This is a genomic window from Rhodococcus sp. 14-2470-1b, from assembly GCF_002259415.1.
GTDB lineage: Bacteria > Actinomycetota > Actinomycetes > Mycobacteriales > Mycobacteriaceae > Rhodococcoides.
Genome location: NZ_NPFY01000006.1, coordinates 282667 through 324134, shown reverse-complemented (window position 1 = coordinate 324134; position 41468 = coordinate 282667). Strand labels below are relative to the sequence as shown.

Genomic DNA, 41468 nt, shown 5'->3' with positions numbered 1-41468 from the left:
TCGCCCACCAACACGCACCCTTCGAACACATCACCCGCACCACCAACACACCCCGCACCACCAACCGCACACCCCTCTTCCAAATCCTCCTCACCCACACGACCTCTCATATCGACGACGAAACTGGTGAGGTTGGTTCGTTGCTGCCGGGCCTGGTCGAATCGGAGCTTCCGGTCAGCGCGGCAACGGAGTTGGGTGCGGCGACGGGGTTGGGTGCGGCCAAGACGGACCTCGAACTCGACCTCGGCGACACCACGAACGGTATGGTCGGCTCCCTCACCTACGCCACCGAACTGTTCACAGCCGCCACCATCGACCGATTCATCGCAACATTCCAACGCGTCCTGCAGACACTGGTCACCGCGCCGGAGACCCGACTGTCCGCACTCGATGCCCTGCCCGCCTCCGATTCGGACCCGATATACGCACTCTCGGCGGGTCCGGTTGTGCCGGTGGCGGATTCGACGGTAGATGCGTTGATCGCGAACCGTGTGACTGTCGCTCCGGATGCGCTCGCCGTCATCGACGACACCGGAACGCACTGGTCGTACGCCGATTTCGATGCCCGCGTCAACGCGCTCGCGCATGTGCTCGTCGACGGTGGAGTGCAGGTGGGGGACCGGGTCGCCGTTCAACTCCCGCGGAGTGTGGATTTGGTGACCGCACTACTGGCGGTGATCCGCGTCGGGGCAGCGTACGTACCCATCGACCCCGACTACCCGGATGAGCGGGTCGGGCACATCCTCGAGGATGCGTCACCCACAGTGGTCATCACCGCAGAGTTGCTCGACAACCCGGCGGTCTCGGCACGCCTGGCACGCGGCGAGCGTGCAGCACCGGTGTTGGCGCGGGCCCTCACCCCCGCGGACACGGCGTATGTCCTGTTCACTTCCGGTACCACCGGACGCCCCAAAGGCGTCATGATCTCCCACCAGGCGATCATCAACCGCCTCACCTGGATGGCCGAGGACTACGGACTCGGCCCCGGTGATCGGATCCTGCAGAAAACCCCCGCCGTCTTCGACGTCTCGGTCTGGGAATTCTTCCTCCCCGCCGTCATCGGCGCCACCCTCGTCGTCGCGAAAGACGGCGGCCACAAAGACCCGTCGTATCTCGCCGAGGTCATCGACCGCCACCAGATCACCGTCCTGCACTTCGTGCCCGCCATGCTCGCTGCATTCCTCACCGCCACACCCGACCCCGAACACCTCACCTCGGTGCGGCGAGTGTTCTTCTCCGGCGAAGCCCTCCCCGCCGCGACCGCCGCCGCCGCCGACCACCTCTTCGCCGGCGCCGACCTGCACAATCTCTACGGCCCCACCGAAGCCGCTGTCGACGTCACCGCAGCACCCGTCCACGCTTCTGCGTTGGCCGACGTGGTGACCGTGCCCATCGGAACACCGGTGGCGAACACCGTCGTGCGGGTGTTGGATTCGTGGCTACGACCCGTCCCCATCGGCGTGACAGGAGAGCTCTACCTCGGTGGTGTCCAACTCGCCGACGGCTACATCGGCCGCACAGATCTGACGGCGTCCCGGTTCGTCGCTACCGGATCCGGGCAGCGTCTGTACCGCACCGGCGATCTCGTGCGCTGGAACCACGCCGGTGAACTCGACTACCTCGGCCGTTCCGACGACCAAGTCAAGATCCGCGGCTTCCGCATCGAACTCGACGAGATCCGCACCGTCCTGCAGCAGCACCCTGCCGTCTCGACCGCGGTCGTCATCGCCGCCGACCACCCCGGCGGCAATGACAAATACCTCGCCGCCTATTACGTCGGCACCGAGATCACCGACGGCGAACTCCGGGAGTATCTGACCGCACGGGTACCGGACTACATGATCCCCACGGTGTTCATTTCCATCGACACCGTCCCGGTCACCCCCAACGGCAAACTCGACCGCCGCGCCCTCCCCACACCCGACCTCACCGGAGCACTGACCGGCGGACAGGAACTCGAGACCGATGCGGAGAAAGCACTCGGGCGGCTGTTCCGCGAGGTGTTGGGACTCGCGGACGACATCACGCTCGCCGCAGACGACCACTTCTTCCGTCTCGGCGGGCACTCGTTGCTCGCTGTTCGGTTGGTCGCTCGGGCGAATGAGGAGATCGGTACGTCGTTGCTCCTGAACGACGTGCTCCGGAACCCGACCGTCGCAGGTCTGGCTGCCGCAGCGCAGGATCGCGCCGCGAGTACGGTCACCTCGACCGATGTCGCCGATGCGATACTCGTCCCGCTGTCGTCGTCCTCGTCCGGGCGCTCTCTGTTCTGTGCGCACACGATGTACGGCGGCGATGCTGCTGCGTACGACGTGTTGGCCGACTACGTGCCGGACGGGCTGGGGATCGTGGGGTTGCAGGACCCGGCACACGGCGGTGTCGACATCGAATTCGACACGCTCGCCGAACTGGCGGTCGTCTACGCGAATGCGGTGCAGCGTGTGCAGTCGACCGGGCCGTACGACCTGCTCGGCTGGTCCTACGGCGGACACATCATGTTCGCCGTGGCACAGGAGCTTCGCTCGAGAGGAGAGGAGATCCATTCCTTGACGATCCTCGACACCTATCCGACCAGCGCCCCCGAGACGCCTGCGCCCGACGTGTCGTTCGTCGACGACCGGGATGCCCAGTTGGAGTACCTGGAAAGCAGACGCGAGGACTTGCTGGCCATTCTCGGCGACGAGGGAAGCCGCGCGTTGTTTGCGAACCAGACGCTCGTCAAAGCCTTTGCGGTGTCCGGCAACCGATGTGAACAACTCATGGCTCAACCGACCAGCGGCCGACTCGACTGCGGCTCGCTCGTCGTGTTGGCCGGGGAAACCATCGACAACTCCGAGGCGGAGGGGCTCACCGCTGGACGGGGCGCCTGGCGTGTCCATCTCCCGCGGGCCGTGATCACTGTGGCCGACGGCGAAAACCACACGTCGGTGATCCTCACCGCGCGCGGACGAGCCCACTGGGGTGCGCAGCTCTCCCGACTACTGGAACCAGGCGACGAAGGAGCCGAACAGCAATGACACTGAGCAGCGAACAGGTACAAGAAGATGTGGCGAACGTACTGTACGTGGAGGTCGACGAGCTCGACCACGAATTGGATTTGCGCGAGCAGGGAATGGATTCCGTGCGCGTGATGCAACTCGTCGAGCAGTGGCGCAGCGCAGGGGTGGAGAAGGTGGACTACATCGTGTTGGCAGAGGATCCACGGCTGGAACGCTGGCTTGCGGTTCTGGAGGACCTGCAGCAGTCTGCGCAGAAAACATAGGGACGCGAGAGTGTGGGGCCGGGAAAGAATCCGGCCCCACACTCGTCGACACGCGAAGCGGTTCTACTTTCTCTTGCTGATTTTTCCGACGGCGGTGCGCTCGAACTCGGTGACCAATTCGACGACGTCAGGAAGCTTGTACGTCGCGAGCCCCTTGGCCTTCAGGAACTGCCGAACCTTGGGCAGCGACAACGATTTCGGATCCACACCCTCGCGTGGGAGCAGGAATGCTTTGACACGCTCACCGAGGACGGCGTCGGGAATGCCCTGGACGGACGCCTCGTGGACCGACTCGTGCGCCAGCAGCAGGTCTTCCACCTCTGCGGGTGCGACTTTCTCCCCGCCACGGTTGATCTGATCCTTCGAGCGTCCGGTGACCGTCAGGTAACCGTCGGCGCCCTGGACGACAATGTCACCCGTGCGGTAGAAGCCGTCCTCGGTGAACACGTTCTGGTGCTGAGGGGCGTTGTAGTAACCGCGGATGGTCGACGGTCCACGGGTCAAAAGGTCACCGGCGGTGCCTCTGTCGACATTCTGGCCATGAGAGTCGACGACGCGGATTTCGTCGTAGTCGGTGGTCGGGCGCCCCTGGCGAGTGGTGATGATGTCCTCGTCGGCATCGAGTCGTGTGAAGGTGTGCAAGCCCTCGGCCATGCCGAAGGACTGCTGGACCGTCGCTCCGAGTTCGGGCCGAACTCGTCGCGCCGAGTCGGGGCTGAACTTCGCCCCGCCGACCTGGATGACGGCGAGCGTGGACAGGTCGTATCGCTCTTTCAGAGACGAGTTCAACCACGCCAGCGCGAGCGGGGGGACCAGCGCGACGATGGTCACACCATGCTCGGCGATGAGGGGGAAGCTCACGTCCGGACTCCCGTTGGGCGCCATGACGACTGTGCCGCCGGCAGCGAGAGTGGACAGGTAACCGGGGGAGCGCATCGCGAAGCTGTGCGACATCGGTAGCACGACGAGTTGCACTGTGTCCGAGGTGATATCGGTCATCGCGGCTGCCGCCCGTACGGAGGCGAGGTACGTCTCGTGGGTGTGCGGGACAAGCTTGGGGCGATCGGTCGTGCCTCCCGACAATGCCAGGAAAGCGACGTCCGACGGGAGCGATCGTCGACGATGTTCCAGTGTGCCCTGTGCAAGAAGCGGTTCAAGTCCATCGGCGTCGACGATGATCGTGTGTTCGAGTGTGGACGACGTCGACTTCAGCTCGGCTGCGAGGGCTGCGAGATCGTTCCCGTCGTGCGCGGCGGTGGCGATGTACCCGCGGGCACCGGATTCTTCGACGATGTAACCGATTTCGTGCAGGCGCAACGCGACCGGGGTCAGGACGGGTACTGCGCCGATCTCGTAGAGTGCGAACACCAGCGCCACATAGTCGGGAATGTTCGGGAGGTGGACCACGACGCGCTCGCCGCGCCGGATTCCGAGACGCTCGAACCCGGCCGCGATCGTCAGAATCCGCTCGCCCAGGTGGCCGTACGTGATTCGGGTGTCACCGAAGATCAGTGCAGTCTCCTCCGAGTGCTGCTCGATCGAGCTGAACAGAAACTCCGTGAACGTCTGGTCCACCCAGATGCCCTCATCCCGATAGCGCTGCGCGAACTCCGGTGGATAGGGGACGACTCCGTCCAGGACGAGGGGTGCGAGGTCGTGAGTGGACGCGGTCATCTATCCCTTCCTATGTGAGCGGAAATGTAGGCCAGGCCTACATTTCCACTCACGTTGTGGTGTATTGCAGACGAGAAATCAGAGCGTCGAGCGATTCTGCCCCGTGTGCCGCGACGTCGGCTGCGGGGCGTTCGCGGTATCCAGGGTTGAAGATTTCCAGTGACAGCGGACCGGTGTACCCGGCTTCGATCACGCCGGCCACGGGGGCGAGTACGTCGAACTCGCCGTCTCCGGGGAAGCAGCGGTGATTCCGACTCCACTGGATCAGCTCGAGATCCATCCACGGGGCGTCGGCGACCTGAAGAAAGCCGATACCGCGGGGGTCGAGGGCGTGGATCTGTTCGATTCCGTCTCCCGCCGCATAGAGGTGGAAGGTGTCGACGACGAGTGACAACGACGGGTGGTCGGCGCGCCTCAGTGCATCTTCGACGTCGGCGATGCGGTTGATGTGGGTGCCCCAGGCCAGCGCTTCGAACATGACGGTGGCGCCGTGTTCTGCTGCGGCCTCGCCGAGCGCATGCAATTGCGAGGCGGAGAGGTCTCGGTCGTCGATGGCGTCGTCGTCGGTGTTGGAGACGACGAGGATTGCATCTCCGCCGAGCGCCTCCATGATGTCGCTTTCGCGGTGGAAACGTAGGAGTACGTCGGCGAATTCGGTTTCGGTGACACCTTCGGCGCGCCTGAACGGTTGGTAGAGGTCGACTGTCAATCCGAGGTCGTCGCATCGCCGACGGATGTCTGCGGTGCTCGATGATGCAGCCGTCAGGTCGGCGTCGAGAATTTCGACGCCGTCGAAGCCTGCCGCGGCGATGCCGTCGAGTTTGTCCTCGAGCGTTCCGCCGAGTGACACGGTGGCGATGCAGGTCTTCACGGGTGCTCCTCGGCGTAGGTCCGGCGAGGCTGAGATTGATAGCCTAACCTAGCTCAGCTTAACCTAGCCTTACCTTTGAATGGGGTTGTATGTCGGCGCTGTACACGGCCCACAGTTCGGCGTATCGGCCCGCGGCATCGAGTAGCTCGTCGTGGGTGCCTTCCTCGACGATGGACCCGCGCTCGAGGACGACGATACGGTCGCACGCACGCGCCTGCGAGAGTCGGTGCGCGATGACGATCGCCGACCGGCCATGTAGTGCCTTCGCTGTGGCCTCGTCGAGCAGAGCCGAGTTGCGCGAATCTGCTTCTGCTGTGGCCTCGTCCAGAATCGCCACCGCGGGGTCGTGCAGGACCAGCCTGGCCAGCGCGATCAGCTGAACGTCCGCCGCGGTGATGCGGTGACCTTCCTCGCCGAGTTCGGTGTCGAGGCCTCCGGGGAGCGAGCTGAGAAGGACATCCCCGCCGACGAGTGACAGTGCGTGCGTAAGTGACTCGTCCGAAGCATCCGGCGCGGCGAACGCCAGATTCTCGCGCAGTGTTGCCGAGAAGACTCGTCCCTCCTGGTTCAGGTACGCGATCCGCGATCGGTGTACCGATGCCTCGATGGTTCCGCCGCTCGGCTCACGCACGCCGGCGATCAGACGGGCGAGCGTTGTCTTGCCCGAACCGCTCGTGCCGACGATCGCGAGGTGCTCCCCGGTGTGGAGCGTCAGATCGACGCCGTTCAGCACGGGGTGCTCCGGTAGATAGGAGAAGGATGCGTCACGAACCGAGACGACGGGGCCGGTTCGCCTCACGGTCGAGTCCGGCGCGGCGGCCGGGGCGGCGTAGTTCTTCGTGACACCCACGACCCGAGCGAGAGATGCTGCGGCGGACTGCAAGTCGTCCATGACGAACATCAGCATCGAGATCGGTCCGGTGACCTGCAGGAACAACAGCGAGGCGGCGGTGATCGAACCCAGTGACGTGCCGTACCGCGCAGCCAGAACGAAACCACATCCGACGATCAGGAGCAGGCAGACCGCCTCGGCGAGGTTGATGCGGCTGAAGAAACGGTTCTGCATGATTCGAGCGCGCACCTCCCAACGTGCCACGTCCCATGTTGCGCTCTGGATGTCGTTGATACGTGCATCGCCCGCCTGAAATGCGGTAACGGTTGGAAGCGCCGTGAGTGTGGTGAGTACGCGTTCGCCGCGGGTGCTGTCTGCCGAGCGCAGTGCGCCGTACACCGGCGGCACCGCGGGGAGGTACCACCTCAATGCCCGTACGTACAACGGCGCGGCAAGCAAGAATGCGATGCCGAAGCGCCAGTCGATGGCCGCTGCCCCGATGACGGTCAGCACGATCGTGAAGATCGCTGCTGACAGCGTCGGCAGAATTGCTGGGAGTTCGTCGGATACGTTCCGCGTGTCGGATGCGGCACGAGTCACGATGTCTCCGACTCCCACTCGTTCCACCTCGGTCTCCGTCAGATCCAGTGTCGCCGCCATGAACTTCTCGCGCAGGTCAGCGACCATCGTGTCGATGACGCGTCCGAGCGCCACCATGCCGAAGAACTCGACGCCGCCGCCGATGAGGGCAGCGGCCACCAGTGCAGTCAACTGCCACCAGAACACCGCTGGAATTACCGACGCTTCACTGGCGGTGACCGTGTCGACGATCCACCCGATGGTCAGTGGGAGGACGAGCGTCGTGGCTGCCGAGATCAGCAGAAGTAGGAGGATGCCCGCGATCCTCAGCTTCTTGCCCTCGGCGAGTTCTGTTATCTCGTTACGCATCTCGCGCCAGTCGGCGACAGGCAGGCGCTGCATTTCGGTATCGCTCACGAATGTTCTCCTGCGATGCTGTGCGTGGACACTGCGTGAAAGGCGGGCGAGGACGTGATGACGATCGTGGTCAATCCTTCTCGCGCTGAACGTACCCTGGTGGCGATGTCGTGCTCGGTGGCCGAGTCCACGGAATTCGTGGGATCGTGCAGAACGAGTACCGGCGGACGGCGATGCAGTGCGCGGGCGAGTGCGACGCGTTGGCGTTGGCCACCGGACAGGGTTCTGCCGCCGTCGCCGATATCGGTGTCGTAGCCGTCGCGAAGTTCGTGCTCCAGGCCGTCGCAGCGGGCTGCCTGCAGCGCGCCGCGGGCGCTGGTGTGCTCGGCCGACCCCGGAACTGCCTCCGCGGACGCCACGTTGGCAAACAACGTCGGTTCAAGGAGGTCCGGCTGATGGGGTGAGACGAGTATCCGGCGGCGGACCTCGGCCGGGTCATGTTCTCGCAAGGGACGTCCGTCGAGTGTGATGCCCGGGGTCTTGTCTTGCTCGCCGCGCGAGGTCAAGGTCATCGCGGCGACGAGCCCGTCGGCATCGATCGCGGACGGGTCGATCACGAGAAACTCGCCGGGCGTGACGAGAATCGGGTCGGTCATCTGGGGCGAGTGGATCCGAAGCGTCGGGGACTCCGGGATCGGAGCGGTTCCGAGCGCCTCCGGATCGGGGCCGATGTGCAGTTGATCGAGAACACGCTTTGCCGACGCCAACACCATCGCACCCAACGTTGCGGCGTCCTCGATGAGACTTCTCAGCGGATCGAGAAGCACCTGGGCCATGGCGGCAGCGGCGATAAGGCCGCCGATCGTGATGGAGCCGTTGAACGTGAGCATCGCAGCGATGACGGTCACCACGCCCGCGAACAGACCGGTCAGCGCATTGTTGATGCCGATGACCGCGCCCTCTGCCCTGTTGGCCGCGAGTGTGCCGCGCAGGGCCGATCGGGACACGCCTCGGTAATGGTCAGTGGCGGCGCGCTGAGCGTGGATGCCCGTGATCACTCGGTAGCCGGACACCAGATCGGCGGCGATGCCTGCCGCGTCCGCGACGGCATCTTGTTCTTCCTCTGCGCGTCTCTGCAGTGGACGCGCGACAACCGCCATGAGCGCCAACAGCAATGGCGACCCGAGTATGACGGTCAAGCCGAGAACCGGGTGGATGGCGAAGAGCGACACAGCCGCGACGACGATCGCGACGATATGGCCGAGTGGATACACCGCGAAATAGATTGCGCTGCTGGCCCGGTCGCTGTCGGAGGTTGCCACCGACAGCAGCCGCCCTGGCAGCTGCGGTCCGCCTGCGGTTCCGCGTGCGTCGAGGATGCGCTCGATCACTCGCGACGACAGCTCGTACTTCGCACGCTGTACAGCGAACCACCCGATGCGCCCGCCGAAGCGATACGTCAAGTTCATGACCACATAGAGGCCTGCGATGACGGCAAGCCACTGCAGGAACCCACGGACGGCCTCACCGGCAGGGGTGCCCGTGGTGACCGGCCCGATGCCGCGGTCGATGGCTGCACCCAATGCCAGCGGAACGAGCGTCGTCGCGGTGTTGTACAGCACCAGGAGCAGGCACCCGAGTGCCGCATGCCAGCCTGCCGATCGGATGATCGACGCCGAGAGGCGTAGCGGCGACATGCCGTCGCGGATTCTGATTCGACGCTGCGGCGGCGTGTCCGGAATGTCGAAGAAAACGGGGATGTGCTTGGGCGGATTCCAGGCGGATGTCATACGTCGGCAGGCTCGTGTTCCAGTGGGAGGGGATGGACGGTGGGGTTCCGGTGCTGCGAGCGGACGCGTCGACGGGGTTGGCCGTACGGGTTCGACGAATCACAGGGGGTGCGCCCGACTAGTTCTATAGGTTAGCCTAACTTCGAATGTTAATCGATCAGGAGCCTGTAGTGCCTACGCCCGCCCGACGCCAGCCTTATCCCATCAAGATCCGTGCGGCAGAGGTCGTCCGGACCGAGATGATCACCGACACGATGATCCGCGTGACGTTCGGTGGAGCCGGGACCGATGGATTTGTCAGTCAGGTCGCCGACGAGCACGTCAAGCTCATCTTCCCCGACGTCGACACCGGTGAGCTGCGGCTCCCGGTGCCCGACGGCGACCATCTCGATTGGCCGGAGCCCTTCCCGACCACCCGTGAGTACACAGTCCGGAAGTACCGTCCCGAGGAGCGGGAGATCGATATCGATTTCGTCGTGCACCGACATGGGCTCGCGTCGGGGTGGGCGATCGCGGCAAGGCCGGGTGACACCCTTCATGTCGCGGGACCTCCCGGCGGGGTGATCATCGATCCCGGATACGACCATTTCGTCATCGTCGGCGACGAGACCGCGCTGCCTGCGATCGCTCGCTGGCTGGAGGAGATGCCGCGTGACACCCGCGGAGACGTGTACATCGAAGTGCACACCGAATCGAGCATTCAGAAGCTGGACCCGCCGGGTGGAATCGACGTCCACTGGATTGTGACGCCGCACGGTGAGGCGTCGGGGCTCGAGACGGCAGTACGATCGACGAAGATTCCGGACGGTGCTTCGGTGTTCGTCTGGCTCGCCGGCGAGGCCGGGGACATACGTCCGCTGCGGTCCTGGATCCGGAAGGATCTGGGTTTGGGCAAGGGGGACAGCTCGATCACTGGATATTGGCGCCGAGGTGTCTCCGATACCCACGAACATCTGGACGAGGAAGAATGAGCAAGGGTTTCTACTACGCCGAAGTTGTTGCCGTCGAGCAGATCACCAAGCACATGGTGCGGGTGACGTTCGGTGGTGAGGACGTTGCCGACTACGTGAGCATCGGGGCCCCCGACGAATGCGTGACGTTGTTCTTCGCGCGTGAGGGTGAGGATCGTCCGCCTGCGATGACCGAGGTCGACGGCGAATGGTGGTTCCACGGCATCGAGGATGCGCCCGAGGGCCGCAACTACACCGTCCGTCGGTTCGATGCCGACTCCGGGCACCTTGTCATCGATTTCGTCGCGCACGAAGGCGGTGTTGCTGCCACCTGGGCGCTGAACGCGACGGTCGGCCAGGTTTTGCTGTGGACGCGGCCACGTTCCTGGTACAACATCCCGGCTACGGCGCAGTGGCAGTTGCTCGTCGCAGACATGACGGGTCTGCCTGCGCTCGGACGCATCATCGAGGAATTGCCGAGTGGCGCACAAGCTCACGCGATCGTCGAGGTGCTCGAGCGCAGTGACAAGCAGGAGTTCGAGACAGCCGGCGACGTGACGTACGACTGGCGATTCGGCTCCGGCAACGGTGATTCCGCGAGTGTGCTCGAAGACGCGGCACGTCAGTGGGAACTGCCCGACGGCGAGGGTTACATCTGGTTCGCCGGTGAGGCTGCGTCGTCCCGCGTCGTGCGAAAGTACTTCCGGAAGGAGTTGGGCTACCCGGTGACTCGATTCGAGATCATCGGATACTGGCGCGCCAACTCCGAGCAGTGGCTCGAGAAATACAAGAAGTACCAGGAAGAAGCACTGGCGGTGTACAACGGCGCATTGGCCGCAGGCCGCAGTCAAGCCGAGGCCAGCGAGGAATTCGACGCCATGCTGGAGCGCGTCGGTCTGTGAGTGGAAATGTAGGCTTCCGCCTACATTTCCACTCACGTGGATAATCGGTGGGTGAGTTCTTCCCTGGTCGAGCCCGGCGTTCCCCTTGCAGTCCTGTGCGTGGTCATGGTCCTGCTGGCGGCCTTGGTGTATCGAGTTTCTGCCATCGGGCGGGTGTGGACGGTGCCGTCGGCTGCGGTCCGGGGCTTCCTGCAGTTGGCGGCGATCTCGCTGATTCTGGCTGCGGCTCTTGCGCACTTGTGGTCGTCGCTGTTGGTGCTGGTGGTCATGTTCGCAGCGGCTGCCTTCACGTCCATTCGTCGTTCGGAGGCCGGGAGATCCGGGCTGTGGTTGACGGTCCCACTGGCCGTGGGGATCGGCGTCGTCGTTCCATTGTGTTTGTCGACGGGAGTCGTTCCTGCCGAAGGGATTGCGATCGTGCCCGTCGGTGGCATCATTCTGGGCGGCACGATGACAGCGACGTCGCTTGCGGCTCGTCGAGCTCTGGATGCACTGTCCGAGCGGCACGGTGAAGTAGAAGCCGCGTTGAGTCTCGGCCTCACCGAACGTGATTCGCGGCTCGAAGTCGTTCGTCCCACTGCCGGCGACGCGCTGCTGCCTGGGTTGGATCAGACGCGGACGGTCGGGCTCGTGACACTGCCAGGAGCGTTCGTGGGTGTGCTGTTGGCCAGCGGTTCGGCCATCCAGGCCGGAGCCGTGCAGATACTCGTGTTGACCGGACTCTTGCTCGCTCAGACATTGGCGGTGGTCCTGACGGTCGATCTCGTCTCGCGCGGTGTGGTGCATCGCAAAAGCTGACCCACCACAACTGCGAGTGATCGATCTAGAATGCTGAGTTGGTCGAGCACTACTGATGTCTCGCGCTCCCGAAAGGATTTACCTTGTCCGGTTCACTTCTTCGGCGGCGCAGTGTGCGCGTGATCGCCGCGCTCGCCGCAGTGACGATCGGTCTCACCGCATGCAGTAGCGACAACTCGCCCGGTGACGACACCGAAACTGGAGCCACAAGCAGCGAGACCAGGGTGATCTCGACCGACAAGGGAGACGTCACCGTGCCCGCCGATCCGCAACGCATCGCGGTGCTGTCTGCAGGACTGGCCGGATACCTCTTCACCCTCGACGCACCGATCGCCATTACCGACACGCGGCTTCTGGGCGTGACCAACCTCGACGGTGGCTTCCCACCGCAGTGGGCCGAGAAGGCGGAGGAGCAGGGCACCGAAGAACTGCCCGCAGGCGAAGCGCTGAACATCGAGGCGATCGCACAGGCAGAACCCGACCTCATCATCGGTGGCGGACAGGGAATTTCCGCCGTCCAGGCAGACGAAGCATACGACCAGCTGACCGCCATCGCGCCGACTGTTCTGATACCCGCGTCCGTCAACACGTGGCAGGGACAGCTCGAAGCCGTTGCCGACGCTGCGGGTGAGTCGGACAAGGTTGCCGGACTGCTCGAGGCATACGACGACAAGGTCGCCGAAATAAGAGACGCCATCACGGTGCCGGGATCGCCCGTGTCGTACCTGTTGTCGCTGAGCACCAACGAGCCCGCGTTCATTCCGCAGACTGCAACGTTGCCGGAGTTGCTGAAGAACGTCGGCCTCGAACCGGACGACGTGCTCACCAAAGCCGACAACCCCGAGCTCTACGGCTCGGGTGACTCGTTCATCATCAGCCCCGAACTCCTGGCTCCGGTGGCGAGCGCACCCGTCATCATCGTCGTTCCGGTCGCCGGTCGTAGCTTGGACGAATTGAAACAGGATCCCGCCTACGCGAGTCTGCCTGCCTTTGCATCCGGCAACGTCTTCGAGCTGCCTGCTACGAGCTACCGACCGGATTACGACGGGGTCATCTCGACACTGGATCAGGTGCAGACGCTGTTCGCGAAGTAAATCGTCACGGCTGAGATGCCCGTCGACTCACCTGCGGAGGAGCCGCCTTGGGCATCAACGTTGCGGCGAGGAGCATGAGTACTGCCGCACCGAAGACGCCCAGGAAGACCAGATGAATGGCGTCGGACAGCTGTTCGGGCTCGGGATCCCCGGAGACACGCGAGTTCACGATGGCCCCGAAGATTGCGACGCCGACGGCGCTGCCGATGGAGCGGGCGAACATGTTGGTCGACGTCGCCACGCCACGCTCGGACCACTCGACCGACGACTGCGCGGCGATCAGCGTCGGGCTTGCGATCAGACCCATACCGAGACCGACGACGAAACACACCGCAGCGATCATCCAGATCTGCGCACTCGCGCCGATCAGCGTTGCCAATCCGGTCCCGACGACTGCGATCGAACCACCGGTCAACGCCGTCGCGCGGAATCCGAACCTCAGATAGAACTTGCCGGACAGTGACGCCGCGATCGGCCACCCGAGCGTGAGTGTCGCCAGAGCGAAGCCGGCCACGATAGCGCCGGTGCCGAGGACGCCCTGCACGAAGGTGGGGACGTAGGACGTCAAACCCAGCACGATTGCCCCGACGATGAGGGACACCAGGCTACTGACGACGAGGACGCGGCGGGTGAACACCCAGAGAGGCAGTATCGGCTCGGGCGCGCGGGTCTGCTGCCAGGTGAACAACGCCAGCGAGACGACGCCGAGTGCAAAGATCCCCACCGAGATTCCCGACGCCCATGCCCAGGACTGTCCACCTTCCAGCAACCCGAGAAGCAGCGCAGCCGCGCCGACGGTGAGCAGACCCGCGCCGAGGTAGTCGATCGTGGGTTTCGCGCGGTTGACGGGCCCTTCGTGGAAGCGTCGGATCAGCATCCAGGCGGCCAGTGCGCACAGGGGAATGTTGACGAAGAAGATCCAGCGCCAGGACAGGAACTCGGAGAACACACCGCCGAGGGCAGGCCCCAGCACCGCCGACATGGCCCACACGCTGGCCAGGTAGCCCTGGGCTTTCGCGCGTTCCTGCAGGGTGTAGATATCGCCTGCAATCGTCACGGACATCGGCTGCACCGCGCCCGCACCGAGGCCCTGGACCGCGCGGAATGCGATCAACGCGGGCATCGACCACGCCAGGCCGCACAGAATCGAGCCGAGGAGGAACACTCCGATGCCCCACAGCATGACCTTCTTGCGGCCGAACAGGTCGGCAAGCTTCCCGTAGATCGGGACGGACACGGCCTGGGCCAGCAGATAGATCGAGAACAGCCACGGGAACTGACTGAAACCACCGAGATCGTCCACGATGGTCAACACGGCCGTCGCGATGATCGTGGAGTCCAGTGCGACGAGCGACGTGCTGAGCATCAGAGCGATGAGTACCGGCCCGCGCTCGGACCGGAAGCCGACGTCTGCGATCTCGTTGGTTGCCATCAGCAACCATTGTTCTCCTGTCGCCGAGACATGGCGACATCAGGCCCAGATAGGGTTGGTTTCGTGCGCCCAACACTCAGTAGCTACCAGCATCTGGCCGGCGGCAAGGTTCGCGATCTCTACATCGTCGACGACGACCACCTGCTTCTCGTCGCAAGCGACCGCATCTCCGCCTACGACCACGTCCTCGATACGCCGATCCCCGACAAGGGGCGCGTCCTGACGGCGATGAGCGTGTTCTTCTTCGACGAGCTCGGGGGAGTCAATCACCTCGCCGGCGATCCGCTCGACGATCGGATCCCTCAGGAACTTCTCGGACGGGCTCTTGTCGTCAAGCGCCTCGAGATGGTGCCGATCGAATGCGTCGCTCGCGGATATCTGACCGGGTCAGGGCTCTCGGACTACCAGCAGACCGGCGCGGTGTGCGGCGTCGCCCTACCCGACGGTCTGGTCGAATCCAGCAAGCTCGACGAGCCGATCTTCACACCCGCAGCCAAAGCGGCTCTCGGCGAGCACGACGAGAACGTCGACTACGCCGCCGTCGTCGACAAGGTCGGGGAGGAACTGGCGTTCAAACTTCGCGAGGACACCCTCGAGATCTACGCCCGAGCTGCCAATTTCGCACTCGACCGCGGAATCATCCTCGCCGACACCAAGTTCGAATTCGGGCAGGACGCCGACGGCAACCTGGTTCTCGCCGACGAGGTCCTCACCCCGGACTCCTCGCGGTACTGGCCGGCCGACAGCTACGAGGAAGGTCGCGTCCAGCCGAGCTTCGACAAGCAATACGTCCGCGACTGGCTGACGGGCGAATCCGGCTGGGACCGTCACGGTGACACGCCGCCGCCCGCCCTTCCCGACGACGTCGTCGTCGCGACTCGTGCACGGTACATCGAGGCCTACGAACGCATTTCGGGCCTCAACTTCGACGATTGGGTCAAGCCATGACAGTTACTCCACCGATTGCCAAGAAGGTCCCCCTCGAACGGACCCACCACGGCGACACCGTCGTCGACAACTACGAATGGCTGCGGGACAAGGAAGATGCCGAGGTGATCGCCTACCTCGAAGCCGAGAACGCCTACACCGAGCAGCAGACCGCCGGTCTCGAGGAACTCCGCGGACAGATCTTCGACGAGATCAAGTCACGCACGCAGGAGACCGACCTGTCGGTCCCGACGCGTATGGGCGACTGGTGGTACTACTCGCGGACCATCGAAGGCAAGTCCTACGGCCTCCAATGCCGTTGCCCCGTCGATTCTCCCGACGACTGGACACCTCCGACCCTGTCCGGAGAGGTCCCCGGCGAACAAGTCCTCCTCGACTCGAACATCGAGGCCGAGGGGCATACCTTCTTCTCCCTCGGAGCATTCTCGATCAGCCAGGACGGTAACCTCCTGGCCTACTCCACCGACACCGAGGGCGACGAGCGGTACACGTTGCGCTTCAAGGACCTGCGCACCGGTGAGATGCTGCCCGACACCATCGAGAAGGTCTCCACCGGAGCAACCTGGTCGATCGACCACGGCCATGTCTTCTACCAAACCGTCGACGAATCCTGGCGTCCCGACACCGTGTGGCGGCACAAGCTCGGCACACCATCCTCCGAGGACGTCAAGGTCTTTCACGAGCCGGACGAGAGCTACTGGGTCGGATTCGGCTCCACCCGCAGCGAGAAGTACCTGATGATCTGGGTCGGCTCCAAGATCACCTCCGAATGCCTCGTCCTCGAATCCGAGAATCCGGAAGGCGAATTCCGCGTCGTACTCCCGCGCGAAACCGGTGTGGAGTACAGCGTCGAGCATGCCGTGGTGAACGGTGAGGATCGATTCCTGATCCAGCACAACGGCTCGGTCAACGGCTGGGGAACCGACGGCGAGAAGGCGGAGAACTTCCTCCTCGCCGACGCACCCGTCGACGATCCGTCGAACCAGACCATTCTGATTCCGCACCGCGACGATGTCAGGCTCGAGGACGTCGACGCGTTCGCGGACCATCTCGTACTCAACTACCGCCGAGAGGCGTTGACACGGCTGGCCATCTGGCCGATCGGTCCCGAGGGGTACGGCGACTACGAAGAACTCGAGTTCGACGAAGAACTCTTCGCCGTCGGTGCAGGCTCGAACCCCGAGTGGACGCAGCCACTTCTTCGTCTTGTCTACACCTCTTTCATCACCCCCGGGCAGGTGTACGACTACGACGTGAAGTCAGGCGAGTTGCTGCTCCGCAAGTCGCAGCCCGTACTGGGCGATTTCCGCGCCGACGACTACGTCCAGCATCGAGATTGGGCCGTCGCGGCCGACGGGACCCGCATTCCGCTGTCCATCGTGCTGCGCAAGGACGTTCCCGAAGGTCCTGCTCCGACGCTGCTGTACGGATACGGATCGTACGAAGCATCGATGGACCCGGCGTTCTCCGTAGCCAGGCTCTCGCTACTGGACCGCGGAATCGTCTTCGTCGTCGCACACGTGCGCGGTGGCGGTGAGATGGGCCGCCACTGGTACGAGAACGGCAAGACTCTCACCAAGAAGAACACGTTCACCGACTTCGTCTCCGCTGCACAGCATCTGATCGACACCGGTCGGACGGCACCGAAACACCTCGTCGCCGACGGTGGTAGCGCGGGCGGGCTCCTGATGGGTGCTGTCGCGAACCTGGCGCCGGAGCTGTTCAACGGCATCCTCGCGAATGTTCCGTTCGTCGATCCACTGACCTCCATTCTCGACCCGTCGCTGCCGCTCACGGTCATCGAATGGGACGAGTGGGGAAATCCGTTGGCGGACAAGGAGGTGTACGACTACATGAAGTCGTACAGTCCCTACGAGAACATCGAAGCCAAGGACTACCCAGCGATCCTCGCGATCACGTCCATCAACGACACCCGTGTGCTCTACGTCGAGCCCGCCAAATGGGTTGCGGCGCTGCGTGCCACCAAGACCGGTGACTCCGAACTGCTGCTCAAGACCGAGATGAGCGCAGGCCACGGCGGAGTCAGCGGACGATACGAGAAGTGGAAGGAAGCCGCCTTCGAATACGCCTGGATCGTGCAGCAGACCGGGGCCCGTATGTGAGTGTCAGCGCCATACGTACCTGACCTGCGGACGACCGGCCTTGCCGTATTCGGTGTTTCGGGTGACCAGGCCGTCGTCGGCGAGGCGCTCGAGGTACCGCCAGGCCGTCACGCGCGAGACTCCGACGAGCTTGGCGGCCTCGGACGCGTTGAGCCCGTCGGGGGCGTCGCGGACGATGGCGGTGACTCCGTCCATCGTCTGCGGCGCAATGCCTTTCGGGGTCGAGGCGCGTTCGTCCGCGGTGCGCAGGTGGGACATCGCTCGGTCTATGTCCCGCTGGCTCGCGGCGTTCTCTCCCGCGGGGAGGGCGTCGTGGAACTCGCGGTACCGGTCCAGCTTGTCCCGGAACGCGGCGAACGTGAACGGCTTCAGCAGGTACAGAACGACACCATGGGCCACGGCCGATCGGACCACCGAGAGGTCACGCTCCGACGTGATGGCGATGACGTCCGGGCTGGGCCGGAGACCGCCGAGCGCTGCGGCGACGTCGATGCCGTTGGAATCGGGCAGGCCGATGTCCAGCAGGACCAGGTCGATCGGTTCGACGGCTTCGGCTGCCGCCCGCAGTGCGGCCGACCCCGTGTGGGCCATGGCGACGACGGTGAAACCCGGAACGCGCTCGACGTAGCTGCGATGCGCCTCGGCGATCAACGGTTCGTCCTCGACGATCAACACTCGGATCACGAGGGCCTCCCCAGCGGAATGGTCGCAGTCAACACCGAACCGTAGGTGACCTCGGAGGTCAACGTTCCGTGGTACCGATTGACCACCTGCGTCACCAGAGCCAATCCGAGGCCGCGGGAGCCGGATTTGGTCGAGTATCCGCGCGTCAGAGCAGTTCTCAGTACGTCGGCGGGCATTCCAGGCCCGCTGTCGGAGACTCTGACCAGCAGTTCCGACGCCGAATCACGCACGGTCACTTCGACCCACGGCTGTTCCGATTCCTTCGACGCATCGATTGCATTGTCTATCAAATTACCGACCAGCGTGACCAATTCCCGCGGAGTGACGATGCCGGCATGTTCCAGCGCTGTGTCCTCGGTGATCGTCAGTTCGACGCTCTGCTCGGCTGCCTGACTGACCTTGCCCAACAACAAGGCGGCCAGAGCGGGTTCACCCACGGCACCCATCAATCGGTCGATCAGGTTCTGCGACAGCTCGAGGTCCGCAGTCGCGAACTCGACAGCTTCCTGCGGCCGACCGAGTTCCACCATCGTGATGACGGTGTGCAGGCGATTGGCGGACTCGTGGGCCTGCGAACGCAGTGATTCGGCGAAGCTCCGCACCGAATCGAGTTCACCGATCACCCCTTGCAACTCCGTGCGATCGCGGATCGTGAGAACGTCGCCGAGGCGACGCCCCTCCCACATCACCGGGTCGGAGTTGACGACCAGCACGCGAGTTTCGGTCAGATGGAGTTCGCCACCGGACGTCATGTGCTGCAGTGATTCCGGCAGGTCCGTCCGTCGAACAGGGCCGTCGGGGAGATCGAGGAGCCGCCTGGCCTCGTCGTTGACGATTTCCGCGGTGTCCCTCTTGCCGAACACGAGCAACCCTTCGCTGATGGAGTGCAGAACGGCGTCGTGATGCTCGTACATCGAACGCAACTCGTCCGGCGCCATGCCCAAGGTCTGACGACGAAGCCGCCGGCTCAGCGCGACCGAGCCACCGGCGGCGACGATGAAGGCCGAGATCACCACCCCGATGATGAGAGGAAGCCCGGCCAGGAACTGATCGCTGATCTTGTCCCTCGTCACCCCGGCCGACACCAGACCGACGATGGCGCCGGTGGAGTCGGTCACCGGCGTCACCGCGCGGATCGAGGGACCGAGCGACCCGACGTAGGTCTCGGTGAACGTCTCGCCCCCGAGCGCGCGATCGATGTTGCCGCTGAACGGCTGACCGATCAGGTCGACGGTCGTGTGAGTGAAACGAGTTCGGTCCGGCGCCATCACGACGATGAAGTCGACGCCGGTGACCTTGCGGATCCGTTCGGTCTCCGGTTGCAGGTACGCAGTGGGGTCGTCCGAGGCGATCGCCGTCGGCGTCGACGGTTCGTTGGCGATGCTCGCCGCGACGGCGATCACCTCGCGGCGGGTCGCCTCGTCGCTGTTTGACCGCTCGTTGACGATGGTCAGGAACCCGCCGGCAAGCACGATGACGGCCATGACGATCAATTGCAGGATCAGAACTTGCCCTGCAACGCTCGTCGGACGCTTCGCCACGTTTCGTTCCTTTGTTTCGTACCCGGTTCTCGTGAACAGAATGAACGTATTCGTGACTACGGTCACGATTTCCACCAACATCGTCCTCTAGCAAGGCGTGATCCAACTCACTCCATTAGTCACAAAGGACGTACCCATGACTACCAGCATCGATGCTGAAAACCGGAATCCGGCGCCGGAACCGAAGAAGAAGCGCGACAAGACGCACTGGCTCTACATCGCGGTGATCATCGCCGTCGTCGCCGGTGTCATCGTCGGTCTGACTGCGAAGGATTTTGCGTCCGACCTGTCCATCCTCGGAACTCTCTTCGTCAGCCTGATCAAGATGATGATCAGCCCGGTCATCTTCTGCACGATCGTTCTCGGCATCGGCTCGGTCCGAGCGGCCGCCAGCGTCGGCAAGGTCGGTGGGCTTGCGCTCGCCTACTTCATCGGTATGTCGACGATCGCTCTCGGCATCGGCATGGTCGTCGGCAACCTGATTCAGCCGGGAACCGGCCTCAACATCTCGCCCAACGACGCAGGCCTCAAACTCGCAGATACCGCCCATGAGGCAGGCGGCACGATGGAGTTCATCGCGGGCATCATCCCCACGTCGCTTCTGTCGTCGTTGACCGCAGGTTCTGTCCTACAGACGTTGTTCGTCGCGATCCTCGTCGGATTCGCACTGCAGGCCATGGGCAAGCAGGGTGAGGGCATTCTCAAGGGCATCGCGTCGGTGCAGAAGCTCGTCTTCCGCATCCTGACGATGATCCTGTGGCTCGCCCCGATCGGTGCTTTCGGAGCCATCGCAGGCGTCGTCGGAAAGACGGGATTCGACGCCGTCATCCAGCTCGGCACACTGATGCTGGCGTTCTACATCACCTGCTTCATCTTCGTGTTCGGCTTCCTCGGCCTGATCTTGAAGTTCGTGTCCGGCTTCTCGATCTTCAAACTCGTCAAGTACCTGGCCCGTGAGTACCTGCTCATCGTCGCCACGTCGTCTTCCGAGTCGGCTCTGCCTCGTCTGATCGCCAAGATGGAGCACGTCGGTGTCGAGCGGACGACCGTCGGCATCGTGGTTCCGACCGGCTACTCGTTCAACCTCGACGGCACGGCCATCTACCTGACGATGGCGTCGATCTTCATCGCCGACGCGATGAACATGCCGCTTTCGATCCCCGAGCAGTTCTCACTGCTGCTGTTCATGATCATCGCCTCGAAGGGTGCTGCAGGCGTGTCCGGCGCCGGCTTGGCCACGCTGGCAGGGGGACTGTCGAGCCACCGTCCCGAGCTACTCGACGGTGTTCAGCTGATCGTCGGCATCGACCGGTTCATGTCCGAGGCCCGCGCGGTGACCAACTTCTCCGGCAACGCAGTTGCAACCCTTCTCGTGGGAACCTGGACCAAGACGATCGACGCGTCACGCGTCAAGACCGTCCTCGACGGAGACCTGCCGTTCGACGAGGAGACCATGGTCGACGACCATCTCCCGGAAGACGACAAGCACGTCGAGCTGGATAAAGCCGCAACCAAGGCGTAAAAGACCCCGCCTGGTGACGCGCACCCCCCGTCACCAGGCGTGTAGTACAAGAGCGGCCCTCCCACTCGGAGGGTCGCTCTTGTGTGTTCGGACAGCCAACTCACCAGAAGTCGGTACCCACAGGTAAGTTCGTGGAATGACTGAAGTCCAGAACATCGGCATCAACACGCTGGGCGGTGCGCCCACCTCGCTCGACGAGTACGCGGGCAGGGCCGTCCTCGTGGTGAATGTCGCCTCGAAGTGCGGCCTGACGCCTCAGTACGCCACACTCGAGAAGCTTGCCACCGAATACTCGGCGAAGGGACTGTCCGTCATCGGCGTTCCCTGCAACCAGTTCGGTGGTCAGGAGCCCGGCACCGCCGAGGAAATCGAAACGTTCTGCTCCACCACCTACGGCGTCACCTTCCCCATCACGGAGAAGATCGAGGTCAACGGAGAGAACCGGCACCCGCTCTACGCGGAGCTCACCAAGACCGAGGACGCAGAAGGCGTCGCAGGAGATATCCAGTGGAATTTCGAGAAGTTCCTGATCTCACCCGAGGGCGTCGTCACCAACCGCTTCCGCCCACGTACCGAGCCGGACGCCCCTGAAGTACTGGCTGCGATCGACAAGATCCTGCCCAAGGAGAACATCGCCGTTTAGACGCGATCAATTCTGCCGTCGAGCCTCGTTCACATCGGTGTGCGAGGCTCGCGGCATGTCTGGAGCACTGATCGTGTCGGTGAGCGGAATCAGGGACGACACCTGCGACAACGCAGCGGAGTTCGCCCTCGAACTGGACAAGCGTGGCGTCGCGCAGTCGCTTCTCGTTGCGCCGCGGCTGAAGGACAAGTACCGGCTCACGAAAGACGAGAACACCCAGGACTGGCTGCGAGGGCGTCGGGACCTGGGGGATGCGATAGTCCTGCACGGGTACGACCAGGCCGCGACCAAGCGTCGCCGAGCCGAATTCGCAGCACTTCCACGCCACGAAGCACGGCTGCGGCTCATGGCCGCCGACCGGGTCATGGAGCAGACCGGCTTACGCACAAGGGTGTTCGCAGCGCCGCGGTGGATCGCATCACCCGGAGCAGTTGCCGCTCTGCCCGAGGCCGGCTTTCGAATGCTCGCAGGCCTCAGCGCAATTCACGATCTGGACACGGGATCGCTCGTACGGGCACGAGTCCTGGGCATCGGCGAAGGCTTCAAAGCCGAACCCTGGTGGTGTCGAGCACTGGTCATCGGCGCCGGACGTACCGCCCGACGCGGCGGCACCGTCCGATTGGCGGTCAGCGCAAAACAACTGGGCCGCAGCGGTCCCCGGCAGGCAATCCTGGACGCGGTCGACCTGGCGCTCTACAGCGGTGCAACACCGGGCGTGTACGAACACGTTCGCAGGGTGAGAGCAGCCTGACCGCTCGCGGGGTTATGAGATCGTGACGTAACGGACCACCTGGTCCAGTGGATGTAACCCTCGACGATGCAATCGATGTCGAGGCGGCGCCATGAAAAGAATCGTGCTCGTGAACCTCTGCATGATGGCCGCTGTGGCCTGCGGAAACACCGATGGCGGCACAGCGACCGCAGTGTCGGAATCCACTGCCGCGCCGGGGCAGCAGGCCGCGTCGCCGACGGTTGCACCCTCGGTGGGCGCGCTGCCGTCGGTCGTGGTTCCGTCGCCGGTCCCTGCCCTTCCGTCGGACATCCGGATCCCGACGGCGGACGCAGCTCCGACAGTGGCCCCGGTCCGGCCGGCGACATGTGTGGACGCTGCGGTGGTCGCCGATGCGGCGGCATCCATTCCGCGATACTTTCCGGACGAAGCCTGGACCGCAGGCCGGACAGGTGATCCCTGTGCAGCGTTCACGTGGGTGGAAGCTGCGGCGTCGCCCTATGCCACCGCGAGCACACCGGAGCACATTCTGTTCTTCGGCAACGGTGTGTACCTCGGCACGGCGACGGCAGCGCCGTACAGCTTCACGAGTGTTGCAACCCAGACCGCCGACACGATCACCGTGAACTATCGCTGGCTCGTCGCCGACGAGGCGTTCGCAGCACCCGAAGGTGGTCCCGTCGCAATCCGCTACCAGTGGGACGGGAGCTCCGTGATCATGCTGGACACTCTGCCGCCCGAGGTGACCGGTTGATGTGAGTGGAGATGACAGTGCCATCGGGTCGTTCCGCAGGCTCCGCTCCTGTCCCCGGCCTACATTTTCACTCACATGGAGAGGGAGGATTCCTGAGGAAGCTCGCGGAATTCGGTGTTCTCGTCGGCCATGTCGTTGAACCGGCCGTAGTAGATTCCCCTGGCCTCCTCGGCGACGACGGCCTGGTGGATCGGGAACGCGGTCCGAGGTGCGACTGCGCGCAGAAATTCGACGTTCTCCGAGAGCTTCGACCACGGCGCCGCAGTCGGGAGCGCCAGCACGTCCACCTTCTGCTCGGGAACGAACAACGAGTCGCCGGGATGGAACAGTTGCCCCGGATTCTCCGGTGTCCCCAGCAGATAGCCAGTGTTGTCGATCACGGGCAGTTCGGGGTGGATGACGGCATGGGTCCCGCCGACACCGCTGACCTGGATGCCGCCGACGGAGAACGTCTGGCCCGCGTGTGTGGCCGTCCACCGCTCGCCGAGCTGCGACGCGGTCATCGGATCCGCGTACAACGCTGCGTTCGGATTGCCGTCCACCAGTGCAGGAAGACGCTCGAGGTCGACGTGGTCGGGGTGCTGGTGGGTGATCAGAATGGCGTCGAGCCCGGTGATGCCCTCGAAGCCGTGTGAGAAGTTGCCGGGATCGAACAGCACCGTGGTGCCGTTCAGCTCGACGAGTACACAGGAATGTCCGAAGTGCGTCAGCTTCATTCCTCCACACTAAGCGCAGTTTCGCGGCTCGCGCTGGTGCTGCGTAAACTCTTCACCGCCGGTATTTGTCTTATCCAAGGAGCTCCCTCGTGGCCCGAGTAGTTGTCGATGTCATGCCCAAGGCCGAAATCCTCGACCCGCAGGGTCAGGCCATCGCAGGCGCGCTTGGTCGTCTCGGCGTAGCAGGCGTCTCCGACGTCAGGCAGGGCAAGCGGTTCGAGTTGGAGGTCGACGACAGCGTCGACGACGCCGAGCTCGAGAAGATCGCGGAATCGCTCCTCGCGAACACCGTCATCGAGGACTGGAAGGTCACCCGAGAAGCATGAGCACACGCAAGTCGTCCGCCCGCGTGGGGGTCATCACCTTCCCCGGAACTCTCGACGACGTCGACGCCTCCCGCGCCGTGACGCTCGCCGGCGGCGAGGCCGTCAGTCTGTGGCACGCCGACGCGGACCTGAAGAACGTGGACGCCATCGTCGTCCCCGGCGGGTTCTCCTACGGCGACTACCTGCGTGCAGGCGCGATCGCCCGGTTCGCACCCGTCATGGAATCCGTCGTCAAGGCGGCCGAAGGCGGCATGCCGGTCCTCGGCATCTGCAACGGCTTCCAAGTTCTCTGTGAAGTCGGCCTGCTTCCCGGCGCTCTGACCCGCAACGAGGGCCTGCACTTCGTCTGCCGCGACCAGTGGCTGAAAGTGGAGAACTCGGACACCGCGTGGTCGTCGCGCTACGAGACGGGCGCCGAGATCCTGATCCCGGTCAAGAACGCCGAAGGCCGGTTCCAGGCATCGCAGAACGTGCTCGACGAGCTCGAGGGCGAAGGCCGCGTCGTGTTCCGCTACAGCGGATCCAACCCGAACGGCAGCCAGCGGGACATCGCCGGAATCTCCTCGCCCAACGGCCGCGTCGTCGGACTCATGCCGCATCCCGAGCACGCCACCGAGCCCCTCACCGGCCCCAGCGACGACGGCCTCGGCATCTTCTACTCGGCACTGGACGCAATCGTCTCGGCCTAGCAGGAAGCAGGGTCTATTCTCCGACGCATGACCCTGACACCGGTGATGATCACGATCGACTCCTCCGATCCTGGACCGCTCGCGACGTGGTGGGCGGCCAGGACCGGCGGAACCATCGAAGAAGAGAACGACGGGTGGTTCTACACCGTCTCGCTGCCCTCGGTGCCGTACCGCCTTGCCTTCCAGAAGGTCGACGACCCGACGCCGGGCAAGAACCGAATCCACCTGGATCTGACGACGGCGGATCTCGACACCGAGGTGACGGCTCTGGTCGATTCGGGTGCGTCCAAGGTCGACGAGCACACGATGGGCGAATTCCGTTGGGTCACCCTGACCGATCCGGACGGAAACGCATTCTGCGTCTCGGGCGCGCACTAGAGCTCGGCGAGAGTCCGCTCGAACAGATCTGCCGATGAACTACCGTTGACCTGGCAGTACTGCCCGTCACGCCAGAAGTAGAGATCCTGGGACAGCGGATTCGGGGTGTCCCGAGAGAATATGCGCGCCAACTGCACGAGCAGTGTCGACGCACGAACGGTGGCGTCGAACTCGAAGGGTTTGTAGTAGTCGATCTCGTAGGCATTGGGAACGACGAACAGAACGCCGAACGGTGAATCGCCGAGGTGATCGGCGATCAGCGTGGGCATGTTCGCGACCTTGGATGCGAGATAGATCGAATCGCCCTTGCACACGTCGATCGTCACATCGTCCTTGGTCAGTGTTTCGCGATCGTCGAAGGTCATCGCGGCCGTGTTGTCGCGACCGAACGCCCACGCGGCCTCGAGGTCTCGATTCTCCAGATACCGACCTTCGAGAGTCAACGCAAGGTCCGGAAACGTCAAGTTCAGCACTCGGCGTGGTGAATTCGGCGCATCGACCAGCGGACTCGAATAGCGGAAGTCGCCTCTGCCCGGCAACGCGCTCGGCGCAGTGACCCGCTCACGCAATCGCATGTAGAACTCGTCGTCGGGCATGTTCAGCAGATACTGCGGGTCACTCAGTCTCTGTGACTCGAGCATGGTTGCGACATGGATCTCGACGATCTCGTCCCAGTACCTCCGCGGAGCACCGACGCAGCGTGCGGTCAGATTCTCGAGCGTCACGTGATGGCCGTCGTCGGTCTTCAGAGTGGTGGCGTCGATCTTCGTCAGCTTCACCCCGTGCCTGCCGAATGCCTCGATCACTTTCTTGCGGACGATGGCTGTCGTAGCCGGTCCCGATGCCTGCGCTGCCAGATGATTCATGACGCCCCCGAGTCGATGTGTGGTCCTTGCTCTGTTCGACGCAGCTACTGACACAATGGTTCCCATGTCGTCTCTTGCGTCTGCCGCTGGTCTGTGCAATTTCGTCGACGTGTCGCCGTCGCCGTTCCATGTGTGCCGCACCGTAGCGGTGCAGCTCGAGGAGGTAGGTTTCGTCCGCGTCGACGAGACCGAAGCCTGGCCGGCCGAGGCAGGGCGGTACTACCTCATCCGCGGCGGGTCGCTTGTCGCATGGAGTACCGAGAGCAGCAGCGCTGCATTCCGGATCGTCGGCGGACACACCGACAGCCCCAATCTGCGTGTCAAGCAGCACCCTGATCTGGAGTCGGCGGGATGGCAGATGGTCGGCCTGGAACCGTACGGGGGCGCGTGGCTCAATTCCTGGCTCGACCGCGACCTGGGTGTTTCCGGTCGACTCAGTGTTCGCGACGGCAACGGGCTGCGTGAGGTACTCGTCAAGGTCGACGAACCTATTCTTCGTGTCCCGCAGCTCGCAATCCACCTGTCCGAGGATCGCAAGGGTGTGACCTTGGACCCGCAACGACACGTCAATGCCATTTGGGGCGTGGGTAACTCACCGCGATCGTTCATCTCGTTCGTCGCGGAACGCGAAGGCGTCGACCCGTCGACGGTTCTCGGGTGGGAGCTGATGACGCACGACCTCGCGCCCAGCGCAGTCGTCGGCGCCCAGAGCGAACTGGTCAGCGCACCGAGGCTCGACAACCAGGGAACGTGCTACGCGGGTACTCAGGCTTTGATTGCGGCTGTGCAGAATCCGACGGACGTCACCCCGGTGCTGGCATTGTTCGACCACGAGGAAGTCGGCAGTATGTCCGACCGTGGCGCGTTCTCGGACCTGCTCAACACGGTGCTCGAGCGAATCGTGTTGGGCCGCGGCGGCGGTCGCGAGGAGTTCCTCCGCACCATGGCCGGATCCATCTGCGCCTCCGGTGACATGGCGCATGCGACGCATCCGAACTACCCGGACCGACACGAACCCGCGCACCGCATCGAACTCGGTGGAGGGCCCGTGCTCAAGGTCAACCAGAACCTCAGGTACGCAACGGATTCCGCGGGTGCAGGAGCATTCGCGCTGGCCTGCGACCAGGCGGGGGTGCCACTGCAACGCTACGTTCACCGCGCCGATCTGCCCTGCGGTTCGACGATCGGCCCGATCACGGCCTCACGGACGGGCCTGTCGACCGTCGACGTCGGTGCCGCACAGCTCGCCATGCACAGCGCACGCGAGCTCATGGGCGCCTCCGATGTGAAGGCCTACGCCGACGCCCTCGCTGCGTTCCTGGCTCCGTCGGCCTAGCTAGCTCAGCTGCAGGCACGCGTCGGCCGCGAGCCAGAACAGTTGCTCGCGGACGGTGCCTGCCTTGGTCCAGCCGCGGTGCTCCCAGTCCGCGGCCAGGGAGTCGCCCGCGTACAGCAGTTGCGCGAACCGCACGCCGCGGTACTGGGCGACCGCGCAGAACGCCGACGCTTCCATGTCGACCGTCAGGCAGCCCTCGTCGACGCGCCGGGAGACTCGGCTTCGGGTTTCGCGGTACAAAGCGTCGGTGGTCCAGGATCGACCGGTGACGTGCGAGATCCCGGCCTCCGTCAGCACGTTCTGCAGCACCGTGACGCCTACAGGATCGGCGTCGACGACCCGTCCGGGCGGGAGGTAGTGGAACGACGTTCCCTCGTCGCGGACAGCGCTGTCGACAACCATGACGTGACCCATACCGAGCTGATCGGTCAGTGCTCCCGCGCCCCCGACGGCGACGAACTCCGAGCAGCCGAGCGCGATCGCCTCTTCGAGGAACAGTGCGGCCAGGGGTGCGCCGACTCCCGGATGAAACACGGCGAGCCGTTCACCGCCCCGCTCGATCTCGTAGACGGGGTGCTCGCCGTGCTCGGATCGGAGCACCGACAGGACGCGTGCCTTGCCCTGACCGGCTATGGACTCGATCACTTCCGCGAAGAAGCAGACAACGGCCTTTCTGGGGATATCCACACCCTTGACCACCATCTGAGGCGTCAGGACGCCCGATTCGTCCAGATCGTTCTCCGTCAACGCGATGGGAGCGGAGCCTGAAGAGGCGACAGAAGGGGTATCCACGGCACAATGTTTGCACGCTGCTTTTGGGGCCTGTCACCCTGCACGGATAGACTCCCCCCTGGCATTTCGCTCCAGGAAGGGACCCCACTCCTCGTGTCCGACAGCTTTGTGAAAATTGACACTGTCTCCGCCGCAGTCGCTACGCCGGATGTTGCGCAGCCGTACAAAGAACTCGGACTCAAGGACGACGAGTACGCCCGCATCAAGGAAATCCTCGGTCGCAGGCCGACGGATGCCGAGCTGGCGATGTACTCCGTCATGTGGAGCGAGCACTGCTCCTACAAGTCCTCCAAGGTGCACCTGAAGTACTTCGGCGAGACCACCACCGACGAGATGCGTAAGTCGATGCTCGCGGGTATCGGCGAGAACGCAGGCGTCGTCGACGTCGGTGACGGATGGGCCGTCACGTTCAAGGTGGAAAGCCACAATCACCCGTCGTACGTCGAGCCCTACCAGGGTGCGGCGACGGGCGTCGGCGGCATCGTCCGCGACATCATGGCCATGGGCGCGCGGCCCATCGCCGTCATGGACCAGCTGCGTTTCGGTGCTGCAGACGCGCCCGATACACGTCGCGTCCTCTCGGGCATCGTCTCCGGCGTCGGCGGCTACGGAAACTCGCTCGGCCTTCCCAACGTCGGCGGCGAAACGGTGTTCGACGCCTCCTACGCGGGCAACCCACTGCTCAACGCTCTGTGTGCAGGTGTCATGCGCGTCGAGGACATGCATCTCGCGTTCGCGTCGGGCCTGGGCAACAAGATCATCCTGTTCGGCGCTCGCACGGGTCTCGACGGCATCGGCGGCGTGTCCGTGCTGGCCTCGGAGACGTTCGACGGTGATGAGACGGGAGGCGGCAGGAAGAAGCTTCCTGCCGTTCAGGTCGGCGACCCGTTCACCGAGAAGGTCCTCATCGAGGCGTGTCTCGAGCTGTATGCCGAGAAGCTCGTCGTCGGGATCCAGGACCTCGGCGGCGCCGGATTGTCCTGCGCGACGTCCGAACTCGCGTCGGCAGGTAGCGGCGGCATGCACATAGCCCTCGAGCAGGTGCCGATGCGCGCTACCGGCATGACCCCGGCCGAGGTGCTCTCGAGCGAGTCCCAGGAACGCATGTGCGCCGTGGTGACGCCCGAGAACGTCGAGAAGTTCATGGCCGTCTGCAAGAAGTGGGATGTTCTCGCGACGGTGATCGGCGAGGTCACCGACGGTGACAACCTCGAGATCACGTGGCACGGGGAGACCGTCGTCGACGTTCCGCCGAAGACCGTCGCCCACGAGGGCCCGGTGTACTCGCGGCCCGTGCAGCGTCCCGCCGCTCAGGACGCACTCGTCGCGAACACCACCGCGTCGCTGAAGCGTCCCGAGACCGCCGAGGAACTGAAGGCAACGCTGCTGAAGATGATCGGCAGCCCACAGCTCTGCAGCCGCAAGTTCATCACCGAGCAGTACGACCGCTACGTCCGCGGGAATACCGTGCTGGCCGAGAACGCTGACGCCGGTGTGATTCGGATCGACGAGACGACGGGCCGCGGTATCGCGCTGGCCACGGACGCGTCGGGCCGGTACACCGCACTCGACCCGTACCAGGGCGCACAACTTGCGCTCGCCGAGGCGTTCCGCAACGTCGCCGTCACCGGTGCGACCCCGAAGGCCGTCACCAACTGCCTCAACTTCGGCTCACCCGAGGATCCGGGCGTCATGTGGCAGTTCCAGCAGGCCGTTCGCGGTCTTGCCGACGGCTGCGTCACCCTCGGCATCCCCGTCACCGGCGGAAACGTCAGCTTCTACAACCAGACGGGCTCCGAAGCGATCCTTCCGACGCCGGTCGTCGGAGTCCTCGGTGTCATCGACGACGTGCACCGCCGCGTCCCCACCGGCCTCGGCCTCGAGCCCGGCGAGACACTGATCCTCCTCGGCGACACCCACGACGAGTTCGACGGATCCATCTGGGCACAGGTCGAGCACGACCACCTCGGTGGCGTGCCGCCGAAGGTCGATCTGGCTCGCGAGCAATTGCTCGCCGACATCCTGCTCGCCGGATCGCGTGACGGGTTGATCTCCGCCGCGCACGATCTCTCCGAGGGCGGCCTGGCTCAGGCTGTCGTCGAAGCAGCGTTGGCAGGCGAAACCGGGTGCCGCATTCTGCTTCCCGAAGGCGCCGACCCGTTCGTCACCTTGTTCTCCGAGTCCTCCGGACGCGTGCTCGTCGCCGTGCCGCGCACCGAGGAGACTCGCTTCACCGGTATGTGCACCGCCCGCAACCTCCCGTGGACGCGCATCGGCGTCGTCGACGAAGGTTCGGACGAAATCGAAGTTCAGGGCCAGTTCGCTGTCAAGATGACCGAACTCCGTGACACTTTCGAGAGCACCCTGCCCAGACTCTTCGGGTAGGGCCGTGAGCGGGGGAGAGGCATCGGAAGGGACCGTCGACACGGTAGAGCGTGAGCACACGCATCACCGTCTGCCGATCGAGTTCGCGGTACCTTCCCCCGAGCGGCACCCCTTCGTCATGTGGGCGTGGGGGTTGCTCAAGCTCGATTTCACGGGCATCGTCTTCAGTGCACTGTTCTTCTGCTGGTCGCTCACGCCGTCGCTGCTGCCGCGTGATTGGTTGTTCCAGGGGCTGATCGGCGGAATCAACGCCGCTATCGGATACGGGTTCGGTGTGGCCGTCGGCTGGGCGGCTCGGAGGTGGTACCTCGACCGGAAGACGTGGTGGCCCATGCCGCGTCGCGTGGAGCTCTACGTCAAGTTCGCCATTCCGCCGCTCGCGATCCTCGCATCGCTCTACATGCTCTACCTGTCCGCAGGGTGGCAGCGAGAGCTTGCCGCACTGATGGACGCCGAGGGGACGACCACCACCGGATACTTCCGCACCGGTGCGTTGAGCATCGGTGTTGCCGCGCTGTTCATCTCGGGGATGCGAGTGCTGCGCGACCTGGTTCGTTTCATCGCGCGCCAGCTCAACAAGGTCGTCAAGATGCCCCGTGAGGTCGCGAACGTGATCGGGGTCGTTCTTGTTGTCGTCCTGGTCATCGCACTCGTTCAGGGTGTTCTGCTGCGGGCCGTCTCCGATGTCACCAACTCGATCTTCAGCCTGCAGAACAACGAAACTCGTGAGGGCGCAGAACAACCCAGCGAACCCGAGCGATCCGGCAGCCCACAATCTCTCGCGCCCTGGGACACCCTCGGATTCGAAGGACGCAACTTCGTCTCCAGTGGACTGAGCGCACAGGAGATCTCCGACGGCCTCGGACGGCCTGCGCTGGAACCGATCCGCGCCTACGCAGGACTGGAGACCGCCGAGACACAGGACGAGCGGCTCGACATCGTCGTCCAGGAACTCGAACGCACCGGAGCATTCGAGCGTCAAGCATTGGTCGTCGTCCCGACCACGGGCACCGGATGGGTCAATCCCACCGCGATCGAAGCCGAGGAACTGATGTTCGGCGGCGACGTCGCCACCGTCGCCGCGCAGTACTCGTACCTCCCCAGTTGGATTTCCTTCCTCGCCGAACGCGACAAGGCAGCCGAGGCAGGTCAAGCCTTGATCGACAAGGTCCGCGAGCGGTGGCTACAGGAACCGGAGGCCACCCGGCCCAAGCTGTACGTCTACGGCGAAAGTCTCGGAACGCAGTCCGGGGAAGGCGCCTTCGACGGTCTCGCCGAGATCCGGGACAGTGTCGACGGTGTCCTCTGGGTCGGGCCGCCGAACGCGAACCGGTTGTGGTCGCAGTTCAAGAACCGCCGCGACCCGGGCAGTCCCGAAGTACGGCCGGTCTACGCGGATGGTCTCGTCGTCCGCTTCGCCGACAACTCGTCCGGGATCCCGCCCGAGGGGCAACCCTGGCTCAGTCCCCGCATCCTCTACGTGCAGCACGCGTCCGACCCGGTCGTCTGGTGGTCGCCCGACCTGCTGTTCGAGCGCCCCGACTGGCTGTCGGAGGCTCCTGGCCCCGACCGTCTGCCTGACATGCGCTGGTTCCCGATCGTCACCTTCTGGCAGGTCGCAGCCGATCTGACCAACGCCGCAGGCGTGCCCGACGGTCACGGTCACAACTACGGAACCCTGGTTCTCGACGGCTGGGTCGCAGTCGCGGCGCCCGCGGGATGGACTGCGGACGACACCGAGAAAGTGCGCGCCGTGATGGACGACTACGCGGGCCGCGACGGCCCCGAGAAGTGAGAGGCATCGCCCTCGGCGCGGTGACGACGGCATGGAGCACGGCCGTCGTGCCAGCACTGAAGCTGTCCGACCGACCGCGCGCCGTGGTGAACGCAGCGTTCGGGATCTCGTTGGCCGCAGTGACACGAGCTCCGCTCGGGTTGGAGAAATGGCGAAGCGGCTTGAAGTGGGGGCTCGGTGCGGCAGCTGTACCTGCCCTGGGGGCGGTCGTGATCGCGTCGGTACCAGCGCTGGCCACCCGAGTTCGACCGTCGGACGACGACCTCGCCGAGTGGGTGTTGTTCCGGATCCCGATCGGAACTGTCGTGACCGAGGAGTTGGTATTCAGGGCAGTGTTCGACGACGTGTCCCCGTCCCTGTCGCCTGTCTTCTTCGGCCTCTGGCACATCCATCCCGCCCGTGCGGCCGGAGACTCCGTGCTCGGAACCGTGGCCGGCACCTTCCTGGCCGGTGTGTTGTTCTCCTGGCTACGACGCCGCGGCGGGGTTCTCGCGCCGATGTTGCTCCACTACGGGGTGAACGCTTCGGGCGCGATCCTGGCTGCACGCAATTCGACCGCGCAGGGCCGGATGTGACCTCCGGGCGGACTTCTGTGCACTGGGGACCGCGTCCTGAGCCGGGAGTGGAGCCTGCAGGAACGACCCGAACAAGCCGGGAGTGGAGCCTGCAGGAACGACCCGAATAAGCTGACCGACATGGCTCCGAGCAAGACGGTGACTCCGGAACAGGTACGTACCGCGGTTCTCGCCGTCGCGGACTGGGTGCACGACGCCTCCGTCGAGAAGCCGCCCCGCGCTGCTGTCGCCGACGCGGTCCGCACCACCGCCCGCACCTTGGCCCAGGTCGCACCGGGATCCAGCGTCGAAGTTCGGGTTCCGCCGTTCGTCGCGGTGCAGTGCATCGTCGGCCCGCGACACACCCGCGGTACTCCGCCGAACGTCGTCGAGACCGATCCGCGCACCTGGCTCGAGGTCGCGACCGGAGTCCGTGCATTCGACGACGCGCTGAACGACGGTTCGATCACGGCGTCGGGCAGCAGGGCGAGCGAAGTCGGACATTGGTTACCGATCCTGCGTGCCTGACGTAGGCCAAGTGGACAGCCGGTTACCGCAAAACAGACAACCGGGGAATGTCACTCGCCCACGATGCGTTGCCATGGCCTGTGTGCCCGTAGACTGGTACATGCCCCCCGCCCCGTCCCCCAAGGGAGCAGTGTTGTGACCTCTGCCGATATCTCGGTCGACAGTCCAAATCTTCTGGTAGGCAAGCCTGTAGACGAACCCGAGAACGAACCTCGTGAAGAATGCGGCGTATTCGGAGTGTGGGCCCCGGGGGAGGATGTGGCCAAGCTCTCGTACTACGGGCTGTACGCGCTGCAGCACAGAGGCCAGGAGGCTGCGGGCATCGCCGTTTCCGACGGTTCGCAGGTTCTGGTGTTCAAGGACCTCGGGCTCGTCAGCCAGGTGTTCGACGAGCAGACCCTCGGTGCCATGCCGGGGCACGTCGCCATCGGACACTGCCGTTACTCCACCAGCGGGTCGGTGACCTGGGAGAACGCACAACCGATCTTCCGGACCACGACCGCGGGCACGGGCATCGCGCTCGGGCACAACGGCAACCTCGTCAACTTCGCCGAACTCGCGACGCGTGCCCGCGAAGAAGGCCTGATCAGCGACCGTCTGCAGGGCAACGGCACGTCGGATTCCGACGTTGTCACCGCGCTGCTTGCGCACAAGGCTGCAGACCGCACCATCGAGCAGGCTGCGATGGAATTGCTGCCCACTCTGAAGGGCGCGTTCTGCCTGACCTTCATGGACGAACACACGCTGTATGCAGCGCGCGATCCGCACGGCATCCGCCCGCTGTCTCTCGGACGCCTCGACCGGGGATGGGTCGTCGCCAGCGAGACGGCCGCGCTCGACATCGTCGGAGCTGCCTTCGTACGCGACATCGAGCCCGGCGAACTCCTGGCCATCGACGCCGACGGTGTCAGGTCTTCACGATTCGCGGCGCCGGAACCCAAGGGCTGTGTGTTCGAGTACGTCTACCTCGCGCGCCCGGACTCGGTCATCGGTGGCCGTTCGGTGCACTCCACTCGCGTCGAGATCGGTCGTCGGCTTGCCGAGGAGCACCCTGCTGAAGGTGACTTGGTGATTCCGGTCCCCGAGTCGGGAACTCCAGCTGCCGTCGGTTTCGCTCAGGGCTCCGGAATCCCGTACGGCCAGGGACTGATGAAGAACGCCTATGTGGGACGTACGTTCATCCAGCCGTCGCAGACCATCCGTCAGCTCGGTATCCGCCTCAAGCTCAACCCTCTCAAAGAGGTCATTCGAGGCAAAAGGCTCGTGGTCGTGGACGATTCGATCGTGCGCGGCAACACTCAGCGCGCCCTGATCAGAATGCTGCGTGAAGCCGGCGCGCTCGAGATTCACGTGCGGATCGCCTCGCCGCCCGTCCGCTGGCCATGCTTCTACGGCATCGACTTCGCATCGCCCGCCGAGTTGATCGCCAACGGCGTCGACTCCGAGGACGGAATACTCGAAGGTGTACGTCAAGCGATCGGTGCCGACTCCCTCGGTTACATCTCCACCGAGGGCATGATCGCGGCGTCGGAGCAGCCTGAATCTCGGCTCTGCACCGCATGTTTCACGGGTAAGTACCCCATCGAGCTTCCCGCCGACAATGCGCTCGGCAAGCACGTCCTCGAAGGCATGCTGGCCACCGCCGCCGGACAGGCATCGGAGTCCACCAATGCCAACGTGAGTGCCCTCAGTAGGCCCTGAATCGCTGTGAGTGGAAATGTAGTGCGTTCTGGTCGCTCCGCAGGCTCCGCTCCTGCCCCAGTGCCTACATTTCCACTCACGTGCGGTGAAGCCGCTACAGACTGATGGTGTGGTCGGCCAGCCACGAATTGATGCCGACGACTCGCTCCGCAGCGTGCCGGGCGTGCGGATCATCCTGAGCGCCCAGGATTTTCTCGACGCCGGTTCGGTCCAACAGGGCCGCGATCGGTGCGTTGGAGTCGTCCAGAACGGCGCCGAGCTCCTGCAGGATGGTTTTCGAGTACTGCGGATCCTGTGTGCTCGGGTACGGGCTCTTCACACGCTGCACGACCGACTGCGGCAGTAGATCTGCCGTCGCGGCACGCAGGAGGCTCTTCTCGCGGCCGTCGAAGGTCTTGAAGGCCCAGGGTGTACCGAACACGTACTGCACCAGGCGGTGATCGCAGAACGGAACCCGTACTTCCAGGCCCACGGCCATGCTCATCCTGTCCTTGCGTTCGAGCAGCAACGGAAGGAAACGAGTCAGGTAGAGGTAGGAGATCTCGCGCATCCGGGCTTCCAGTCCCGCATCACCGGGACGCCTCGGAACTTCCGCCAGCGCGCGCCGGTACTGATCTTCGTAGTACCCCTCCATGTCGAGCTGACGCTGCAGATCGAGCGAGAACGGTGACGTCGTGTCCCTGCCCTGTGCCATCGATCCGGCCAGCCACGGGAACGTATCGGCAGCAACCACTTTCGGATCGTGGAAATCGGCGTACCCACCGAACACCTCGTCTGCGGACTCGCCGGACAATGCCACCGTCGACTGCTCGCGTACCGCCTTGAACAGCAGATACAGCGAGGTATCCATGTCGCCGAGTCCCGGGTAGTCGCGTGCGGCGAGCACGGCTGCCCGGTGAATCGGATCGAGCAGGTCGTCGTTACTCAGCACGATGTCCCGGTGATCCGACGCCACGTGCCGTGCCACGTCCTGCACGAACTTCGTGTCGGGGGCGTCGCGGAGACCGTCGGCGACGAAGTTGTCCGCGTACCCGACGAAGTCGACAGCGAACGACCGCACAGGGCCTTTGCCCTCGGCCGCGAGTCGACCGGCCGCGAGTGCAGTCAACGCCGACGAGTCGAGCCCGCCCGACAGAAGTGTGCACAGCGGAACGTCGGCGATGAGCTGTCGAGATGCAGTGTCGTCGAGCAGCTCTCGGACCGTACGGATGGTGGTGTCGAGGTCGTGAGTGTGCTCGTGATCGTCGAGGCCCCAGTATTTCACTTCGCGTGCACCCTGGGCGGACACTCGAACGACGTGACCCGGCGGAACCTCCTTCATACCGTCGAACACGGCGTTCGACGGGTCGGCAACGAAGCCGAGGAGTCGACGTAGTCCGTCGATGCCGACATTCTTGGAGGACAGTGAATTGGCAAGTATCGCTTTGGGTTCGGAGCCGAACAGGACTCCGTCCTCGGTCTCGAGGTAGTAGAGGGGCTTGACGCCCAGGCGGTCCCGGACGAGGAGAAGTTCCTCGGTGGCGGTGTCCCACAGTGCGTACGCGAACATGCCGTTGAGTTGCGGGACCGCGTTCTCTCCCCACTTCTCGTGGGCACGGAGTACCACTTCGGTGTCACTGCTGGTTCGGAAGTCGCCGCCGATCACTCCGCGGAGCTCGCGGAAGTTGTAGGTCTCGCCGCTGTAGACGATGACGGCTTCGGTGCCGTCGGGCCTGTGGTGGATCATCGGCTGATGGCCGCCGGGTAGATCGATGATGGCGAGGCGACGATGTCCGAGGGCTGCGTGCTCGGACGTCCACAGTCCCTCGTCGTCGGGTCCTCGCCGGGTCATGGTGTCGGTCATGGCTCGCAGAGTCTGGTTTTCGCCTCGTAGATCTCGTCCGTAGGACACCCATCCCGTGATTCCGCACATATGTTGCCTCCTTGTCTGAAGTCCCCCGACCGACAATTCGATGCAACAAGAACGTTACGCGAACTAAATACTTTCGGCTAGATCCACGGCATTCCGCATCGACGGATCGGACTCCGGTACCGTTAGAGCGCAATTGCGCGCATTTGTCGTGCAACGATCACGAGTACAAGGCTGGAGCCGCATGACCGAGGAATCCCGAACACAGAGCGCATCCTCCTCGGGTGGTGCTTCCTACGCTGCGGCAGGCGTCGACATCGCCGCAGGTGACCGGGCCGTCGAGCTGTTCGCACCCCTGGCCAAGAAGGCATCGCGTCCCGAGGTCATGGGTGGCCTCGGTGGATTCGCCGGCCTCTTCGCGCTCAAGGGTGACTACCGCGAACCGATCCTCGCTGCGTCCACCGACGGCGTCGGCACCAAGATCGCAGTCGCGCAGGCCCTCGGCAAGCACGACACCCTCGGGCTCGACCTCGTCGCAATGGTCGTCGACGACCTCGTCGTGTGCGGAGCGGAACCTCTGTTCCTGCAGGACTACATCGCAGTAGGGCGTGTCGTCCCCGAGATGGTCGCAGAACTCGTCAAGGGCATCGCAGAGGGCTGCGTCATCGCCGGCTGCGCGCTCCTCGGCGGCGAGACGGCCGAGCACCCCGGGCTCATGGCCGACGGAGACTACGACCTCTCCGCCACCGGAGTGGGCGTCGTCGAGGCCGACGCAGTCCTCGGACCGGACCGCGTGCGTCCCGGTGACGTCGTGATCGCGATGGGTTCGTCGGGACTGCACTCCAACGGTTACTCGCTGGCGCGGAAAGTGCTGCTCGAGATCAACCACATGGACCTCGGCGGGCACGTCGAGGAGTTCGGCCGCACCCTGGGCGAAGAACTGCTCGAGCCGACGAAGATCTACGCGAAGGACTGTCTCGCACTCGCCGCGGAAACCGACGTCCGCACGTTCTGCCACGTCACCGGCGGCGGGCTGGCCAACAACCTCGGACGTGTGATGCCCGCAGGCCTCGTCGCAGAACTCGACCGTACGACGTGGAGCCCAGCACCGGTGTTCTCGCTGATCGCCCAGCGCGGACGCGTCGAGCGCGCCGAGATGGAGCAGACGTTCAACATGGGCGTCGGTATGGTCGCCATCGTTGCACCCGAGGACGTCGACCGTGCGCTGGCCGTACTGACTGCACGGCACATCGACTGCTGGACGCTGGGAACGGTGAAGAAGTCGAGCGACAAGTCCGCGGCCGAGCGTGCAGTGCTGCTGGGTAACCACCCGCGCTTCTGACGCGAAGACGAACGAAAAGGAGGGGGAGCCGCCGTGCGGCTCCCCCTCACTTCGTTGTCGAACTCGCTGTCAGCGTCGCCAGTCCTCGTATTCGTCTTCCTCGGCGCGGGAATAGCCGTCCGCGTCCGAAGAGGAAATGCCGCCCGAGGTGATACCGCCACGGTGGGAGTTGGACGAATGACCGGAGAGCTCTCTTTGCAGACTCTCCAAGTCCGTTGTGGGCGAGCTGTACTTCAGCTCACGAGCGACCTTTGTCTGCTTTGCCTTAGCCCTGCCTCGGCCCATGGCGTTGCCCCCTCGCGGACTTGCGGGGCGGCCTGGGGAAATTTGGGCGCCCCGTTAGATTTGGTATTTCTTCCTGGCACACACTCTAGCGCGCGAATCGCTCGGATGCTCATACGGAGTACGTGTCCGGCCTGTTTGCTTCATCTCACCGGCGTCGGCAGTGCCCGCAACCTGCGAATATGTGCTGAGTCTCGGTAAGAATCACGATTGGGTATGTTTTCGGAGCGCGAGCTTGGCGTCCCGTTCCACCTTCACCGGGAGATCGCCCCGACCGAGAAGCTCCGCCAGACCCTCGGGATTTCTGCCGAGAAACAGGTCTCGAACGGTCACGCCGTGCGACGGCACATCCTCGACCGAGATGCTCTCACCGCTTCGGAGGGCGCCCGGCGTGATCACCCGTAGATACGCCCCGACGTCGCCGCGCTCGGTGAACCGTTTGACCCAGTTGGGCTCGGCAACCCACCGAGCGAACGTCGAACACGGCTTGCGCGCAATGGTCACCTCGAGAACCACCTCACCGAGGCGCCACCGCGAACCGACCACGGCGTCGGTGACCGCGATCCCCGACGTCCGCAGATTCTCGCCGAACCACCCGGGCAAAATCTCACGCCCGAGATCGTCAGACCACCGAGCGGCCTCCGCCGAGTCGTAGGCGTAGACGGCCTGATCGCCCCCACCATGGAACTTGGTGTCCACGCTGTAGTCACCGGTCACCCCGTCGGCGTGCACCAGGACAGGATGATCGACCGGACGCTTGTCGATCGCGCTGTTCACCACACCGCGCCGGCCCATTGGAACATCCGCGTGCACGACGCACACGGCGTCGACCCGTGCAGAGGTCATCGCCCGCGAAGACGGTCGACCGCGGCGCGTCCCGCCTGGACCTCGTCGTAGGCGGGGATCGAATCCGGGTCCATCGAGGCCGCACACGGACCGGCAGTGAGCTCGGTGTCGGCGGGGACGGTCCGCTTGACCAATGCCAGTGCGACCGGGCCGAGCTCGAAGTGATCGACGACGGTGCCGAGGCGACCGACGGTGCGACCACCCGCGGTCACCACATCACCGGTGGTGGGTCTTCCGTCGGCGGAACCGTCGAGATGAAGAAGGACCAGGTGGCGAGGTGGACGACCCAGGTTGTGTACTCGAGACACGGTTTCCTGACCTCGGTAGCACCCCTTCTCGAGGTGGACGGCTCCGAGTTCGGTGACGCCGCCGATCCAGCGCACCTCGTGCGGGATGGTCTTCTCGTCGGTGTCGACGCCGACTCGAGGCCGGATCGACTCGACACGCAACGCCTCGAACGTCCACGTTCCGGCGGGGGAAGCACCGGCGTCGCGCAATCTGGTGAACCACTCGACGAGAGAGCTCCGGGGAACCAGCAGGTCGAAGGCGTTGCGGCCCGGCCACGGCATCCGGCGTACGAAACCGCCATGGGTGAGCGGGGTGGCGTCGTAGATCTCGGCAGGAACCGTGGCGCCGACGGCGGCAAGAACAGCCTCGGCTTCGGCGCCCAGCAGGCTCAGCACCGCGAGTTCGCTGCCCTCACGGGGTTCTGCCTTCGACCAGAACACCATCTTCTTCAGGAACGACAACAGATCGGACCCGTGCGCAGCTTCGGTGTCGATCCACGTGACCCCGTCCAGATCGGTTTGCACGAAGTGGTGCTCGACACGCCCGTTGACGTCGAGCGAGAGGTTCTCGGCGGAGTGCCCGTCGGCCAGATTCGACACGAGTTGACTCGAGATGGTGTTGAGCCAGGTCAGCCGCTCTTCGCCACTGATCGCGATCACGAAGCGATGGGACCGATCTATCACCGCGGCTTTGGACACCGCGTCCCGTTGTTCTCCGAACGGGTTTCCGTAATGCCACGCGACGGCACTGTCCGGCGTGTTCTCCGGGGACGGCACGGCGTCGGGGAAAGTCAGAAGAGGGCTCGGTGCGATCACAGCAGTATCCGACACGTCTTCCATAGTAGGTCGACGCGGTGACAGCGGGTCGTCGCGGGACGTGAAAACGGACATCGGGGCCCACGTAGGCTGCGTTCATGTCGGATCGCGTAGTAGTCACCTTGGACGGGCAGGTTCACGACGCGGACGCTCCGCTGCTGCATGCGGACGATCTCGCGGCCGTACGCGGCGACGGAGTGTTCGAGACGCTCCTGGTGCGCGGCGGAGCGCCGTGCGGTGTCGAACTTCACCTGGCCCGCTTGACGGCGTCGGCCGCAGCCCTCGACCTGCCGACACCGGACCTGGATTCGTGGCGCCTCGTCGTCGGCCTCGCAGTGGACGAATGGACTCGGACATCCGACGCGGAGGGTGCGTTGCGGCTGGTGCTCAGCCGCGGTCGCGAGAGCGGAGGAGAGCCGACGGGCTATGCGACGGTGGGGCCGCTGCACGAGCGGGTGACGAAAGCGCGGGACGAGGGTGTCTCGGTGGTCACG

37 protein-coding genes (1 of these 37 running past the window's edge) are annotated in these 41468 nt (G+C 64.5%); 23 read left to right on the top strand and 14 right to left on the bottom strand.

Annotated features, from left to right (window positions below):
• Window positions 1–3017, top strand: a 3017-nt coding sequence (locus CH293_RS04810) for a non-ribosomal peptide synthetase (protein ID WP_141217137.1), incomplete at its 5' end; no start/stop codon positions are given.
• A complete protein-coding gene (locus CH293_RS04805) occupies window positions 3014–3262 on the top strand; it encodes a phosphopantetheine-binding protein (RefSeq protein ID WP_019667398.1) in 249 nt (82 codons plus the stop codon). The genes CH293_RS04810 and CH293_RS04805, both read left to right, overlap by 4 nt.
• Window positions 3263–3325: 63 nt before the next feature.
• On the opposite strand, the gene CH293_RS04800 is transcribed toward CH293_RS04805, so the two are convergent.
• From CH293_RS04800 to CH293_RS04785, 4 genes are read right to left on the bottom strand one after another with little or no spacing between them, the layout of a single operon-like run.
• A complete protein-coding gene (locus CH293_RS04800; protein WP_094719518.1) occupies window positions 3326–4936 on the bottom strand; it encodes a (2,3-dihydroxybenzoyl)adenylate synthase in 1611 nt (536 codons plus the stop codon).
• 49 nt (window positions 4937–4985) lie between these two features.
• On the bottom strand, window positions 4986–5807 hold the full coding sequence (locus CH293_RS04795) for a sugar phosphate isomerase/epimerase (RefSeq protein WP_094719517.1): 822 nt from the start codon (window positions 5805–5807) through the stop codon (window positions 4986–4988).
• A 58-nt stretch (window positions 5808–5865) separates the two neighbouring features.
• A complete protein-coding gene (locus tag CH293_RS04790; RefSeq protein ID WP_255122696.1) occupies window positions 5866–7635 on the bottom strand; it encodes an ABC transporter ATP-binding protein in 1770 nt (589 codons plus the stop codon).
• Window positions 7632–9365 (bottom strand): ABC transporter ATP-binding protein, encoded by a 1734-nt coding sequence (locus CH293_RS04785; RefSeq protein WP_037104965.1) that lies wholly within the window; start codon window positions 9363–9365, stop codon window positions 7632–7634. Before CH293_RS04785 ends, CH293_RS04790 begins: the two co-directional genes overlap by 4 nt.
• Before the next feature lie 170 nt (window positions 9366–9535).
• Here CH293_RS04785 and CH293_RS04780 point away from each other — a divergent pair, with 170 nt between their 5' ends.
• The 4 genes from CH293_RS04780 to CH293_RS04765 all read left to right on the top strand — a co-directional run bounded on the left by CH293_RS04780 (window position 9536) and on the right by CH293_RS04765 (window position 13109).
• Complete coding sequence (locus CH293_RS04780; RefSeq protein ID WP_094719515.1) at window positions 9536–10336, top strand: siderophore-interacting protein; 801 nt, start codon at window positions 9536–9538, stop codon at window positions 10334–10336.
• The gene (locus CH293_RS04775) at window positions 10333–11217 is read left to right on the top strand and encodes a siderophore-interacting protein (protein ID WP_037104959.1); all 885 of its coding nucleotides are present in this window, start codon (window positions 10333–10335) and stop codon (window positions 11215–11217) included. The genes CH293_RS04780 and CH293_RS04775 overlap by 4 nt, the downstream gene beginning before the upstream one ends.
• A gap of 51 nt (window positions 11218–11268) precedes the next feature.
• Entirely contained in the window at window positions 11269–12015 is a 747-nt protein-coding gene (locus CH293_RS04770; protein WP_037104956.1) for an ABC transporter permease, read from the top strand.
• Window positions 12016–12098: 83 nt separating this feature from the next.
• On the top strand, window positions 12099–13109 hold the full coding sequence (locus CH293_RS04765; RefSeq protein ID WP_094719514.1) for an ABC transporter substrate-binding protein: 1011 nt from the start codon (window positions 12099–12101) through the stop codon (window positions 13107–13109).
• Window positions 13110–13113: 4 nt separating this feature from the next.
• Here CH293_RS04765 and CH293_RS04760 read toward each other — a convergent pair whose 3' ends face one another.
• Window positions 13114–14541, bottom strand: a complete 1428-nt coding sequence (locus CH293_RS04760) for an MDR family MFS transporter (RefSeq protein WP_094719513.1) — start codon at window positions 14539–14541, stop codon at window positions 13114–13116.
• Between the two features lie 63 nt (window positions 14542–14604).
• Here CH293_RS04760 and CH293_RS04755 point away from each other — a divergent pair, with 63 nt between their 5' ends.
• The gene (locus CH293_RS04755; protein ID WP_094719512.1) at window positions 14605–15489 is read left to right on the top strand and encodes a phosphoribosylaminoimidazolesuccinocarboxamide synthase; all 885 of its coding nucleotides are present in this window, start codon (window positions 14605–14607) and stop codon (window positions 15487–15489) included.
• Window positions 15486–17612: a S9 family peptidase gene (locus CH293_RS04750; RefSeq protein ID WP_094719511.1), complete on the top strand. Its 2127-nt coding sequence runs from the start codon at window positions 15486–15488 to the stop codon at window positions 17610–17612. The genes CH293_RS04755 and CH293_RS04750 overlap by 4 nt, the downstream gene beginning before the upstream one ends.
• Before the next feature lie 3 nt (window positions 17613–17615).
• Here the strand turns inward: CH293_RS04750 and CH293_RS04745 are convergent, their stop codons facing one another.
• Both CH293_RS04745 and CH293_RS04740 read right to left on the bottom strand, forming a co-directional pair.
• On the bottom strand, window positions 17616–18296 hold the full coding sequence (locus CH293_RS04745) for a response regulator (protein ID WP_094719510.1): 681 nt from the start codon (window positions 18294–18296) through the stop codon (window positions 17616–17618).
• Window positions 18293–19780 carry a sensor histidine kinase gene (locus tag CH293_RS04740; protein WP_255122697.1) on the bottom strand — a complete coding sequence of 496 codons (1488 nt, stop codon included), beginning with the start codon at window positions 19778–19780 and terminating at the stop codon, window positions 18293–18295. Before CH293_RS04740 ends, CH293_RS04745 begins: the two co-directional genes overlap by 4 nt.
• A 193-nt stretch (window positions 19781–19973) precedes the next feature.
• Between CH293_RS04740 and CH293_RS04735 the strand changes: the two genes are divergently transcribed.
• The 4 genes from CH293_RS04735 (at window position 19974) to CH293_RS04720 (ending at window position 23486) form a co-directional block, all read left to right on the top strand.
• The gene (locus CH293_RS04735; RefSeq protein ID WP_037104942.1) at window positions 19974–21359 is read left to right on the top strand and encodes a cation:dicarboxylate symporter family transporter; all 1386 of its coding nucleotides are present in this window, start codon (window positions 19974–19976) and stop codon (window positions 21357–21359) included.
• Window positions 21360–21495: 136 nt separating this feature from the next.
• Window positions 21496–22002, top strand: coding sequence for a glutathione peroxidase (locus CH293_RS04730; RefSeq protein ID WP_019667383.1), 507 nt, complete (start codon window positions 21496–21498; stop codon window positions 22000–22002).
• A gap of 55 nt (window positions 22003–22057) precedes the next feature.
• Window positions 22058–22753: a DUF2334 domain-containing protein gene (locus CH293_RS04725; protein WP_037104939.1), complete on the top strand. Its 696-nt coding sequence runs from the start codon at window positions 22058–22060 to the stop codon at window positions 22751–22753.
• A 91-nt stretch (window positions 22754–22844) separates the two neighbouring features.
• Window positions 22845–23486 carry an LppP/LprE family lipoprotein gene (locus CH293_RS04720; protein WP_037104936.1) on the top strand — a complete coding sequence of 214 codons (642 nt, stop codon included), beginning with the start codon at window positions 22845–22847 and terminating at the stop codon, window positions 23484–23486.
• A gap of 71 nt (window positions 23487–23557) precedes the next feature.
• Here CH293_RS04720 and CH293_RS04715 read toward each other — a convergent pair whose 3' ends face one another.
• Window positions 23558–24202, bottom strand: coding sequence for an MBL fold metallo-hydrolase (locus CH293_RS04715; RefSeq protein ID WP_094719509.1), 645 nt, complete (start codon window positions 24200–24202; stop codon window positions 23558–23560).
• 89 nt (window positions 24203–24291) lie between these two features.
• On the opposite strand from CH293_RS04715, the gene purS reads away from it, so the two are divergent.
• The 3 genes from purS to CH293_RS04700 are packed head-to-tail and all read left to right on the top strand — an operon-like array spanning window position 24292 to window position 25595.
• The gene (gene purS, locus CH293_RS04710) at window positions 24292–24528 is read left to right on the top strand and encodes a phosphoribosylformylglycinamidine synthase subunit PurS (protein ID WP_026348182.1); all 237 of its coding nucleotides are present in this window, start codon (window positions 24292–24294) and stop codon (window positions 24526–24528) included.
• The gene (gene purQ / locus CH293_RS04705) at window positions 24525–25217 is read left to right on the top strand and encodes a phosphoribosylformylglycinamidine synthase subunit PurQ (protein WP_094719508.1); all 693 of its coding nucleotides are present in this window, start codon (window positions 24525–24527) and stop codon (window positions 25215–25217) included. Before purS ends, purQ begins: the two co-directional genes overlap by 4 nt.
• A 27-nt stretch (window positions 25218–25244) precedes the next feature.
• On the top strand, window positions 25245–25595 hold the full coding sequence (locus CH293_RS04700; RefSeq protein WP_094713089.1) for a VOC family protein: 351 nt from the start codon (window positions 25245–25247) through the stop codon (window positions 25593–25595).
• Here CH293_RS04700 and CH293_RS04695 read toward each other — a convergent pair.
• Window positions 25592–26461: a hypothetical protein gene (locus CH293_RS04695; protein ID WP_094719507.1), complete on the bottom strand. Its 870-nt coding sequence runs from the start codon at window positions 26459–26461 to the stop codon at window positions 25592–25594. The genes CH293_RS04700 and CH293_RS04695 overlap by 4 nt on opposite strands.
• 55 nt (window positions 26462–26516) lie before the next feature.
• Here CH293_RS04695 and CH293_RS04690 point away from each other — a divergent pair, with 55 nt between their 5' ends.
• Window positions 26517–27797 carry a M18 family aminopeptidase gene (locus CH293_RS04690; protein WP_020111557.1) on the top strand — a complete coding sequence of 427 codons (1281 nt, stop codon included), beginning with the start codon at window positions 26517–26519 and terminating at the stop codon, window positions 27795–27797.
• Here CH293_RS04690 and CH293_RS04685 read toward each other — a convergent pair whose 3' ends face one another.
• Complete coding sequence (locus CH293_RS04685; RefSeq protein ID WP_255122694.1) at window positions 27798–28589, bottom strand: nucleoside phosphorylase; 792 nt, start codon at window positions 28587–28589, stop codon at window positions 27798–27800.
• Between the two features lie 108 nt (window positions 28590–28697).
• On the opposite strand from CH293_RS04685, the gene purL reads away from it, so the two are divergent.
• The 5 genes from purL to purF all read left to right on the top strand — a co-directional run bounded on the left by purL (window position 28698) and on the right by purF (window position 35552).
• Window positions 28698–30974 (top strand): phosphoribosylformylglycinamidine synthase subunit PurL, encoded by a 2277-nt coding sequence (gene purL, locus CH293_RS04680; RefSeq protein WP_094719505.1) that lies wholly within the window; start codon window positions 28698–28700, stop codon window positions 30972–30974.
• A gap of 4 nt (window positions 30975–30978) precedes the next feature.
• Window positions 30979–32769: an alpha/beta-hydrolase family protein gene (locus CH293_RS04675; protein ID WP_037104917.1), complete on the top strand. Its 1791-nt coding sequence runs from the start codon at window positions 30979–30981 to the stop codon at window positions 32767–32769.
• 47 nt (window positions 32770–32816) lie between these two features.
• Window positions 32817–33344: a CPBP family intramembrane glutamic endopeptidase gene (locus tag CH293_RS04670; protein WP_255122693.1), complete on the top strand. Its 528-nt coding sequence runs from the start codon at window positions 32817–32819 to the stop codon at window positions 33342–33344.
• Window positions 33345–33464: 120 nt separating this feature from the next.
• The gene (locus tag CH293_RS04665) at window positions 33465–33851 is read left to right on the top strand and encodes a sterol carrier family protein (protein WP_094719503.1); all 387 of its coding nucleotides are present in this window, start codon (window positions 33465–33467) and stop codon (window positions 33849–33851) included.
• 135 nt (window positions 33852–33986) lie between these two features.
• Complete coding sequence (purF, locus tag CH293_RS04660; RefSeq protein WP_026348179.1) at window positions 33987–35552, top strand: amidophosphoribosyltransferase; 1566 nt, start codon at window positions 33987–33989, stop codon at window positions 35550–35552.
• A gap of 94 nt (window positions 35553–35646) precedes the next feature.
• Here the strand turns inward: purF and asnB are convergent, their stop codons facing one another.
• A complete protein-coding gene (asnB, locus tag CH293_RS04655; RefSeq protein ID WP_094719502.1) occupies window positions 35647–37464 on the bottom strand; it encodes an asparagine synthase (glutamine-hydrolyzing) in 1818 nt (605 codons plus the stop codon).
• A gap of 181 nt (window positions 37465–37645) precedes the next feature.
• On the opposite strand from asnB, the gene purM reads away from it, so the two are divergent.
• A complete protein-coding gene (gene purM / locus CH293_RS04650) occupies window positions 37646–38743 on the top strand; it encodes a phosphoribosylformylglycinamidine cyclo-ligase (protein WP_094719501.1) in 1098 nt (365 codons plus the stop codon).
• A 69-nt stretch (window positions 38744–38812) separates the two neighbouring features.
• Here purM and CH293_RS04645 read toward each other — a convergent pair whose 3' ends face one another.
• From CH293_RS04645 to CH293_RS04635, 3 genes are all read right to left on the bottom strand, one after another.
• A complete protein-coding gene (locus CH293_RS04645) occupies window positions 38813–39028 on the bottom strand; it encodes a DUF3073 domain-containing protein (protein ID WP_080732843.1) in 216 nt (71 codons plus the stop codon).
• 201 nt (window positions 39029–39229) lie between these two features.
• Window positions 39230–39871: an MOSC domain-containing protein gene (locus tag CH293_RS04640; RefSeq protein ID WP_037104901.1), complete on the bottom strand. Its 642-nt coding sequence runs from the start codon at window positions 39869–39871 to the stop codon at window positions 39230–39232.
• Window positions 39868–40998, bottom strand: coding sequence for a folate-binding protein YgfZ (locus tag CH293_RS04635; RefSeq protein ID WP_094719500.1), 1131 nt, complete (start codon window positions 40996–40998; stop codon window positions 39868–39870). The genes CH293_RS04640 and CH293_RS04635 overlap by 4 nt, the downstream gene beginning before the upstream one ends.
• Window positions 40999–41072: 74 nt before the next feature.
• Between CH293_RS04635 and CH293_RS04630 the strand changes: the two genes are divergently transcribed.
• Window positions 41073–41468, top strand: the start of a protein-coding gene (locus CH293_RS04630; protein ID WP_037104896.1) for an aminodeoxychorismate lyase. It continues 483 nt past the right edge of the window; 396 of the gene's 879 nt are visible here — the first part of the coding sequence; its start codon is at window positions 41073–41075; its stop codon lies beyond the right edge, outside the window.

What these genes read in the sequence shown, in the direction of transcription:
- CH293_RS04805 (WP_019667398.1), top strand. Translation starts at nt 3,014, where the DNA reads ATGACACTGAGCAGCGAACAGGTACAAGAAGATGTGGCGAACGTACTG.
- CH293_RS04800 (WP_094719518.1), bottom strand. Translation starts at nt 4,936, where the DNA reads ATGACCGCGTCCACTCACGACCTCGCACCCCTCGTCCTGGACGGAGTC.
- CH293_RS04785 (WP_037104965.1), bottom strand. Translation starts at nt 9,365, where the DNA reads ATGACATCCGCCTGGAATCCGCCCAAGCACATCCCCGTTTTCTTCGAC.
- CH293_RS04775 (WP_037104959.1), top strand. Translation starts at nt 10,333, where the DNA reads ATGAGCAAGGGTTTCTACTACGCCGAAGTTGTTGCCGTCGAGCAGATC.
- CH293_RS04760 (WP_094719513.1), bottom strand. Translation starts at nt 14,541, where the DNA reads ATGGCAACCAACGAGATCGCAGACGTCGGCTTCCGGTCCGAGCGCGGG.
- CH293_RS04750 (WP_094719511.1), top strand. Translation starts at nt 15,486, where the DNA reads ATGACAGTTACTCCACCGATTGCCAAGAAGGTCCCCCTCGAACGGACC.
- CH293_RS04740 (WP_255122697.1), bottom strand. Translation starts at nt 19,780, where the DNA reads ATGGCCGTCATCGTGCTTGCCGGCGGGTTCCTGACCATCGTCAACGAG.
- CH293_RS04735 (WP_037104942.1), top strand. Translation starts at nt 19,974, where the DNA reads ATGACTACCAGCATCGATGCTGAAAACCGGAATCCGGCGCCGGAACCG.
- CH293_RS04730 (WP_019667383.1), top strand. Translation starts at nt 21,496, where the DNA reads ATGACTGAAGTCCAGAACATCGGCATCAACACGCTGGGCGGTGCGCCC.
- CH293_RS04725 (WP_037104939.1), top strand. Translation starts at nt 22,058, where the DNA reads ATGTCTGGAGCACTGATCGTGTCGGTGAGCGGAATCAGGGACGACACC.
- CH293_RS04720 (WP_037104936.1), top strand. Translation starts at nt 22,845, where the DNA reads ATGAAAAGAATCGTGCTCGTGAACCTCTGCATGATGGCCGCTGTGGCC.
- CH293_RS04715 (WP_094719509.1), bottom strand. Translation starts at nt 24,202, where the DNA reads ATGAAGCTGACGCACTTCGGACATTCCTGTGTACTCGTCGAGCTGAAC.
- purQ (WP_094719508.1), top strand. Translation starts at nt 24,525, where the DNA reads ATGAGCACACGCAAGTCGTCCGCCCGCGTGGGGGTCATCACCTTCCCC.
- CH293_RS04700 (WP_094713089.1), top strand. Translation starts at nt 25,245, where the DNA reads ATGACCCTGACACCGGTGATGATCACGATCGACTCCTCCGATCCTGGA.
- CH293_RS04695 (WP_094719507.1), bottom strand. Translation starts at nt 26,461, where the DNA reads ATGAATCATCTGGCAGCGCAGGCATCGGGACCGGCTACGACAGCCATC.
- CH293_RS04690 (WP_020111557.1), top strand. Translation starts at nt 26,517, where the DNA reads ATGGTTCCCATGTCGTCTCTTGCGTCTGCCGCTGGTCTGTGCAATTTC.
- CH293_RS04665 (WP_094719503.1), top strand. Translation starts at nt 33,465, where the DNA reads ATGGCTCCGAGCAAGACGGTGACTCCGGAACAGGTACGTACCGCGGTT.
- asnB (WP_094719502.1), bottom strand. Translation starts at nt 37,464, where the DNA reads ATGTGCGGAATCACGGGATGGGTGTCCTACGGACGAGATCTACGAGGC.
- purM (WP_094719501.1), top strand. Translation starts at nt 37,646, where the DNA reads ATGACCGAGGAATCCCGAACACAGAGCGCATCCTCCTCGGGTGGTGCT.
- CH293_RS04645 (WP_080732843.1), bottom strand. Translation starts at nt 39,028, where the DNA reads ATGGGCCGAGGCAGGGCTAAGGCAAAGCAGACAAAGGTCGCTCGTGAG.
- CH293_RS04640 (WP_037104901.1), bottom strand. Translation starts at nt 39,871, where the DNA reads ATGACCTCTGCACGGGTCGACGCCGTGTGCGTCGTGCACGCGGATGTT.
- CH293_RS04635 (WP_094719500.1), bottom strand. Translation starts at nt 40,998, where the DNA reads ATGGAAGACGTGTCGGATACTGCTGTGATCGCACCGAGCCCTCTTCTG.